The following is a 57671-nucleotide window of genomic DNA, read 5'->3' on the forward strand; positions in this document are numbered from 1 at the left end:
TTCAATCCACCCAACGTTCTCAATTTTCAACATTGCAAAACTGTCTCAGTTGTCTCACGCTATCTCACTTTTCTAATAATATGTCTTTTCTTCTATATATACTCGATATGATACCTATCATAGCCATATTAGCCATATTTAATGTTGTGCCATAGCTTATGAATGGCAAAGAAAATCCTGCGAAAGGTACTAAGCCTAAAATCATAAGTATATTGTATGAAAACTGAACTATAAATATAGAAGCGAAACTTCCAACAATCAATCTACCATATGAGTTTTTAATACTCTTAAATGTTTTTATCAATCTTATAAAAAATATTATTATTAGTAATATTAGAATTGCTCCTACTATCCACCCTAAAGTATATACAATATATGAAAATATCAGATTCGTATGCATCTCTGGCAATGTAAGTATTAAATTCGTATTGGTACCAAATCCATTTCCAAACAACCCTGCAGATGTGAGAAGTTTTCTTAATTGAATATCTATATATCCAGCACCCCCTGCAAAGTTTTCGGGGCTTAAAAACGAACGTATTCTTTGTGCTCTATAATCTACACTAAAAACATTATATAATCCAATTGATATTATTAAAACAGCCACTCCTAAAATATACTTAATATTTATTCCTGACATTGTGGCTATAACCAATGCCACAACAAAATACATAACTGCTGAAACTAAGGATGACCAAGAGCTTCTTAAAAGAAACACTGCCATAGGTAATACGAATACTCCTAAATTTACAATACCTTTTCTTTTTTTCCATTCATCATCAGCAAACATACCTGCCATTGCCAATGCATAAAATATTGGAGCTATATATGCTATATCAACACCTGACCCAATTATTCTTATATCAAGCAAAAGTAAAATTGTTGTTGCCAAGTATATGTATTTAGAAAGTGGTTTAAGTCTTCTGTAATTATAGAAATATAAAAAAACTATGGCAACAGCTCCTGCCAATATCATAAAAAGTGATTTCTGAAATAGGCCTGATTGAATAATATAAACGATAAGCATTCCCATTATTGAAAAAATAAGTGCCAATGCCAATATGCTCCACTCTGGTTTTGGCTTATGTACCTTATTTAGTTGCCTTCCTACTTCAAGAGGATCTCCCATTTGTTTAATTGCCATATCTATGGCTTCTTCTTTAGTGGAGCCTTCTTTTTCATGTTCCTCTACAGTGTCAATAAGATGTGTTGCAATTTCACTTCTTATTTCACTATGTGCTTCTCTAAATTTAACACATGAACAAACTGTATCCATATATATCTTAATTCTTTGATTAGCCAGCAAATCCATACAAGTTCACCTCCAAAATTCTCTTTACAGCTTCGGCAAATACCCCCCACTCATTTTTCTTTTCTTCAATGACTTTCTTGCCTTTAGGGGTAATACTATAGTATTTTCTCTTTCTTTTGCCATCTCCACTTCCCCATTGAGATTTCAATAGACCTTCATCTTCTAATTTGTGAAGTAATGGATACAATGTTCCTTCTTTTAATTCAAAAACTCCTTTAGACCTATTCTCCATTTCCTTTATTATTTCATATCCGTACATAGTTTTTTCTTCTAACAAGCTCAATATCAACATATCCGTACTTCCCTTAATTAGTTCATTGTTAACTTTCACAAGCTCACCTCCTATACATAGATATTCGATACATAGATTATCTATGTATAAAGATATCACTCTATTATACCAATGTCAATGGGAAAAATATTAGTTTCAAATGTTTTTGCGACAGCGAGAACCGTCCCTCCTGTAGCACAATAAAACTTTTGTCAAGAAAAGAGGTTGGACACAAATTGCACTATGGTCTCATAAAATAAGCTTTGACCACCCTACTAAAAAAGCAAATTCTACATATATTTCTTTACCTTATGATGAATATCCGTGGAATATTTTTGACTATACAGAAATTTAGGGAACGATAAAAATCGTTCCCTATTAATCTATTATATCTATAATGACTGAATCTGTAGCAGCTAATCCATCTCTACATAAGATACCTAAATTTTTTATGGTATCCTCTATGGTAGAGCCAATGATTCCAGTATTTGAACGTACAACAATGTTCTCCATAGCTAAATAAGCCGCTATAACAGCTTCCCCAGCAGAAGTGGATAGTTTTAATGCACAAGTTTCTTTAGCTCCATCACATATCATTCCAGTTAAATTAGATAACATATTTTGACATGCACCTTGAATTTGGGCATCATCTCCACCTAAAAGCCAAGTAATCCCTGCACCAGCGCCAATTCCAGCTGCAATTGCACAGCCACACATAGCTGACAATTTTCCCGTATATATCTTTACATATTTATTTATTACATGGGCCAAAAATACAGCTCTTATCTCTCTTTCCTTTGGGATATCCTTTTCTTCTGCAACTACTGAAATAGGAAGTACTACCCCAAGTCCTTGATTTCCACTGCCCCCACTAGTCATTATAGGACAATCTCCCCCACCCATTCTCATATCAGCAGAAGCAGCTGTCAAAATTCTTGCTTGAGTTGGAGCATCCCTACATATTTTCCCCTCATCTTGGAGTTTTTTAAGGGTCTTACCTATTTTCATGCCATTCCCATATTCCAATCCCTTTTCAGCAGCATTTCTATTCATTTCGATTCCATCTTCAATAAACTTAAGCTCATCTAAAGGTATAGTTTCACATATCTCTCTAATCTCAACAAAACTCAATTCCTTCAAAAAATCTGATGATGCCTTGTCTTCAATATCAGTTTTGTCTTCAAATACAGTTTTCCCATTAACCTTGATCGTTTCAATATGGGTATGACAATTCTTTAATTCCACTTCTATTTCTTCTTTAGAAGTATTGACTAGAATATTTACAAATACATCTGGAACATTTTCTACATAATCTACCTTTACCTTTTCTTTTTTTAACATTTCATGAGCTATTTCAATAGTCCCTTCATCTATTTTTCTTAAAACCATAAGACCATCATTCTTATCTCCACCTAAAATTCCCAATGCTCCAGCTAAATCCAGTCCCCATTCATCTGTATTTGGAATTATGACAGACTTACCATTTTTATATATATTTTTGCTAACCTTTATATATATATTATCTATAGTTCCTGTTATATAATCTCTTGAAGCTGCTGCTGCATAAGCTACAGCTACAGGCTCAGTACATCCCAATGCAGGAACTGCATCTTGTTTGACCATGTTTATCAAATCTTTCATATACCTGTTTTCCAATTTAGCACCTTCTTAAATAAAGTATTTATCATATAATAATGCAAGAAACATACCAAAGTGCAAATGGGCATTTAACTCTTCTTCACCTTTTTACAACAAAAAAATTTCTTATAAATGCAAATTTTTTATAAGAAAAGGCTTCCGTTGAAAGCATTTTAACAATCAAGGAAGCCTTTTTCGAAACCCATTTCGAAAAGTTTTATGTTTTTCTCATTTTTGCAAAGGAATTTGCATTATTGCAAATTATATTTAGCCAATTTTCTATATAGTGTAGATAAATTTATTCCCAATATTGAAGCAATTTTCCCCTTATCTTCAGTAGTATCTCCATAGGTTTTTAGATAAGATTTTAAAATTTCTTTTTCATAATCCTCTATTATATCTTTCAATTTTCCACTTTTATTTGTCTTATCTTTATTATCTAAAAAATATTTCTTAATAGTATAAGGTAAGTTTTCAAAATTTATTTCTTCGCCTTTAACTACATTTACTAAATATTCAACTGCATTTTCTAATTCTCTTACATTTCCAGGCCAATTGTATTTATTGAAGGCCTCTTGTACTTCTCTAGAAAAATATTTCGAATTTATACCTAGTTTATTGCAATATTTTTCAAGTTCATATTCACTCAATATTTCTATATCTTCTATTCTTTCTCTCAGAGGAGGTATATGAATAGGTATCACATTCAATCTATAATATAAATCTTCTCTGAATTCTCCATCCAATGCCATCTCTTCTAAATTCCTATTGGTAGCAGCTATGAGTCTAAAATCAACAGGAATCAATTCTTTTCCTCCAACTCTCATAAAAGCTTCTTCTTGAAGAACCCTCAAGAGTTTAGGCTGCAAATGTATAGGTAAATCTCCTATTTCGTCTAAAAACAAAGTGCCTCCGTTGGCCAATTCAAATTTCCCCATTTGCCCTTCTTTTCTAGCTCCTGTGAATGCTCCTCCTTCATATCCAAATAATTCGCTTTCCAATAGATTGTCTGGTATTGAAGCACAATTTATAGCTACAAAAGGACAATTCACTCTGTCACTTGAATTGTGAATTGCTCTTGCAAACAGTTCTTTTCCTGTTCCGCTTTCACCCCTAAGTAGTACACTAGATTTACTGGGTGCAACTTTTTTAGATATATCTTTTACTTCCATTATTTTAGGGCTATTACCTATTATATGCTCAAATGTAATGCTATTTTGCCCTTCTATAAGCTTATATGCATTTCTTATCATATGTGAGGTCTTGTGGATCTCAATTATATTGCTTACATTTTTATCTTCTATCATAACTGGAATTGTCTTTATGATAAAGCTTTTTCTTTTATTATTCACAGTCACTTTTACTTCAATAGGACTTGGTTTTTTAAAATCTAATTTTAAATCTGGGATTATCTCAAATATAGATTTATTGACTAGAGTCTCACCCTTTATCTTTAGATAATCTTCAGCCTTAGAATTGATAAACTTTATGATTCCTCCATTGTCCGTGCATATAATGCCATTGCCTAAACCATCTATTATCATATTGATTTCTTCAGTTTGTATTGTAAGTTCAGTTATAGTTTTTGTATATTTTAAATTTCCAGCCAACAAATCTCCCAATTTATTTAAAAAAACTATCAAGGAATCATAATCTTTTTGGATTTTCTTTTTTTGTTCCATATTGAAAGCTATAAGCCCTATGACACCTAATAGTTCTCCATTATTCATTATAGGATAACCTATAGTTGCCATTTCAGCACAACTTCCCTTTAGACTACATTCCATGCATTTTTGACTTATATTTGGATTGTCTATAAACTCTGGTTTTTTTCTTTTTGCTATTGATTCAAAGGAACAATTTTTAGGTATCTTTTCGCCTATTAAATTTTTGTATTCTCCTGTAGCTGCTACCCTATTAAAATTTGCATCTACAATAGTTACATCTACATTCAACACAGCAGAAATAGCCTCTGCTACTTCTTGGGCTGATTTTTGAATACTAAACAAATCCATAGTATCTCCTCCAAAATTAAATATCACATCAATATATTTTATTCCCTCTGAATCCTAATATCATTATACCGCAAAAATTAAAAGATATCGCTTTGCCTATAATATTTTGCATCCTAATGTTTTCTTTGCTTCCTTCAATGCAAAATTGTGAGCATCTAAGTCAAAACTAGCAACTCCATCTTTATATATATTGACCTTATATCCTAAATTTCGAGCATCTGCACAAGTATATAGTATACATATATTTGTACAAACTCCAACTACATACAATTCATCTATTCCTTTTTCCCTTAGATAAAGATCTAAATCAGTTCCAAAAAATGCACTATATCTTCTTTTTTTACTTCAAACTCTTCTATAATTTTGCTCCCTTCAGTATTTGCTACGCAATGAGATGGGAACATATCAAATTCTTTGTCATCTATTTCATGATTATCGCAGATGAAAATTACTGAATTTTTTTCTTCTCTAAAACTAGCTATTTTTTCTCCGACAAAATTGATTATTTTCTCCCCTGCCTTTCCTGTATATAATGCTCCATTTTCGGAAATAAAATCGTTCAGCATGTCAATAACTAACAAGGCCTTCATCTTTATCCCTCCAAATATTCTTTTATAACCCATAGGAAAGTTCTAGTTTTCCTTAATATAAAACTTTCCGAAATGAGTTTCAAAAAAGGCTACCTTAATTTTTAATTTTTTTATTGGAAGCCTTTTTTATGTTTATATTCTATAAAACAAATTGTTTTCCTTCATGAAAGCTTTTTTATTGATTTAATTTATCTTTTTATGTTATTATTTATATGGCTCATATCCTTTTGGAATGGGACTATGGTACAAGGAGTGAAAAAAATGAATATAGGTTTTATAGGTGCCGGAAAGGTTGGCTGTTCCTTCGGACACTACCTCAAACAGCAGGATTTACCTATTGTTGGCTACTATAGCCGAAGTAAATCTTCATCTTTTTATGCCGCAAACCTAACTAGAAGCTCACCTCTTAACTTTGATGAGCTAGTTAAAAAATCTGATTATATCTTTATAACAACACCAGATGATGTGATCAGCAACATATGGAATCAAATGCTTAAATATGATTTAGAAGGCAAATTCATATTCCATATGAGTGGCTGTCTATCTTCTAGTGTATTTACTGGTTATAAAGATAAAAATGCACACTGCTATTCCCTTCATCCATTATATTCTTTCGCAGGGAAAAATTCATCAAACTTAAAAAATACCATTTTTTCAATAGAAGGTGAAAATATTGAAAAAATAAAACCACTTCTTCAAAAAGCTAATATAAATTATTTTGTAATTGAAGAAGAAAACAAACCACTATACCATGCATCAGCAGTATTTGTTTCTAACTATATAGTTTCATTGGCAAAGATTGCAGAAAATTTGCTCATTAAATGTGGACTGAATAAATCTCAATGTGTGAATGGAATATATCCTCTAATGGAAAGCACAATAAATAATATAAAAGAAAGCGGAATTGATAATTCACTAACAGGTCCAATAGTACGAGGAGATATACACACTGTTGAAAAACATTTAGATAATCTTGATGAATATTATGAAATATATAAAAGTTTGGGGACAATAGCATTGGAAATTGCAAAAGTGCAAAAAAACTTATCAAATGATACTATTTGTGAATTGCAAAAAATACTAAGAGGTGATTGTAATGAAAAAGACTATATCGACATTTAAAGATGCTAAAAATAATAATGAAAAATTATCAATGATAACTTCATATGACTATTCTATGGCAAAATTAGTTGATGAAGCAGGAATAGATGGTATATTGGTTGGAGACTCTCTAGGGATGGTAACATTAGGCTATGAAAATACTCTAGCTGTTACAATAGATGATATGATTCATCATACAAAGGCAGTAAGCAGAGGTGCTAAAAACGCTTTAATCGTTGCAGACATGCCCTTTTTGTCCTACCACATAAGTATAGAAGAAAGTATCAAAAATGCTGGCAGATTGATTAAAGAAGGAAATGCACATTGTGTTAAATTAGAAGGTGGAATTGAAATTATAGACAAAGTAGAAGCAATAATAAAAGCACAAATACCTGTAATGGGACATATTGGTTTAACACCTCAATCTATTAATATGTTTGGCGGTTTTAAGGTACAAGGAAAGACTATAAATCAAATACAAAAGCTAATTGATGATGCTAAAGCTTTAGAAGAAGCAGGAGTATTTGCAATAGTTTTAGAATGCATACCTGAAAAAATAGCAAAGATAATCACTGAAAGTATATCAATACCTACTATTGGAATAGGTGCTGGAAAGTACTGTGATGGTCAAATATTGGTCGTAAATGATATGTTAGGGATGTACTCTGACTTCACTCCCAAGTTTGTAAAACAATATAAAAATTTAAAAGAAGATATAAATGAAGCAATTAATGATTATATAACTGATGTAAAAAAGGGTGATTTTCCAGAAGAAAAACACAGCTTTAAAATAGATGAAAAGATATTAGATGAATTAAATAAATAGGGGGCGACAAAGATGAAAGTAATAAGTTCTATAGAAGAAATAAAAAAAATTAAAAGGTATAATATCTCCATAGGATTTGTGCCTACTATGGGATATCTCCATGAAGGCCATATAAGCCTTATAAAAAAAGCTAGAGAAGAAAATGACATTGTAATCACGAGCATCTTTGTCAATCCAACACAATTTGGTCCTAATGAAGATTTTGAAAAATATCCTAGAGATGAAAGTAGAGATCTTCAAAAATGTGAAGAAAATGGTTGTGATATAGTGTTCTTACCTCAAGTTGATGAGATGTATCCTGATTCTTTTCTTACCTTTGTACAAGTAGAAGAATTGGGAAAAGGACTATGTGGAAAATCTAGACCAACTCATTTTAGAGGAGTTACCACTGTTTTAACTAAGCTGTTTAATATTGTTAAGCCTGATAGAGCCTACTTTGGACAAAAAGATGCACAACAGCTAGTAATAGTAAAAAAGATGGTTGAAGATTTAAATATGGATGTAGAAATAATAGGCTGCCCTATAGTTAGAGAAGCAGATGGATTGGCCATTAGTTCAAGAAATACCTACTTAAGTCCAGAAGAAAGAAATGATGCATTATTCTTAAATAAATCACTAAAATTAGCAAAGAATTTAATTGAAAATGGTGAAAAGAATATATCTATAATAAAAAATGAAATGAAAGAGACAATACTATCAGGAAATAACAATTCTATTGACTATATTGAGTTTGTAGATACAAAAACATTGAACCCTGTTTCAGAAATTAAAGATAAAGTACTCATTGCAATAGCTGTAAAAGTTGGTAAAACTCGACTCATAGATAATATAGTTGTAGAATTGTAGGAGGTCAATTATGCAAATAACTATGTTAAAATCAAAAATTCACAGAGCAACAGTAACTGATGCAAATCTAAATTATGTAGGAAGTATAACCATAGATGAAAAGCTTATGAAAGAGGCAAATTTATTTGAAAATGAAAAAGTTCAAATAGTAAATATAAATAATGGAGAAAGATTTGAAACCTACGTAATCAAGGGCCCTTCTGGAAAAGGTGATATTTGTCTAAATGGTGCCGCTGCAAGACTTGTACAGCCAAAAGATAAAATTATCATCATGTCTTATTGCATAATTGATGAAAGTGAAGCAAAAAATTTTAGTCCTAAAGTTGTTTTTGTAGACGAAAACAATAATTCAATATAATTGGAAATAAGGTGAGCACAACTGCTCACCTTGTTTATTGCTCTCGTTTATTTATATTTCTTTAAAGATATCAACCAATTCAAATTCCCTGTTTTTCTTAAATTCAAAATCCTTTTCAATTGTCCCATCTTTCAAGTAAATTACCCTATTACAAACTTTAGTTAAAAATTCATAGTCATGAGAAATCACCAATACTGCCTTTTCTTTTGCAATATCCTTTATCAGTTCAGAAACTCTTTCCATATTCAGAATATCAAGCCCTGAAGTTGGCTCATCAAAGATAACAAGCTTTGACTTTGAAACATATGAAAGAGATATCGCAAGTCTTTGTTTTTGGCCACCTGATAATTTAAATGGGTGTTTTTTTCTGTATTCATAAAGGCCAACTTTTTTTAAAGCCAACTCAATATCTGTTTCTTTAACTTGAAAATTGGCTATTTCCAACTCATTCATTACAGAAGAACCAAACAGTTGATAATCTACATCCTGCATAATATAAACAGGTTGTCCATCAACTTCAATTTTCCCCTTATCAGGTCTTTCAATTTTGCTAATAAGTTTAGCGAGTGTTGTTTTTCCTACACCGTTGGCACCAACTATGCCAACAATTTCTCCAACACTTGCAGAAAAACTTACCTCTTTCAAAATATGCTTAAATGAAATGCCAGAGACTTTTAAAACCTTATTCCCAACATTTTTCTCTATATTTTCAAACTGTCTGTCAAACAACGAAAAGGAACGAAATGGGCAATTTTTAAGTTGACGAAATTCAACTTCACTATAAATCCCATCAATCTCACCATCTTTAACATAGATTATCTTGTCTAAAAGTCCACTTAAATAAAACAATCTATGCTCTGCAATAATTACTGTAAATCCCATTTTCTTGAACTTTATGATGAAATCTCGAAGCATTAAAGTCGACCTATAATCCAAGTTTGAAGACGGTTCATCAAATAAAAGTATTTTAGGTCTTAAAGCAAAAGCACAAGCTATACTTAGTTTTTGACGTTCTCCACTTGAAATAGTAAAAATATCCTGATCCATTATATTTTCAATACCTATAAGTTTTGAAATCCTATTAATCTCATATTCCATCTTATGCACTGGATAACCATAGTTCTCCATTGCAAAAGCAAGTTCTGCCTTTGTATTTGTCGTAAAAAACTGACCTCTTGGATCCTGAAAAACAGAACCTATCAAAAGATTGATTTCATTTATATCCTTTTCCCTAATTTTCTCTCCACCAACAAATATATTTCCACTTAATTTCCCCTCTATAAGTCTTGGAATAAGACCGTTCAAACATTTGGTGATTGTTGATTTCCCGCTTCCACTCAGTCCTGTGAGGCAAACCACTTCTCCTTCTTTTATTTCAAAGTTTATATTCCGAATACTTGTATGTTTAGAATTAGAATAACTAAAGTTTACATTAGAAAACACTACCAATACTATCACCCCAAACAATAACAAAAATTATGCATATTAATGATAAAAACGATAGTAAAACATCTCCCCTTTTAAATCTAACATTGAATATACTAGTTCGCTTTCCCTTATTATCAATTCCTTTTGTAAGTCCTGCTGCAGTCAATTCATCAGAAAGAAGAGAACATCGAAAAAGCTGCGGAACTAAAAAATATTCCAAAGTCTTTAATGGATGCCTTATTGTCGGAGAAATCCCTCTCATCTTCATGCACTCTTTCATTATCTTAAATTCCTTTTTAAATGTGGGAAAATATCTCAGAGCAACAGTTATTCCAAGCATTACTTCTCTATTTAAATTCAATGATTGAAGTGCAGATAAAATTTCACTCGTATTATAATCATAAAAAAGTATTGATGCAAGCATCATAAGTGGAAAACACTTCATAAATACATATACAAACATCGCCGCCATCATTGCCGTATTGTTTCCAGAACAATTTAACAAAAATAAATAAACAATATAAAAAATCCCTAACCATAAAGTAAACTTCAAAAGCCTTTTATATCTCCCAAAATAAATCAAAAAGAACGCGGCCATTCCAAAACATATCATCAGTGCTTCAATAGATGAACTGAACATCAATGCAAAAGGAAATAGTATATTTAAAAGCAATATTACCAGTGGGTTTATTTTGTATTTAGCCATAAAATCACCTCTTAACCTAAAAATCTAAATCTGCCATTCCTTAGCTTCACACATGCTTTTATACATTCCTGAATACTTTCCACCTTTCACTATCAATTCATCATGAGAACCACCTTCGATAATATTGCCATCTTCAAATACTAATATTTGATCTGAATCCTTTATAGTATTCAATCTATGAGCTATAACTAAAACAGTTTTATCTTTTGTTATCTTCTTGATTGCATTCTGAATTTCATATTCATTGTCTGCATCAAGGGAAGCTGTAGCCTCGTCAAGTAAAACTATTGGTGCATCCTTAAGAATAGCTCTTGCTATTGAAATCCTCTGCTTTTCTCCTCCCGAAAGACTCTCGCCACCTTCCTGAATAACAGTATCATATCCTTCAGGCAACTTCATTATAAAATCATGACAATTTGCAAGTTTAGCAGCATTTACAACATCTTCCTTGCTTACATTTTCGTTTCCCATTCTAATATTTTCATATATAGTATCTTGAAGAAGATATACATCCTGAAACACCATGCTAATATGCCTTAATAGCTCGTCAACATATAGTTTTTTTACATCAAGTCCACCTATGGTTATTTCCCCAGATCCAGCATCCCAAAATCTCGTAATCAAATTTAAAACCGTTGACTTTCCACTACCGCTTTCTCCTACAAGTGCAGTTCTCTGATTTTCCTTAGCCAAAAATGAAATATTTTTAAGTACCTGTTTTCCTTCTATATATTCAAAATCTACATTTTTAAATTCTATATCATAATTTTTAAAATTATATTTTTCTAAATCATGAGAAATCTGTGGAGTTTCAATAATTGAAAGAAGTTTATCACAAGAAAGTGAAAAATATCTTGATTCTGCATATATTTTAATAAATCCTCTCATTATATTAGTAAGTGCAAGTGACATAATCACGAACATCATCAAATTTTCAGCATCAATACTGCCTCTTATAAAATCATTTACCCCAATTGCCATCACTATAGGAAAACTGATATTGATTATTATAGTCATAGGCATTACATACTTAGCTGCATTAAGTTCAAGTCTGATAGACTCCTTTTTTAAGTCTAATAAGCTGTTTTTCAAATTTTTAAAGCTTTCACCTACAAGATTAAAACTCTTAAAACATTCCATACCCTTTACATATTCTATAACACGAGACAACATTCTTGCTCGAACCTTCTTAGACATATAACCAGTTTTCTTTATAGCATCACTACAAAAACCAATAAGAGGAAGACACACAGCAATTATTCCAATCTGAATAAGCCCTAGTTTTGGTTGAATGGCTATAATTGTTATGGTTAAATAAATTAATAACACTAATAGTTTACTGCTAGTAGGAATCATATGAGTTATCCACTGTTCAAAATCTCTAAGGTCATTTGTCATTATATTTGTTAGCTCACCAATGTTATTTTTATTAAAGAAACCCATATTGATATCCCTAATATAATCCCCCATTCTTATTCGAAGATTTTTAATAGCTTTAGAACCGGAAATCTGCACTTTAGTATATCCTTTATTAAGGAGAAAGTACCTTATTAAAGAAGCTGCAATCATTATAATTGTATATTTCAATACTTTATTACTCGTCAAAGTTCCATTTACTAAATTCAATAAAGTAAAAAAAAGCATACCATAATTAAAACCATGGAATATCCCATCAGCTATAAGCAAGAATGAAGCTTTCTTGATTTCCTTATAACTTTCAGCATCAATTAGCAGTTTTATTCTTTTAAACATTTTTATCCCTCCATCCCGATATTCCAAAGCCTATTATAAAGACCATTTCTATTTATCAAGTCTTCATGTTTTCCTTGTTCTACAATTCTACCTTCATCTAAAACCACAATTTTGTCTACATTTTTTATAGTATAAAGTCTGTGAGCAATTATGATAGCAGTTTTATTCTTTAACAAGTTTTTAAGTGCATCTTGAATTTTCTTTTCATTTTCAATATCAGAATAAGAAGTAACCTCATCAAGAACTACAATTTTTACATCTTTCAAAATTGCCCTTGCAATGGAAATCCTCTGTTTCTCTCCACCAGATAGTTTTATCCCTGTGTTTTCTCCAACTACAGTTTGATAGCCATCTTCAAGAGACATTATGAAATCATGAATTTGAGCCTTTTTAGCCGCCTCTATTACTTCCTCTTCTGTCCTATCCATTCCCATCAAAATATTATTATAAACAGTATCATTTAGCATAAAAACATCCTGAAAAACAAAAGCGGTATTTTCCATAAGACTTTCCTGTTTGTATTCTTTTATATCTTTACCATCAATCAATATTTTCCCTTCATCTACATCCCAAAATCGTCCAACTAGCATACCTGCCGTTGTCTTTCCACTTCCAGAAGGACCAACCAACGCAATCGTAGAATTAGGTTCAACATTAAGAGAAAAATTCTTTAACACATACTCATCTTCATATTTGAAATTGACATTTTCAAATTGTATTTTCCCATATGTATTTGCCATGGAAATCTCACCAAAATTATCTTGCGGTTTTGTTTCCATTATTTTTCTGACATTTTCAGCACCACATATTAGCATTGCAAAATTTGCTCCTAATTCCGTAAGCTTTTGAAAAGAAGTTAAAAATACGGAACTTAAAAGTAAAAACACAACAAAGCTAGAAAGACTTAATCCATTTGTCAAAAACATATAACCACCTATTGGAATTATAAAAAGCAACCCAGAATCAATCACAACCATACCACGAGCATAACCTGGTACAGTTAAATGGGTGATTCTCTTCCAAATATTAAAATAATCCTCTGTTGCATCCCTATATTTCTTAAATGATTTGGCCGTTAAATTAAAGGCTTTAAAAAGATTTATACCATGAATATACTGTACTATTACAGAGTTAAGGTTCGTTTTTATTCTATTGAAATCATCCATATAAGCATCATAACCTCGGTAAATCCATGTCTGCATGGCAAAGGACAATATCAGCGGAATAAAAAGTGTCAAAGCTAACTTCCAGTTAAGTATAAGTAAATATACTATAATGATAATAGGAATCGCTATTGATTCTGCCAAATCAGGAATCTGATGAGCGATAAACAATTCCAGTTTTTCAACATCCTCATCAATAGCTTTTTTTATCTCTCCTGAAGTATGTTTCCTGAAAAACCCCATATTTAACTTCCCAAGATGATTTAATGCCTTCATTCTAATTTCATAGAGTATTGAAAAAGCTGCAATATGAGAAAAAGAAAGTCCTAAAAGCGTAAATATAATATTTAAAGCAATGGCTATTATCGTATAATAAACATAAACTTTAATTCTAGATACATCCCCAATACCAGAAGTTAAAAGCATGACTATCTTATAGATTAATGCATAAGGAGCCAAACCAAAAATTGAAGATAAAACAGTTGATACAACAGATATCAACATCTTATATTTTTGTCTGCCCGATTTATCTAGGATAAATCGGACATTTTTCTTTAAATCCCCCATATTTAATCCTCCTCAGCATTAAAATGCTTTGACAAAATCTTGCTCCCAATATATACACCTATTATCCCCAATACAAAACATATAAGAGTTGCCCAAACTCCCATAATTCCTTCTGTGTACTTAATATATTCATTCATAGCTTCCGGAGTTTGTCCTCTTGATATCCAAGTAGCCTTATATTGTTCTAAAAAAAACCATGATGGAATAATAGCACCCCAAGCCTGACCAACTGACATAAGACCATAGCCTATTCCAACTTTTTTCATATTTTTATAGTCATCTTTTCTACATATTAAATCTGCAATTATCGCCGTACCTGTAGTAGTAATAAACCAAGGTAAATATCCACCACCCATCAGTGACATCAGTGCCATATTAATGATAGTTAGAATTGTAAATTGCCACATCTTTCCTAATTTCTTTGATATGAAAACTATAACTGTTCCACCGATAATTGCAAATATTCCTGGTGAAATTGCATGTCCAAAACCACCTAATGGTGAAATGGCCATTGTTACAATAACGTAAAGCACAGTATACAATGCACTGATAATTCCTAAAAATACAAAATCCTTTACCTTTAATTTTTTATCCATAATCGTCAACCTCCATAATAAAATTTTAAACACTTATAATTTTGAGGTATTATTTAAAGAACTAAATATATTTCTAATTAACAAACTTGATATTTCATTGGATATATTGTTCCCCCAAAAAACTCCTCTTGTTGTTAAATTGTATTTATCATCTACCTTTTCAACAAAATCTTCTTTTTCTAATTCTTTAATAAAGTTCTTAACAATCTCCCTGTTCTTATCATCCTCAATTGTATTTAAATCTATATTGGCCATTTGAACTTGTCCAACTACCATTTTTATTAAATCATAATAAGAATTTACTTCCATACCACTTATATTCTCTATATTTTTTACTTCTTCGCGAAAACTATCCATTTTAAGAGAATTCATTACAAGAGTATTGCCAATATAACCTCCTGCCCCTGCTCCTATAGGTAGTGTATCTTCCCCATTATGTCTTCTAACTATATATTTGTATTTATCTCTATCTGGCTTAACTATCTTGGTTAACTCTAAAAATTTGAAACCATTTTTTAAAGCTTCCTTTGAAATTCCATTAAAAAACATCTTTTCTCTTTCAAAATTTCTTTCATAAAAATCCTTAGAATCTCCAATTATTTTACCTAATGTAGCTTTTTCATTTATAATTAAAGAATAGAAAGAAAATCCTGCTAAATCTAAATCTATAACTGTATTTATATCTTCTATAGCCTCATCTAAAGTTTCCTCTGGATAATTGTATATAATATCTATATTTACATTTGAAAAACCAATTTCTTTTAGCTTATTTATTCTTTCTATAGCCACTTCTTTTTTACCAATCCTACCCAATACAGCCCTACCATTGTCAGAAAAGGTCTGAACACCTATACTAAATCTATTTACTCCTTCTTCATAAAACATTCCTATCTTATCATCTGAAAGCTCAGATATAGTAGTCTCAATAGTTATCTCACAATCTTCAGTTAATGGAAGATAATTTCTTATAGCCCTAAGTATCTTTCTTAAATCTCCACTATCCAAGGCAGTTGGCGTTCCGCCTCCGAAATACACAGCATCATATTTACTATCTGTAATATATTTGAACTTGCTATAATTCTCAATTTGTTTTACTACTAAATCAGCATAATCAGGTGGAGGTGACATTAAATTTCTTCTCATATTGCAAAATGTACATATTTTCTTACAAAAGGGTACATGAACATATATTGCACCCTTTTTATTTTTCTTATAATTTTCATTTAACTGTTTGCTTAAAGTTTTACTTCCCTTAATCAAATATTTGAAATTTTCACTAGAATCATGATGAGATTTTAATCTCATTTTATATCTATTTTGTTCTAATTGCATTTTTCTTCACCTTTTTCCAAAGACTTTATTAGATTTTTAAATATTTCTTGAGCTTCTCTTATATCATCCTCATTTGGATGTTTACTTGCCTCTTCATGTCTTTTCCTTCTCTCTTCTGTCATTCCATGAGGATGATCTGGTGGCAAATCCTTAAATCTTTCAATTAATTTAGGGTCAACTTTTCCTTGACATAAAAACTCTGCCACAACTTCATTTTCCCTTTCTAACAATTCCCTTACTCTAATCATTGTTTTTTTAGCATGATCTGAATCAGGATAAGCACCTAATGTGCCAATTACAGCTACCTTTTTACCTTTTATTTGTTCCATGTATTTTTTTGCTTTTTCATCAGCCATACCTTTATCAACCCAAAAACCTACTATTATTAAATCAAATTTATTGGGATCTATGCCTTCATCTATAGGAACCATATAACTATTATCTGGTAATACTTCATATACCCCTTCTGCTACTTTTTTTGTATTTCCTGTTCTACTTGAATATGCTAATAAAATCTTCATAATATTCCTCCTCTTAAATAACTTTTTTAGGTATTATTACTGGATAATGATCCAAATCATCATAATAAATTTTTGCTTCCACATTATATACTTCTCTAAGTAATTCCTTTGTAAATATCTCCCTTGGACTACCATTCCCAACAATCTGCCCTTTTTTCAATACTATAATTCTATCGCTATATTTTGCTGCTTGATTTAAATCATGAAGTACCATTATAACGGTCATATTTAGATTCTGATTTAACTTTTTTACTAATTCCAGTAATTCTAATTGATAAGAAATATCTAAATAAGTAGTTGGTTCATCTAATAATAAAACCTTTGGTTCTTGGGCTAAAGCTACTGCCAACCATACTCTTTGTCTTTCTCCTCCAGAAAGGCAATTGATCTTTTTGTATTGTAGTTCTTTTAAATTAGCATTCTCTATAGCCCAATCGATTATCTGTTCATCATCAATATCCTTGCTTTGATACCATTTCTTATGAGGAAGTCGACCATAATATATTAAATCCCTTACACTAATATCAGATGGTGAAGTATTATGTTGAAGAAGTATTGAAAGATTCTGAGACACTTCTTTATTACTCATATTTGTAATACTATTTTTGCCTATATGAACCATCCCTTCTTGAATTTTTAATAATTTTACAAGGGATTTTAAAATAGTTGATTTTCCTGAACCATTTGGTCCTATTATAGAAACAATTTCACCTTTTTCTATATTAGTTGTAAAATTTCTAACAACTGTCTTTTTCTCATATCCTAATTGTAAATTAGATATCTTAACAACTTCCATTTACTTTCCTCCTTTCCTCAATAAATATAAAAAGAAAGGCCCACCTATTACTGCCATTATGGTTCCAACTGGCAATTCTATAGGTTTAGCAATAGTTCTTGCAAAAGTATCAGCTAAAAGTAACATTGTTGCACCGCCAATCATACTAAAAGGTAATAGATATTTATAATCTGAACCAATTAACAATCTACTTATGTGAGGTATTATAAGTCCAATAAAACCAATTATCCCAACAACAGAAGTAGATATTCCCGCTAAAAAAGCGGCAAGTATAGAAAGCAATATCCTACTTCTATTTACATTTAAACCTAGATTTACCGCCTTCTCATCTCCCAAAAGAAGCACATTTGCTGGTCTAATACAGAAAAACGATAGCAATAATCCAACAATACTATAAGGTAATATCATCTTTAAGTCATTCCAACTTCTACCAGAAACACTCCCATTTACCCACATAATAACTCCTTGTATTTTGTCGCTGTTTAATACTGAAATTAGGGAAGTAGCCCCACCTAGCATTGCATTTATAGCAACTCCAGATAAAATAATCCTCACGGGCTTTATTCCATCCTTCCATGCCAAAATATATATTAGAAAAGTTGCAAATATTCCTCCTAAAAAAGCAAACAAAGGCACCAAATAAGTGTATTCGGGCTTTAGTAACATTACACTAATGGCAGCTAAACTTGCCCCTGAAGAAACACCTATAATCCCTGGATCTGCCAAAGGATTTTGCATCACTGACTGCAAAAGTGCACCTGAGGTAGCCAAATTTGCACCTACAATTACCGCTATCAAAACCCTTGGCAATCTAATATCCATTATTATAGATTTATTAATTATGTCACCTTCATTAAAAATAAACTCAATTATTTCTCTTACAGGAATGCTTACACTACCTAATCCAATTGAAAGAACTAATACCCCGATAAAAATCAAAATAGAAATAATAATAATTGATACTTTCTTCATTCCCTCATCACCATTTAATTCGTTTCATATAATATTTTTGATAATTCTTCAACCGCACCTACGATTCTTATATTTCCTGAAACACCAAAATATTTATTATCTAAATCATAAACATTATCATTTTTTACAGCTTCGAACTTCTGCCATATTTGATTTTCTGAAAATTCCTTTTCAAACATTTTCTTACTATCTTTTGGATTTGCATGAGTTAATCTAAGAATCACATCAGGTTGTAACTTCAAAACATCTTCCATGCTTAGAGAAACATATGAATCTTCAAAATCTCCTATTTCATCAGCTATATTTACTGCTCCAATTTCCTTAACCAAACTTCCAACAAAAGACTTTTTTGTTGCAAGCATAATGCTCTTTGGAGAACCAAATAAAATCATAACCCTTGGCTTTTCTCCTTCTTTTGTATTTTTTAATATTTCTTGTACCTTTGAATTTACTTCATCTATAAACTCTTGAGCTTCTTTTTCTTTACCATATATTTCTCCTAACCTTTTCATTGAACTTAATATATTATCATAAGAGTCATTTTCAATAAAAACTGATTGTATATTACTATTCTCTAATTTCTTCTCTAAATCTGCTTGTAGAGAAGATACAGAAATGAACATATCCGGATTTAGTGATTTTATTATCTCTATATCTGGATTCATAGGTTTACCTATCTTTTCTGCATCTTTACAGCTTTCTGGCAACGGATACCTACTTTCAGGTACTCCAATCATTTCAACTCCCAATAAATCTAACATCTCCACAACTGCAACAGTACCACCTATAGTTCTTTCAGGATATGCTTTTGTAGTTTCTTCACTAACTTTACTTTCTTCTTGTGTTTCACTACTATTAGCCTCTGTTTTAACTTCATTAGACTTGCAACCTGTCACTCCAGTTAAAATTAAAGCTAAACACAAAAATAAAATTAATTTTCTTTTCATGGACAAATCTCTCCTTCATTAAAAGTATTTGAAATATTTTTAAAGATGTTTTATAATACATATGTATTGATAATGATTTTCATTTTCATTTATATGTTTTAGTATAGCTTCTTTCAAAAAATATTTCTTTAAATATATTTTGAATTTTTTAACTTTTTAATGATTTTAAAGAGAGGATGATAATATTGGAACTGTTTTTCTTAGAAGAAAAATTAATTGATAAAATAAATTTAGGTTATAAAAAAGATGCTCTTTATTCTTATGAAGAATTATTCAATTACTTTTCTACATATGATCTAGGAAATGGTTGCCCTATAAGATCTATAAAAAATCATCTTGTATTGCTTACTCAATGTCTATATGAAAACTTTTGTAAAGATATAATATGTAAATATAATCTGTACCAAAAAAGAAATGCTTTTGTATTAAATTTTGAAAAAAGTGAATCCATAGATGAATTATATAGAATTGGCAAAGAAATGATACTATACTATTCCAATACTGCCATAGAAAAATGTATATGTGTCAATAACCCAATAGTCAAAGAAGCCCTAAATTATATACATAGTCATATTGATGAAGATTTAAGCCTAGAAAAAATCGCAAAGGAAATTCATATAAGTAAAAATCATCTTTCTTGTCTTTTCCGACAATGTACTGGATATTCTTTTTCAAATTATATTAACCACATCAAAATTGAAACAAGTAAAACTTTGTTGAAAAATTCAAAAAAATCCATACTAGAAATAGCTATTGAATGTGGTTTCAATAGTGAAAGTTATTTTTGTTCTACTTTTAAGAAATTAATTGGAGTTACCCCTACTGAATACAGGAATCATTCATAACAAAAAAACACAAGGTGACAGTGATATGCCCCTTGTGTCTTTTTTAGCATTTTCCTTCATAAATATATTTCTAATTCTTCTATTAAGTCATTGACAATTTGTCTATGCTAATCATCTTTTTTATAGAATATATATATTTTGTTATATTAAACCCCCCAACTCATTTATTATTCCCCGACAATATTCATCATTTATAATTCTAAACTTTGCCATATCACGAATTACCACATCCATATTAACTGTAGTTCTTTGAATATGTATCGACATAAACTTGGACGCATTAAACTATTTTTACCTATAATATTTATTATAGAATTTTTTCAAAAGCTATTCTTTCGTTTCCATCCTCTAAATAAATTATCCCACAGTACTCAAATTTGTTTTTCTTAAGTAATTTCTGCATAGCCAAATTTTCTTCATGAGTATCCACTTTGATACTGTGTACACCCTTATCTAAACATATTTCCTCTACTTTTTCCATAATTGCAGTTGCAAGTCCTTGCCTTTTATATTTTGGATCAATAGCCATCCTGTGAACAACTACATATTCATTGTTGCTAATCCATTTGCCATTATAAATATGCTCATAAGTCTTTTCTCCATGAAAAGAGACTGATGCAGTTCCAATTATGGTATCGTCCTCCAACAAAACATATCCATTTTCATTTTTAATGTCCATAAGTATGGTTTCTAAATTGGGATAGTTGTTTTGCCATTGATCAATTCCCCGTTCTTTGAAATGTTCTTGTGCCTGTCTAATAATATTCATTATGCTATCAATATCTGATTCAACAGCTTTCCGAAATTCCAATATTATCAATCCTTTCATTTCACATATTTGTCAATGTGAAAGCCTTTCTTCTTTTAAATCTCTTGAAAATAAGTAATCCTACAATAAAAACACAATTTATAATTAAAACAATGATACTTCCCTCAATTCCAAATAAAGTGCATCAAAATTGGAGCCAATAGTCCGTCAGTATATACGGATACCAAAGACAATAGAATACTATATGTAAAATATACATTTTGAATACAATAAGTAATACCAGCCCAATCCACAATATGCCTAATGCAATATACAATTACCTTTCTGACTTTGTTGGGAATTTGAGACTTTCACGGTAAATATCTATTGAACATTATAGCATAGAACCATATACTAAAATCAAATTTTATTCCAATACCAAATCATCATCTATGCCATAATCATCTGACAAAATATTATAAAGTCTTGAATATGTAGCTTCTTTATAGGGATTTACAAATATTCCTCCTATCCCAAAGAAAAGAAAGCCTAACAGTTCCCATCCAATAAAAGACAAATCCAGTACAAACATATTCCATTTATGCCCATCTGTCATATTTCTACTTTTAGTTATTGCTTCTTTTGAGGATAGCTCTGGTTCTTCTGATAAAATATATGGCACCAATCTATACTCATAAGATTTTATTATACCAGGTATTATGAAAAGAAGAGTCCACAATATAGTATAAAGATCTCTTAAAAACTGTGTCTTCAAAATAGAAAAATATTCTTTCCTGTTGAAAGTTGAAAATAAATTTTCTATGCTTGCATCTCCTTCAAATCCTTTAAGAAAAAACCTGGCCCTTCCTACTTCTAGTGCATATCCTAATATTATTGAAATAGCTATAAAAAATATGGAGATAAACAAAAATGTTCCTTTATCTAAATAAAATACAGGAGAACCACCAAATTTTCTAATTGTAAAATTAAGTACAGGATTTTTGAATTCAATTCCCACTTTATTCATTATCTCATCGATCATTGGATATTGACTGTACCTATCAACTACTTCCAATTGATTGCTAGTACTAGTTCTACCTGCCAGAGATACAATGATACATACCAAAAAAGCTTTCCAATAGTGTTTTCTTAAAAAATCTTTTGCATAAGCTTTAATGCTCTCTCTTGACCACATAAAAGCACCCCCATTTTATTTAATTCTGTACTAATTACTTATTACATTAATATTGGAACTATTCTATGTACAATATATCATAATACAGTCTTCATCAATACATATATAATCAAATAATAAAGAATTTGTTTATATCTTATCTAAATAATATGTTTTTTTCAACAAAAAAACGCGATAAACTTGCCCACCTTTGCATAAAGGTGGGCTTTAGGGGAGTAATTTTAAAACACAAAAATATATATCAATTTTTAGTCAGTTTCCTTAATTGTCTTTTATATGATTAGCAACAATCAATCCACTCTCTAATTGAACACGTATCAATTTTTGGATTGGAATTACAGAGTAATTAATTTTTTCTTCCAATACATCACTTAAATTCTTTAATCTTTCTTCAGATTTTTCCTTTGATTTCTCCAATGCATCCTTCTTTTTATTATCACTATCATCCATTCTTTCCAATTCATATTCACAAACTCTTATAAGCATTCCTAGTGAAAGCATATGATAAAATCTTGTGACTAAAAGATTGTCAAAAGCTTCTGATACTTTTGCTTTCCTTAAAAACTCTTCTTTGCCTTCTTGTGCCCATTTTTTCTCTGCTTCAATATAATCTGTACCACTTTGGATTTGATTTTCAAGTACCAGCATAAAAGGATTGTCTTTTGGTATATAATCCTTTATATCATCAACAGTATCTTTTATAATATTATTAAGCTCTAACGAATACTCACATGATTTTAATATTGCATCTCTTCTTGATATATCTGATTCTGAAGTATCTTCTATACGTGGATCATAAAAATATGGTAACTCTGTAACTAAAGTTACAGTATCACCTTTTCGTTTTGCATAGCTTGAACTATCTGTACCACATGTAAGCATGCCTTCAGGTACTTCTCCTAGGAACTTTTCATAATAATCATAGGATTCTTCTGAACCTGAATTTAAATAGATAGCAGGTGAAAATCTTTTGCAATATGGAGCTTCTGCTTCACCAAGGTTTAGAGGAACATTTTGTTTCTTAGCCGCATTTCTAAGTCCATCATATATTTTAGGTATATCATCAGTTATATACCAATAAGCCCCACCAAAGCCTGCATTGTGTAATGAATACATAAATTCGGGTGTTGTTTCATCTATAAGTTTCATCAATGCTTGTGTCTCTGGGATTGGTTTGTTAAAATCAAGCTTTTTATATTTTATTGGAAATGTCCACTCTGCTTGCTGATGCCCAACAGGTCTAAAGAAGTTTCTAGCATAATTATAGATTGTAAACGGTCCCTTGAACCATCCTTCATTTAGCTTAGTTCCATCTGGATCAATGCATTTTATTATATACCATGTATATCCCATTTCTTCTCTAAAGTCCTTGTTTTCAACTAATGCCTTTGAGAAATATTCAAGCATCATAGCACCTATTGGCTCATTTGGATGTGGACATGCAAAGGCTAATGCATTTTTAGGACCATTGCCTATTTTGAGGCAATATATCGGGTGATTCCCTCTTGATCTTCCTGCTTCAAATATTTCAACTACATCAGGATACTTCTTTGCTAAATCCTTCGAACTCTCATCTAATTCATCAACAGTTAAAAATGTTTTATAATCTGGTACATTTTCAATTATATTGTCATAAAACATGTAAATACCCCCTCAATATATTTATAAATTCCGCATTAATTTTTATATTTTCTATAGACAACTTTCCCATCCATTATTGTATATAAAACCTCTGCATTGGTATCATAGGCAGGTGTTCCTTTAAATATTACAATATCTGCATCTTTACCTTCTTCAATTGAACCTAATCTATCATCAACACCTATAATTTTAGCTGCATTTATGGTTATCATTCTTAGCGCCCTTTCAAGTTTGCAACCTTTTCTTACTGCCTCTCCAGCTTGGTATATTATAGCTTCAGGTCTTGAAACAGGACCATCTGTCATTATTGCAGTTGTTACACCTCTTTTATCAAGTTCAGCTACACATTCTATATCAACTTTTTTACATTCCCCAGGATATCTAGGAGTACCCATAGGCCCAAATATAACTCCACAGCCACTTTCTACGATCTCATCAATATAATCACTCGCTCCCCACGCATGATCAAGAGTAAAGTTTATATCAAATTCCTTTGCTATTCTAATAACCGTTAGCATATCAAATTGAGTACAGTGAACTTTAAGGGGAATTTCCTTTCTAAGTACTAACTCTACCGCTTCCATGCCTTCATCATATTTAGGCATTTTACTTTCATTATCTTTTGCTGCTTCTTTTTTATTTAAATACTCGGTACCCTTTATAAGTAATTCCCTTAATACAGAAGCTATGCCCATTCTAGTCATAGGAAGTTTGCCTTGAGTTCCATATACTCGTTTTGGATTTCCTCCCATAGCGGCCTTTAAAGCAATTGGATTTTTTATAGTCATATCAAATATATTATCTCCATAGGTTTTAGCTGCAAAAACTAAACCACCAACAACATTTCCACTTCCAGGTGCCAATGCTACTGTAGTAATACCATTTTCATATGCATCGGCAAACTCCTTTGAAGTTGCATCTATACCATATATAGCATTAACATTTGGGGTTACATTATTTGTCATTTCATTCAAATCATCGCCTAGTGTTGAAACATCTATTCCGCCAATATGGCAATGAGCATCTATAAGGCCAGGAAGTGCAACCAAGCCTTCTCCATCTATAACTTTTCCATCTATTCCTTCAATATCAGTTCCAACCTTTACAATCTTTCCCTCATCTATCAATATATCTCCTTTATCTATCACAGTATCTGAATCTGTCATAGTATATATTTTGGCATTTTTAATTAGCAGCATTTATACGCACTCCCCTTTACAATAAACTATTTTCCCTTTAATAATGCTATGGGTTATAGATGAATCAAAACATTCTATTGGGTTGTTGGTATAAATAACTACATCTGCATCTTTCCCTACTTCTATAGTTCCAACTTTGTCATCAATTTTAAGAACTTTTCCAGGATTTATTGTAATCATCTTCAAAACCTCTTCACTATCCAATCCAGCCTTGTAAACATTTATAGCATTCCAAAGAAGACCTTCTTGTCCTCCTGCACCCATATCACATGAAGTTGACAAGCTTACATTAACTCCAGCCTCATGAATATCTATTATCTTATCTAAATCTATCTCATCATTATGATCTTGCATATTTACCTGTTCTCCAAGTATTAGCGATATATTTGATGCGATTATAGAATCTTTAGATTTTCCAGCCATAAAAGCATTGCATATTGTAAGATCTATGTCATAATCTTTAAAAAGATTTATAACCCCATCAATTTCAGCCTTAGTATTGGCAGATACAATCAATGGAAGCTCTTTGTTAAGTACTTTTTTTAGTATTGCCTTGCCCTCATCTTTAGCTACATCTTCTTTTGATGGATCATATTTTTTAGCCTCTTCAAGGGCATTCTTTAGAATACTTGAGATCCCCATCCTAGTTTTAGGAGCTTTATTTTGATCTCCATATGTTTTTTTCACAGTTGATGTAACAGAGCCTTTTAATGCTACTGTCTCCCTTGCTAACATCTCATAAGGGCTATCTCCATAAGTCTTAAAAGCTGCTATTTGTCCTGCAATCACATTAGAATCTGAAGGTGATACACCTACTGTTGTAATTCCCGCTTTATAAAGTTCCTGGATTGTACAGTTTTCAGCATCAAAAGCATAGATTATGTTCATTTGTGGCGTGACAGGATCTGTTTTCTCCTCATAGTCCATATCTGTAAAAGTACTACCTAAGCATCCCCAATGAGTGATAGGATCAATAAATCCCGGAAATACTTCTTTGCCCTTTGCATCTATTATATCTACATCCTTTTCATCTATATCCGATTCCACTTTGCAAATCTTGTCATCTTTGATTAAAATATCAGCATTTTCCAATATCTTTCCGTTTCCCAAATGAACTTTCCCATTCTTTATAAGTATCATAACCTCTCTCCTTTCCCATAGGATTAACTAAAACTTAAGTATAAGGGCTTTGCAATTTATATGGGAGTTATAACTTAGTTATAACTCCCATATTTCTATTAAAATCTATTTATCCAACCAAACATAAGTGTATTCTGACTCTGAAGCTTTATCACTAGCTTCAGTTGCTGGATGACCTTTTATATAGGATTTAATAGGTTTTTTTGCTCCATTTTCATTTAGAGGTACCAATGGAAGATCTTCAGCAAGTATTTCTTGCAATTCTTTATACATAGGTGCTCTTTCTTCTTGAGAAGTCAAAACTAAACCTTCTGCTAAAAGCTCTTCTACCTTAGGATTGTTATATCCAGCTATATTTGTTGCACCATTAGCACCAACACGATTTGAAATAGCTGATATATCAGGTCCTTGATATCCTGCAAGTAGTGTTATTTCAAAATCTTTATTCCCAAATACTTTCTCATCCCATGCTGCCATTTCCATTTGGTTAACCTTCACATCTATGCCTATTTCTTTTAAATTTGCTTGAACTACTTCTACTACATCTTCAAATCCAGGGAAAGTATCTAATGTTGTAGAGAAATACATTCCATTTGCATCTTGCTTATATCCTGCTTCTTCCAATAAGGATTTCGCTTTTTCGATGTCTCTTTCTGGAAGTTTTACGTCTTCATTTAATGCCCAATCAAAAAGTGGTGATACAAAATATTCTGCTTTTTGTCCCATTCCCTTTAAAGCTTTACTGAATATTTCATCTCTGTCAACACCATAGGCTACTGCTTGTCTAACCTTTTGATCTGCAAATTTACCTTCTTTAAAGTTGAAAGTTAAATATGTTCTGTTCATCCAAAGTAATTCTTCAACTACATAATTTGGATCATCATCAAATCTATTAGCTTCACTATATGGTATACCATTTAAATTTTCATCAGTTTCTCCATTTAAATATGCTTGGAATGCAGTACTTTGATCTGGAATTATAGAGAATATAACCTTATCTAAATGTGGTTTTTCTCCCCAATAATCATCATTTCTTTCAAGAGTTACGTTTACTCCCTTTTTATGTTCTACAAATTTAAATGGACCAGTACCTATAGGTTTTTGATTTGCTTCATTTTGAAGCCAATCAGTCCCCTCATATATATGCTTTGGCATTATAAACGTTCCATACCATCCAATATATCCAAGCAAACCAGCATTAGGATTCTTTAGCTTAAATTCTACTGTGTTTTTATCTGGACATACAATTTCTTCTACGTCTGAAAGAAATCCTGAAGCAAATCCTTTTTCTTGTATAATCTGATCAAAAGTCCATTTTACGTCTTCTGAACTAAAGTCTTCGCCATCATGCCATTTAATATTTTCATTAAGATGAAAAGTTAAAGTTTTCCCATCTTCTGAATATTCCCATTCCTTAGCAAGATCTGAAACCATTTCATCATGACCATTAAGTTTTACAAGTCTATTAAAGACATTCTGAAACACCCCATAAGCATTGTCATCTGGCTGAGCACAAGGATTGAACCCTTGTGGATCCCCAGCAATACTTACCACATATACTCCTCCATCTTTAGGCCCATCTGATTTTTCTGAATTAGTTTCTACTTTCCCATTTTCATTGTTTTTTGCATTGTTACCACACCCTGCAAAAAGTCCACAACATAGAACTATTACAAGGAACAAAGATAGCTTTCTCATTTTCATTGAATTTCCCTCCATTTATTCTACATTTTTGTTCTTTATTTATCCAAAGACAATTTTGTATTCCTGCCTGATACTTAAAACTTAATTTATATGACTTGCAACTAATAAACCACTTTCAAGTTGAATTCTAACAAGTTTTCTAATTGGTATTACATTATAATCTAAAGCATCTTCAGCAACTTGGGAAGCTTCTTTTAGCTCCTCATCTACAGAATTAAATACATCTTGTAGCTTAGCCCTTTTTTCTCCTTCTACATTATCCTTCATAAGTTCATATTCCACTGAACGCAATAGAAGACCTAGATAAATTAGCTTATAAAATTTAGGTATATCGAGATTGTCCAAAGCTTCTGATTCCTTACATAGCTCGTCATATTCTTCATTGTTTTCTATATAATTTCTTTCTGTCTCATTTTGTCCTTTGCTATATTCTATGGATTGCTCAATGTTCTTAGAAAATGGATTGTCACTAGACATATATTCGCAAACTTGAGTATAATATTTTTCAACTATTTTTTTAGTATCTTCCATAAATTCTAATTTTTCTAATGCAGCTTCTCTTCTTGTGAAATCCATCTTTTTATCACTTTCAATTCTTGCTTCATAAAAATATGGAAGTTCTGTCACAAGACACACACAATCACATTTTGTTCTTGCATATCCATCACTGCTTTGACCAGAATTCAACAATTTTTCTGGTGGTATCTTTGAGTATTTTTCTAGATAATCATAATCATCTTCAAAACCTATTAGTTTAAATATAGCTGGAGCAAATTTTTCTCCATATGGTACCTCTGGTTCTCCAAGATGTAAAGGTACATTAACTTTTCTAGCTGTAGCCATCAAGTCATCATATATTTCCTTTAAATCATGACTTAGGTACCAGTAGGCACCCCCAAAACCTGCATTATGCAAAGAATACATAAATGATGGCTTAGTTTCATTAATTAATTTCATGAGTATCTCTGTCTCTGGTATTGGATTATTAAAAACATAGTTCTTATACTCAACAGGGAATGTCCACTCTACTTGCTCATATGCTACTGGTCTGAAGAAATTTCTAGTATAATTATAAAGAGTAAAAGGACCTTTAAACCATTTTTCGTTGAGCATTGTTCCATCCACATCAATGGATTTTATAATGTACCATGTATAATCCAATTCTTCTCTCAATTCATCATCCTCTGCAATAGCTCTTGAGAAAAATTCAAGCGTCATTGCTCCCATTGGTTCATTAGGATGAGGACAGCCAAACATTAAAGCATTTTTAGAACCATTACCAATTTTGAGACAATAAATTGGATGCCCCTTTCTAGAATTTCCTGCATGAAATACTTTTACCTTATCTGGATACTCCTCTGCAAGGGCTTTAGAATTCTCATCCATTTCGTCAACAGTTAAAAAACACTTATAATCTGGAATCTTGGATAGAATTTTTTCAAAATCCATTTTAATTCACCTCACTCATTTTTTATTATTTATTGAGGAATTTGATTTCCTCTATTACTACTCTAGATAAAAACAACTCGCATAATGTCCGTCTCCTACCTTTTCCATGGCTGGGTATGACTCCTTACATTTTTTACATGCTTTATAACATCTTGGAGCAAAATAGCAACCTGGACCTGTACCTATAGGTGTAGGAGGCTCTCCACTTATCCTGATTACATCACGTTTTTCAAATGGATCTATGGAAGCACAATTTGAAATTAAAACCTTTGTATATGGATGCCTTGGATTTTGAATTACATCATCTGTTTTCCCCATTTCAACTATTCTGCCTAAATACATTACAGCAACCGTATCAGATATATAACGTGTAGTTGCAATATCGTGACTTATGAAAACCATTGCTGCTCCTTGTTCTTTTGTAAGTTGCAATAAAACATTTATTATATCTGCACGAACAGATACATCAAGCATGGACACAGGCTCATCGGCAATAATAAGCTTAGGATCTAAAAGCATGGACCTAATTATGGATATTCTTTGAAGTTGACCACCAGAAAGTTCATGAGGATATCTATGTAGATAATCCTTTGCTGGTCTCATGCCTGCGCTTTCCATAACTTTAATACAAATTTCTAATCTTTCTTCTTCAGAATTCCCTATATTGTGTATTTTTAGGGTAGTGGTTAAAATATTTTGAATATTGTTTCTCGGATCAAATGTATCAAAAGGATTTTGAAAAATCATCTGACAATTTCTTCTAAACTGTAACGGGTTTTTCTTCAACATATGCCCAATAGGTTCTCCTTCAAATTCAATGCTCCCACTTGTTGGCTCCTCAAGTGCTACTAGCAATCTTCCAAGAGTAGATTTGCCACAGCCCGATTCTCCTATGACTCCTAAAATTTTCCCTTTATCAAGGGAAAAACTCACTCCATCAACAGCTTTGATACTCTGATCTTTCTTCGTGGTACCATCCTTTTTAGTTACTTTCTTTTGAACATACCATTTAACTAAATCATCTACTTTAATCAAGCTGGTCACAATCTTCACCCCCTATTAAATGACATGATACATTCCAACTATTAGGGAATTTCACCGTCCTTGGTTCTTTTACAAAACATATATCAGTAGCCTTTTTACACCTATCTGCAAATACACAGCCTTTATGTGCAACACTAAGATCAGGAAGAGAACCTGGAATTCCTCTTAATTCATTTCTTTCTCCTGTAAGAGATGGAAATGAACTCAAAAGTCCTTGAGTATAAGGATGCTTAGGATTAGTAAGAACATCTGATACATAACCAGATTCAAGAAGACAACCTGCATACATTACCGCTACTTTCTTACAAGTTGAAGACACTACAGATACGTCATGAGTAATCATCATCCTTGTTAAATGTAATTTTTCTTCAAGTCTCATAATCTCTTCAAGTATTTGCCCTTGAGTAACAACATCAAGAGCTGTTGTAGCCTCATCCATTATCAATAACCTTGGATAATAAATTAAACTAAGCGCTATACTAACCCTCTGCATCATACCTCCTGATAGTTCATGAGGATAAAGATCATATACTCTATCCGCAAGATTTACCAATCTAAATAATTCTAATACCCTCTCTTTGACCTCTTTATCTGTTGCATTTGGTTCATGTACTCTATATATATCACCCATTTGATAACCAATTTTATGCACCGGGCTTAAAGAATTCATTGATTTTTGAAAAACAACCGCAATATCTTTCCATCTTATTTCTCTCAACTCATTTTCACTAATTTTCAACAAATCAACCCCATCAAACACAATCTCACCTGTGGTTTTAGCTATTTTATTGGGGAGAAGTTGAAGAATTGCCATAGCAAGAGTTGATTTTCCCGAACCAGATTCTCCTACTATTCCGATAGAATCCTGCACTTCCACATCTAATGAAACATTTCTTACTGCTTTAATTTCTTTCTCTTTAACTTTATATACAACATTTACGTTTTTTGCTTCAAGTAATGCCATTTGATCTCCCCCCTTAGTTTGTCTTATTTAATTTAGGGCTCAATATGCGATTCATTCCTTCTCCAATTAAATAGAAAGAAAGTACCGTAAACACAATTGCAAGCCCTGAAAATGTACATATCCACCAGCTATGAGGAAGATATCCTTTGCCATGTGAAATTATTTGACCCCAACTTACAACATTTGGATCACCTAGACCTAAAAAAGATAAACCTGCTTCAGACAATATTGCTGAAGATACAGCCATAGTAGAATCTGCTATAATAGGGAAAATACCATTAGGTATAATATGTTTAAATAATATCCTCATATTGCTTTCTCCAATAGTCTTTGAACTCTTTATAAATGTCCTCTCCCTTAAAGATATTGCCTGAGCACGCATAAGTCTCGCAGTACCAGTCCAGCTTGTAAGTCCTATAACAACAATTACATTGGTTAAACTACTTCCGTAAATTGCAACAATTATCAATATTAAGAAAAAAGTTGGTAACATTAAGAACATATTTATTATCTCTGAAATTACTTTATCTACTTTTCCACCCATATAACCTGCAATTCCACCTATTAAAGTTCCTATAACTGAAGATATAGCTGCAGCTATAATTCCTACTTTCAAAGATGTCCTAGAACCATAGATTACCATGCTAAATACATCTCTACCAAGACCATCTGTACCAAACAAATACTGGGATGAAGGTCCTACTGTTACATCATCATTTAAAACATATGGATCATGAGTAGCAATTAGTGGCGCAAAAATTGCTATCAAAATCAATATCATAAGAAGGATTGTTCCAACCTTAAGTTCTTTTATAGGATTTATTTTATTAAGTACACCTCGAAAACTCTTCTTCATATACTGCACCCCCTTATTCAAATCTAATTCTTGGGTCTATTAATGCATAAACAATGTCGGTAATTAGCATAACTACACAAACAGATATTGAAATTATTAAATATATACCTGTCAATAATGGATAATCCCTTTTCATTATGGCATCCATCATAAGCCTTCCCATACCAGGCCATGCAAAAACTATTTCAATAAGCGTTACTCCACTAATCATAAATGCTAAGGATAAGCTGAACATTGTAATAGTTGGAATTATGGCATTTCTTAGTACATATTTATTAAATATTCTGCTTTCTTTCATTCCTGTGGCTTTTAAAGTTACAATAAAATCTTCTGACATAGTTTGTAGAACTGAAGACCTTGCAATCCTAAAATATAGCGGCGTTTGAATTATAGAAAGAGTTCCAACAGGTAAGACCATATGCTTTAAAACATCTAAAACATGTGCAAATCCTTCACTCTCCGCTCTCAAATCACACATTCCAGACGTTGGCAACAACCTAAATGTAGATGCAAATATAAGAATAAACATTAGCCCCAACCAAAATCCTGGAGTTGCATCAACAACATAAGAAATTCCACACATAACCCTATCAAATGTAGAACCTACTTTCCTAGCAGCATATACCCCCAGGAGAGTTCCCACTACAACTGCTAATATAGCAGATGTAAGAGTTAATAGAATAGTAGGAAATATTTTTTCCCCAATTAGTTTTGTTACAGGTTCATTGCTCATATAGGAATATCCTAAGTCTCCTTTTAATGCATTTTTGACATAATTTACAAATTGAACTGGGATAGGCTTGTCCAATCCGTATTTTACTGTAAGGTGATCTATAAGTTCTTGATTTGGGTTATCTGTACCCGCAATGATTTTTATAGGATCACCTGGAGCACATCTAATTAGAAAAAAAGTGAAGCAAAAGGAAAATATTATTGTTAAAAGTCCAGTAGCGACACGTTTTCCTATGTAGCTTTTCATCATATTACCTCCCATAGATTGTATTTTTGCATTATGATAAATTCCTGCTATTCATGACATCATTTCTATAATCCCCGGGTTATTTTTTATGACTATAATTATAAGATGCCACTTATACCAGTTAGCTTTATATATCTATTAAGCAAAACCCATGCCAAATTTGAATACTACACTCTATTATCTAAGTGAAACATAAAAGACTTTGCTAAATTGCATTTTACAGAAAGTTTGCACTAGACAAAATTATAATTTTTTAATTTTCTATATAAATAAAAAACTTTACGCTGCGTAAAATATATTTTACGCAGCGTAAAGTTTTTTTACTTTCACAATTAAAGCTGCCTTTTTAATTTATAATATAACAACTGCCTTGATATTCTAAGATCTCGAGCTGCTGCTGCCATATTTCCATCATTTTTTTCTATAGTATCAAATATTATTCTTCTTTCACATTCTTCTAAATATTCTTGAAGACCAATATTATTAGCATCAAACTCAATTGATATATATGATTGTCGATTTGTTCGTTGATTTAAGAGCCTTTCAGGAATATCATCAATGCCTATTATATCGTTTTTGGTATTGTTAAAAGCTCCTTCTATAACATTTTTAAGCTCCCTAACATTCTCCGGCCAATCATATTCTTCAAATACTTTCTTTACTTCCTTAGATACTCTCTTTATATTCTTTCCCATGTCTTCGTTATAGTAATCAATAAAATATTTTGTTAAATATTCTATATCATCTTTTCTTTCTTTTAATTGAGGGATATCTATTTCAATAACTGATAACCTAAAAAATAAATCCTTTCTTAACTTGCCTTCCTTTATAAGTTCCATTGGATCTTGATTTAAAGCAGCAATGATTTTCACATCTAGAGGTATTTGTTTTGTACCTCCTACTTTCCGAATACGTTTTTCTTCTATAGCCTTTAAAATTTTCACTTGCATCATAGGTTCCATAGAATTTATTTCATCTAAAAATAATGTCCCTTGATCTGCAGCTTGAAATAAACCTTCACGGTCCTCTGCGCCTGTAAAACTCCCTTTTACAGTCCCAAATAGATTGCTTTCAAGAAGGGTTGATGGTATTGAAGCGCAGTTTACGGAAATAAAAGGATTAGAGTGTCTCTTGCTACAATTATGTATGGATTGAGCAACCATTTCCTTGCCCGTTCCAGTCTTGCCATATATTAACACTGATGAATCCGATGTAGCAGCTCTTTTTATTTTTTCTTTTACTGTAAGCATTTCTGAATTAATCGCAACAATATCATCTATCACATATATAGTATTATTTTTTATATTTTTAACTGAATGCCCATCAGAACTATCATTATATTGAGGAAAACCACATTGATACGATTTCTTTAACCCATCCATGTCCAATGCCTCCAATTATCTGCTTATATAAATTTATTAAATTAAATTTATCCCACCGCTTGCAATTCTAATATCTATGCAATTTATATGCCATTTCCCCCATGTTTTTATAAAACTAAATATAAAGAAATATGATGTTTTTTTCTCTCCTATATTAATTATAAGATAAATCAATGAAAAGTGTAAGTATATTTAGTCGAACATTGTCATTTAAAGTCGATTATGCAAATATACAATTTCCTGCTAGATGATTAAAAAAGCAGCAGATAAAAACGAAAAGGCCTGAAATTCTGTAAAAGTCAAATTCACTTAATTGCTCTGCATGGATTTTCCTACGAACTATTATATGAAATTTTTCTTCACTTCATTCTACCAAGAAGTAATAATACTAGATATTGTATTTTTATATTAATGAGCATGTATATGGTGAATATCTTGATTGTGCTTATGCGAATGTGTACATTCTTCATGAGTATGAATATGAGTATGTTTACCAACGATGGTTTCATTATGACTATGATTATGATGTCCATCATCATGGCTATGACTATGCTCATGAGTTATTGCAATATGATGATGCACATGATTATGTTCTTCTGTTGATGCAAAATACATACCTATAATCATTATAAACAATGCAATAATAAACGAAGGCGTTGGTATTTCTCTAAAAATTATCAGCGATAATCCGACTCCAATAAATGGCGATACAGCATAATATGCACTTGTCTTAGCGGCTCCCAAGTCTCTTTGGGCATAAATGTAAAAGAATATACTTAATCCATAAGCAAAAAATCCTAATATTAAAGCCACCATTATAAAAGGAATATTGTTTGCTTTTTCTCCTAATATTAACGCAATTATTAAAGAACTTATTCCAGAACCAAATCCTTTAATTATAACAACTTGTAAAGGGTCTTTTGCAGATAACTTCCTTGTACAGTTATTTTCAAATCCCCAACAAATACATGCCAATAATACAAAAACAGAACCAAATGAAAATGCAAAACTACTTATGTCTTCTACAGACAAAATAATACTTGACATTGTAATAAGAAAAATAGCAACACATAGTCTTTTACCTATAGGTTCCTTAAATATCACTAAAGCAATTAAAGATGTAGCAACAATTTCAAAGTTATTTAGTAAAGAAACATTAGCAGCAGATGTCGTTGTAAGTCCAATCATCAAAAATATAGGTGCTGCAACATCTAATGCAACCATTCCAATTGTATATGGAAGTTCTTGTCTGGTAAGCTTTGCCTCAATTTTTCCCTTATACTTCTTATGTCTAATTAAATCAATAATAGACATTCCTAACCCTGCACCAAGATATAAAAAAGATGCCATCAATGTAGGTGGAATTTTCTTTAACAATAATTTAGATATAGGTGAACTAGTAGCATATAATGTCGCTGCCAGTATGGCAAAAAAAATTACTTCATATTGTTTATTTTCCATTTTAAACACCTCATGAGTCCTATTTTATAAATTGTTCTATGCCTTTATTTAACTTCTCTATTACCTCTTTGTCCCCTGTTTCCACCGCATTTACAACACAGTTGTTGATATGACCATACCTTCTAACAAATATTTCTACTATACTTTCTCACTTTTTGTATATTAAAAGATTAAATGTAATGTGCTATCCTTTAACATCTCCAAAAATGCTACATTATCTATCAATTTGTCTTGCTCTTCAATTGAATTATCTTGCTTTTTTCTCGTAAATCAAAAAATCATTTGACAAGCCCCTCCATTTCTTTTTTAATTTTATCCTTTAGCGTAAGTACAAACTGGTAATTGTCTTCATGACGGGAAACATCTGGGTTGTCTTTCATAACACTTTGCTCGCAAGGATTTTTTCAAATTTCTTTTCTGACAATATCTCATGGGTAGTAAATTCGCCATTGTAAAACAAAGAGAATGTCGTAAATGGAGCAGGAACATTTTGTGCCTGCTCTCTTGTAAGAATATGAACCACTTGAAAATCTACACTTCTCTTTTTCGCTATTTTTTCAAGAAGCGGAACATACTTAGCGGTAAAAGGGCATTGGCTTGTATAGTATAATGTGAAGCCATTCTGTAAATCATTATGTTTTATTTCTTTTAAATGTTGTTTGAACTGTGGCTTTTCAGCATCATTGCTAAATGGTAGATACATCAGTTCAAAATATGAATTTGCGCTATCCACGGTTTCAAAACCTTTGTATTTCATATATTTAAGGTCTGAAAGAAATCCCATTTTCTTTTTTGAAGATAATATAACAAGTCCCTCGTCCAATCTTTCTTTCAACCAAAATTTTTTTGACATTACTTGACTATCTTTATTATTTGCAATAGCACAACAAATGTGTTCCATTTCAAGATTCTCATGTGTTATCTTTACAAGTTCCACCGTAACCCCTCCTCTACAAATTACCATTTACCTGCAAATTACATAAACAATTTTTATTTCGCAGTTTTCTTCTTCACATCTACAACCATCACAATAAACATCATCCGCTGGAACATCAAGATCATAATATTCTTCTCATACTTTTGAAAGTTCTTATCGTTGGCCATTATTTTTTATATTTGGTGCAAATGCTTTACATAAGTTGCAGCAATATCCACACATTGTTATATTCATCTTAAATTCGCCCTCCTTTTATTTGGTTTTTTCTTTATTAATAATAACTTTTCTATATCTCCGATTACTGTGTCATTAATTATATCTAAATATAACCATTTCCCGTCATGATACTGATGCGTATTATCATATCCATGATTTCAATTCCCTCGTCTTTCTATTTTCTACTTAATATTTATAAGTGCAGACCGCTTTAGACCTTTTGCATACCCGTAAGATAATATTGTGAACGCTCTTCTCGTGGTAAGATTGGCATTTACAAGTAATAATTATATACTTTTATTGCTCTGAAAACTTATATTCAAACCTATCATTAAAATTCCCATTAAAGCAGTAATATACTGTACGAAGATTCTTTGAGTAAGCCATAGAAAAGTTAGTAACCCATTCCCCATTTCTTTGACTTACAGTATCAAGAATACTAAATGCTGTTTCAATATTTAATTGATTGAATAACGATTTTTTCGTCCTATTTTATCAATAGATACCGCATACCTTTATTTTACACAATATACCTTATAAAATCATCTATATCCCTACACCTTACTACTTTTTTAACCAATTTTATAATACCCTCTTAACCTCTCCCACAAGGAAATTTTGTCCATTTATTCTTCCATTTTCCTCTCCATCTTATCTTCCAATCCATTTACTCTACTGACCTTAAGCCTTACTCCGTATCCCTCAATCCTCCCAAACCTCTAATAAAAAAACATGGCTTACTCGAGATTCCTAATCCCTAATAAACCATGTTTTCTATGACAACTTTATTTTATAGACACATCTCCTCGCCACTTTATATCTCTCTTCTATTTTCCATAGCTTTTGAAAGAGTGACTTCATCATAATATTCCAAATCCCCACCTACAGGAATTCCATGAGCAATTCTTGTGGTCTTGATACCCATAGGTTTTAATAGCTTTGAAATATACATAGCTGTTGCTTCTCCTTCTACTGTAGGGTTTGTAGCAAGTATGACTTCTTTTACTTCTCCATTCTGAATTCTCTTTAAGAGCTCTTTTATCCTTATTTGATCTGGACCTATATTGTCCATTGGAGATATAGCTCCATGAAGAACATGATAAAGTCCTGTGTATTCTTTAGTTTTCTCCATAGCCACTACATCTTTAGGACCTTGTACTACACATATAGTTGAAGTATCCCTTTTCTTGTTTCTACAAATATAGCAAGGATCTTCATCAGTCAAATTGCAACAAATACTACAATACTTTATCTTTTCTTTAGCACTTGTAATTGAATAGGCAAGCTTTTCTGCTTCCAATGGCTCCATTTCCAAAATATAAAAAGCTAGTCTCTGTGCCGTCTTTCTTCCTACCCCAGGAAGCTTTGAAAGTTCTTCTATTAAATTTGCTATTGGTAATGCATAATAATCCATTTAAATCAATCCTTCCTAGAAAAGACCTGGAATATTCATTCCTCCAGTGATTTTTGCCATCTCTTCTGAAACATAATTTTCTGCAGTTCTCAAGGCTTCATTGACAGCTGCCAACACTAAATCTTGTAGCATTTCTACATCATCTGGATCCACTACATCTTTATCTATGATAATAGAAACTATCTGTTTTTTCCCGTTGGCAACAGCTACTACAGCTCCCCCACCAGCACTAGCTTCTACTTCTTTTTCTTCTAATTGTTCTTGAAGTTCCTGCATTTGTTTCTGCATCTTTTGCACTTGTTTCATCATGCCACCCATATTACCCATTCCTGGAAATCCACCTTTAGCCATATTCTTATACCTCCTGTTATTTTTTTATTTTAACTAAATCTTTTCCAAAAAAATCTATTGCAGAATCTATAAGCTCCTGCTCTTCATCTTTTTCGTTTTCTTCTTCATCTTCCTTCGCCATGACAAATTCAACTCTTATATTTTTGTTAAAATAATTAGAAACAGATTTTTCTACAAATTCTTTATTGTCCTTTTTACCTAAGGCTTCTCTATGAAGTCCATAACCTTCTTTAAACCCTATAGTTAAAATATTGTTTTGATAGTCCATTGGACTTCCTTCCAACAAAAGAGCTTGAGTAGAAATTCTCTTCTTCTTTATAACCTTTAGTACATTTTCCCATTCTCTTTTTATATGAGCTATATTTATCTCTTTTCCATCATCAATAATTATCTTTTCTTCTTCTACTTCTTTCTTTTCATTTTGAATAGGCACTTCTTTTTTGCTGGGTTTTTCACTTTTAACCTTTTCTATAGGCTCTTTCTTTTGTGAAACTTTAATATTCCCACTTTCAATGACTTTTTCCAATTTTTCTATTCTCTGTGCTAATGTCAACTCATCTCTCAACTCTATAAGTTTTACAACTACCATTTCAAGTATAATTCTAGGTTGACTAGACCATTTAGCTTGATTTTGTCCTTCATTTAAAATTTGAAGAGCTTTCAATATAAATGGTAAGGATATGTTTTCTGATTGTTCTTTGTACCTTCCCACTGTTTCCTTTTCCAAATCTATTATATCTAATGGATTTGTTGAAGTTTTAGCTATCATGAGATTTCTGAAATGATATATCAAATCCTTTATGAACTGATTTATATCTTTCCCATTTTGAATAATATCATCTACTATATGAAGAGCCTTTTCCAAATTCTTTTCCTCAATATTGTCTACTAAATTAAACAATAAATCTTCATTTGCTATTCCAAGTGTTTTCAGTGCATCCTCATAAGTAAGGGTTCCTTCTCCAAAAGAAATGCACTGATCAAGTAAGCTTAAGGCATCTCTCATGGCTCCATCTGAATTTCTTGCAATAAGATTTAATGCACTTTCTTCGACTTCGATTCCTATTTCACCGCATATATTGTTTAAATTCTTGACTATATCCTTTGTTGTAACTCTTTTAAAGTCAAATCTTTGACAACGAGAAAGAATTGTCTGGGGAAGTTTTTCCACTTCTGTAGTAGCTAGTATAAATATCAGATGTTTGGGAGGTTCCTCCAATGTCTTTAAAAGGGCATTAAATGCACTATCTGAAAGCATATGAACCTCATCTATAATATATACTTTATACCTTGCTTTTGAGGGTGGATACTTTACTTTTTCCCTAAGTTCCCTTATATCATCAACACTATTGTTGCTTGCCGCATCCATTTCTATAACATCCATGATACTTTCATCAAGAAGTCCACTACAGATTTCACAAGTATTGCATGGATTTCCATCAATAGAATGGGTACAATTTACAGCTCTTGCAAATATTTTAGCTGTGGAAGTTTTTCCTGTTCCCCTTGTACCTGAAAAAATATAAGCATGCCCAATATTTTGATTAATTATTTGATTTTTTAAAGTTGTAGTTATATGTTCCTGTCCTAGTACCTGGTCAAAGGTCTTTGGACGGAAACGCCTGTATAAGGCTTGATACATTATTTTTCCACCTTCCCTATCTAGTTAAATATATTATACCAAATATATCTTGTCAAATATACTTATAATTATTTTTTCGTGAAAATCTTGGTTTTTCATTTTGTGTTGACATACCGTGAAAATTTCTGTATAATATAAATCTGTAGTGTGAATAGACATTTTATATTTATACTAATTTGGAGAGGTGGCTGAGTTTGGCCGAAGGCGCACGACTGGAAATCGTGTAGACGATTCCTCGTCTCGTGGGTTCAAATCCCACCCTCTCCGCCATAGGAAATTTTGCCGTGCTAGATGGGGAGGTAGCGGTGCCCTGTAACCTGCAAGCCGCTATAGCAGGATTGAATTCCTGGTTTCGGCTTGTCATTGTAAGGTCTGCCCTAAATAAGTGGCGGTGACGATTGGGTCCTACGCAACGGAAATTCATGAACCCCGTCAGGTCCGGGAGGAAGCAGCGGTAAGTGAACACTTTCGTGTGCCGTAGGTAAGCCTAATCTGAGTTAACTGTTTAGGTAACGCTTGGAATGACAATGCCAACGCCAGGTGCACGGCTTACATATTTGCGTGAAAAAGCTATGGAATATACTCCATAGCTTTTATGTTATCCTTTAAAAGTTTTGTTTCCCTTCATCTGATACTCATCAATATTTGACTTCCCATAGGTAAGTCCTGCAACTACCTTTGGTTCTATATTTTTTTCAATTTCAGTGAATCCTTCATATAGAGGACAAATTATCTTTGTTGCCATTTCAAAGGAATTCTTATCTTTTTTATTTTCGCCTTTTGTAATGAGCTCATTTACATAAATGTATATTTGTCTTAAATTTATAGCTATTTCTGAATTTCCTTCAAGGGTTGCAAGAAGTTCTGCTAAAATATCCCTTGAGTTCTTATTTATATCCTTTAGTTCATCATATTTTTCTCCATCTATAGAAAGTATGCTGTCATTGAAATTGTCCATGAGAGCTTCATAGAGTATAGCAACCAATTCCGCATCATTGGCAGAGGATATTCTCTTTTCTATATCTTTTTTATCTAGCATATTCACCATCTCCATTATCTAAGTAATTGCAATACTCCCTGAGGAAGTTGATTTGCTTGAGCAAGCATAGCGGTTCCTGCCTGTTGCAATATATTCAGCCTAGTGAATTCACTCATCTCTATAGCCATATCTGCATCTTCTATTCTAGACATGGATGCTGTCAAGTTTTCAGCAGTATTGTCTGTGTTCTTTATGGTATGCTCTAATCGATTTTGATACGCACCAAGTTTGGAACGCATTTCAGAAACTTTTCCTATGGCTGTATTGTATGTTTTTATTGCATCGTTGAACTTTGTTGGAGTCAAATCTTTTGCAATTTCAAACTTCTTATCAGTATCATTATACTTAACAATTCCTGAATTAATCCCCAATTCTTTAGCTGTAGCATTTATACTACTCATCTCAATTGTCACCTTTTGTCCTTCGTTTGCACCTACTTGAAGTTGTATTTCTTTTTGACTACCATCTAATAACTTAATTCCATTAAATTCTGTATCATTAGCTATTTTGTCTATTTGCTCTGTCAATTGTACTATTTCAGCTCCTATAGTTTTTAGATCCTCTTCTTTATACACACCATTTGCTCCTTGTACACAAAGTTCCCTCATTCTTTGGAGCATGGCATGAACTTCATTTAGTGCTCCTTCTGCTGTTTGAATAAGACTTATTCCATCTAGGGAGTTCCTGCTTGCCTGTCTTAATCCTTGCACTTGTGCTCTCATCTTTTCACTTATGGCCATTCCTGCTGCATCATCTGAGGCCCTATTGATTCTCTTTCCTGATGATAGCCTTTCTAATGCCTTTTCAATAGAATTTGTGTTCATATTTAATATTCTATGAGTGTTTAATGCTGGTATATTGTTATTTATCCTCATTTTTCATCCTCCTCATTTACTTTTTCAATAAATTTTATTGTTCTACTTATGATTAAAAACAGCTCTTCTGGAATTTTATCTATGCTGTCTAAATTCATTTCATCTTTTATATCTATTTTATTTTCTTCACCCCTCACTTCATAGGCTTTTTTTATTTGATTTTTAGGAACAATCCTCAATTTCATATTTTTCTCCTATATTGCTGTATCTACAGTTTTAAGCAATTTGTCATTTTTATTTTTTTCTTCTCCTTTAAAAGAAAGTTCTTTTAAATTGTATCCAATACTATCAAAAGCTTCTTTTAGCATAGACTTATTTTCTAAAAGCTTAGAAGTACCTTCTTCATGAGCTATAAATTTAACTAGTATATCCTTCCCTTTTACTTCTAAATTAAGTTTCACATTTCCTAGCTTAGAAGTATTTAAGTTTAAGATAAAATTCATATTTTCTTTATCTATTCCTCTATTCATATTTGGAATGATGACTTGCAAATTCTCAAAGCTATCATCCATAAGTATTGGAAACTGTAGAGTTAAATCTTCTTTAGATAGAGCTTTTTGAAGTTTTAAGCTCTCCTCAATTTCCCTATATTTCTCTCTTTTTTCTCTATCTTCACCTGATTCAAAGGAGTTTGCCAAATTTTCCAGACCCCTTATGAATTCTTTATATTCACCTTTTATCTTTGCAGCTCCATTTTTAATATCTTTAGAAACTTCCTTTGCCTTTTCTTCAACTTGACTTATAGCTTGTCCCAATTCTTCATTGTTTATATGTTCTCTTTCACTCTTGAGTTTTTCAATACTGCTTCCCAATCCCATTCTGTTTTCTCTAAAATAGTTGAGTTCTGTCAGTTGCCTTAAAGACATATCCATGCCATTTTTCATGGCTACAGGAATCAAGTCATATTCTTTTCCCCTCAATGCCTTTATTTCTTTCAATGTCTTTTCGATTTCTCCATGCTTATTTAGCTTTTTATCTATATATTCATTGAGTTCTGTAAGTGGCATATATTCTACTTCTACACCATCTGATATACTTTCCTTGATTATATTCATAGACAAGTTTTCCCTTGCTTTCATATATTCTTGTCTTATGAGACTTTCTCTTGATTTTTCTACAGGCTCTACTGGAATATAGTTTTTGTCTAATTGTATTTTGCTTTCATATAAACTATTTAGACTGATGCTCGAATACTTTTTTGAAGCTAATGCTATGATATTCTGATTTAATTCTCCCAAGCTGTTGATAACATTTGATATTCTTATGACTTTATCCACAATTTTGTTAGGATTTCCACTGTTTTTGTTAATTGTTTCTGTGGATATGTCTTTTAATTTCTCAATTCTAAAATCTTCTCCCTTTTTCAAAAGATATATCAAGTCTTCATCTCTTACTTTTCCCAATGAATTTATCTTTTCGAGTATATTAGAAACTCTTTCGTCTTTTTTATCTATTCTTTCAGGTAAATCGTCTTCCCTTAAAATATCCACAAGTTCTCTTATATCTTCTTTCAATGGGTCTATATCATGAGATAGAAGTTTAGCAGTACTTTCTTCGTCTAAAAGGCTTCTCAACTGGGATAAAGTCTCTTTCATATTAAGTATTTCTAAAACATCTTCCTTGTTTATATCCATATCATTTAGTATGAATTTTTCCACCAAGGATATATTTTCTTCTGAAGCCTTAAGTTCTAAATTTTCAAGTATATAAAGTATATCTTCACGAGTAGTTTCCACTTTCATTGAATATTCATCATATATACCCGATACTAAATTTTCTTTAGGTTTTGATGCATCATAGGAATACTTCATCTTGTACAAATTTTCTATATTAACAGCTAAATTATTTTTTATAGTTTTTATGAAAGTTGTATCTTCTACATTTTTCAAATCATGAAGTTTTTGGACAATTTCTCTTACCTTTTCTATATTTTCTTTGTTTATTTCAATTTTTTCTCTATGAAGAGCTATGATACTATCATAAATATCTTTTCCCATTTTTCTTCCGTAAATTTCTACAGAAATTTTTTCTGCCTCTTCATAGCTTAAATCTCTTTTTAGTCCTAAAAATTTGGCAATAGAAAATTCATCTTTAAATTGCATTTCATCTATGGACTCATACACTTTCTGCAGTGTAGCTTCCCCTAAATCTATATCTTTTTTCATAAGTTTTGTGATGGAATCATAGTCCAATTTTTCTATTATTTCATTTAAATATTCCTTGCTCATTTCAAAAGATTTTATATTCTCCAATGTGATGGGAAGCCCATTTTCTAAAAGAATTTGACATATTTCTATATTTTCCACTGTAGGTTCTATCCCCATTTTAGCAAGAAAATCCTCAGTCTTTCTAATTTCCTTTTCTTCTACTTCTTTTTTTTCTTCAATCTTCAAGGATACTATATTTTCTTTGTCTATTTTTACATCTTCGCCAATTTCCTCTTTTAATTCTTCCTTCAATTTAAGCGTGTAGTTGACTACTTTCCCTCCAACTTGAGACTCTATTTTTACATTTTTTCCTTGGCACTCTATCAATTTCCCTTCTACATCAAAAAACAATGTAGGCTTTAAGCCATAAGTATCTATTAAATTTTCTTTTCCTACAATTCCTATTGAATTCATATATACCATCCTCATCTTTTTTCTACTAATTTTATCGTCCAATAGTGAATTTTCTTTAAATATTGAACTTTTTATTTCTAATTTTATGCCGATAATATATAATAGAAGATAAAGGAGAGTGATCTCTTTGGTTAGAATAGATTCTATAAATACGAATAATAATATATCTAGAGTAGAAAAAATAGAAAACAACAATAAAAATGTTGTAAATACTACATTTAAAGAAAAATTAGAAAATATTCAGCAAGAACAAATAAGAGAAGAATTAAAAATTCTATTTAACAAAATTGAAACTCAAACTACAAAACTTCAAGATAGACTGTTTATTGAAGATTTAGTTGAATACAAAAAACTTGTAAAAGAATTTTTAAATGTTTCCGTCAACAATTCTCATGTATTCTACAAAGAAAATTCTTTGGATAGAAGAGGCCGTCACAGGGTATATTCTATAGTGAAACAAGTAGATAGTGAATTAGACGGACTAACTAAAGATTTTTTGGATATTGAAGGAAACAGACTAAAAATCTTAAAAAGACTAGACAGTATAAAAGGTTTACTTCTAGATATTTTTACCTAAAATATTGACGAAGCTTTATTGTATGCTATGATTAAATTAAATTCTAATTGAGATTGGGGGGAAAAATAATGGACACAAGTTTAAAGGGTTTGCTATTAGCAGGAATAGGTAGTATGGCTCTTACTTATGAAAAGGCTAACGAAATGGTTGATACTCTAGTTAAAAAAGGAGAACTAACTGTAAATCAAGGAAAAGAATTAAATGAAGAATTAAAAAGAGTAGTAGAATCTCAAAAAACCGGTCAAAAATCTCAAAATGTAGATGCTGAAACACTAAAAAGTGTTTTACAAGAATTGAATTTACCTACAAAAGCTGATATTGACGAATTAAAGACTAGAATAGATAATTTAGAAAAAAATAATTAGCATAGGAGGAAAATACCTTGATATACAATATATCAAGGTATTTTTTAAACAATATGGATACGAATTATACTAAAAAAAGGTTTAAGGAAATAGCTTCTGTGTCCATAAAACATGGACTTAAAAAAGGCATAAGTGACCCAAGAGAATTTCGTCTTACTCTAGAGGAATTGGGACCTACTTTTGTCAAAATTGGACAAATACTATCTACAAGACCAGATATCTTTCCCAATGAATATATTTTAGAGCTTCAAAAATTGCAAGATGATGTAAAGCCTGAAGAATACAGTACTGTAAAAAATGTTGTTGAAAGCGAATTGGGAAATACATTGGAAGAAATTTTTCTATACTTTGAAGAAAAACCTATAGCCTCTGCTTCATTAGCCCAAGTTCATTTGGCTATACTGAAAACTGGAGAAAAAGTTGTAGTCAAAGTTCAAAGACCATTTGTGAAGGAAAAGATGACAGCAGATATAGCTATACTTAAGAAACTAGCTCCAGTCATCAATTTTACTCCTACTGGAAGTGCTATGGATGCCAGAGAAGTAGTAGAAGAACTTTCAAATGCCACTGAAAAGGAATTAGATTTTGAAAATGAAATGAAGAATATTGAAAAATTTTGTGAAAACAATGAAGATGTCAATTTCATATTGTGCCCAAAAGTATATGGAAAATATTGTACTGACAAAATAATCGTAATGGACTACATAGATGGAATAAAAATTGACAATATGAGTATTTTGCAAGAAGAAGGCTATGATTTAAAAGACATAGCTACCAAACTTACTTATAATTATTTTAAACAGATATTTGAAGATGGTTTTTTTCATGCAGATCCTCATCCTGGAAATATCCTCATTCATGAAAATAAAATTGCTTATATTGACTTTGGACTTATGGGGCAATTAGATAACAATATGAAAAAAAAGTTCAATGAACTACTAGAAGCAGTCGTCGATAGAGATGTAAATCAAATGACTAGAGCAATTTTAAAAATTGGGCAAAAAAGAGGCCCCGTAGACGACAAACAATTGTATAGAGATATTGAAATAATGTACGATCAATATATTGAAGAATCTATGTATGATTTTGATATACCTCAAATAATGGAAGAAGTATTTAAAGTATGCAAAACCAACAATATATATATGCCCAAAGATATTACATTGTTGTTAAAAGGTCTTTTAACTATTCAAGGAGTCATAGTTAAATTAGATACAGAAATAAATATCATGGATGTAGCTCTTCCCTATATGAAAAACCGTCTTGCCAATGAAACACTTAAAAACTTAAATGTAATGGATGCATTGGAAAAACTCTATCTATCAATTAGAGCAAATATGAAAATATCTACCAAATTGCTAGATTTAATCAATCAGGCTTTAAATGGAAAATTGAAAGTTCAATTAGAGTTTAAAGAAATAGAAGATAGCATAGGTGAGTTAAATAAAATGGTCAATAGATTGGTCTTTGGCATGATTGTAGCAGGGCTTGTTGTCAGTTCTTCTATAGTTCTAAATGCCAATATAGGGCCTAAAGTTTATGGTATATCCATTATAGGTATAACTGGATATTTAGGAGCTGCCGTAGCAGGTTTTTGGCTACTCATATCTATACTGCGATCAGGAAAATTGTAAATAAAAGTCCCTAGTTTTAAAAACTAGGGACTTTTATTTTCACCATTATTCTACTTTGAAACTTAAACCTCCATTTTCCACATCTACTACTACATTGTCTTTATCTTTGACTCTCCCACTTATGAGTAGTTTTCCAAGTTGAGTTTCTATTTCTCTTTGAAGAAATCTCTTTACTGGTCTTGCTCCATATTGAATCGAATAAGCTCTATCTAAAACAAATTCCTTTGCTTTATCTGTAAGCAAAATAGATATTTCTCTATCTTCAAGTTTAGAACCAATATCTCTAACTTGCAAATCTATAATATGGAATATTTCTCTTCTTCTAAGTGGTTTAAACAAGACTATTTCATCTATACGATTCAAAAATTCCGGCTTGAAAGTTCTTCTCATATCTTCCATGACTCTTTCTCTTGCAGCTTCACTTATGGTTCCATCTTCTTTTATGTCCTCTAATAGATAGGATGAACCTAGATTCGATGTCATGATGATGACTGTATTTTTAAAATCCACAGTTCTCCCTTGATTGTCTGTAAGCCTTCCATCATCTAATACTTGAAGCAAAACATTGAATACATCTGGATGGGCTTTTTCTATTTCATCAAACAATATGACAGAATAGGGTTTCCTTCTTACAGCTTCTGTAAGCTGTCCTCCTTCATCATATCCTACGTATCCTGGAGGTGCTCCAATGAGTCTTGATACTGAAAATTTCTCCATATACTCAGACATATCTATTCGTATCATATTTCTTTCATCATCAAATAGGGCCTCTGTCAAAGTCTTCGCCAATTCAGTTTTCCCAACTCCTGTAGGCCCTAAAAATATAAAGGAACCAACAGGTCTATTTAAGGATTTAAGTCCTGCTCTTGCTCTTATGACTGCATCGGACACACTTTGTACTGCTTCATCTTGACCTATAACTCTCTTGTGAAGTATTTCATCTAAATGAAGGAGTTTTTCTCTTTCACTTTCTACAAGTTTAGTCACTGGAATACCTGTCCATTTAGATACTACTTCGGCTATCTCTTCTTCTGTGACTTCTTCTTTAAGCATTCTATCTTGACTTTCATTTAGGGCCTTGGCTTCTTCCAACTTTTTCATGAGTTCTGGAAGTTTGCCATATTTAAGCTGAGACAATTTTTCCAAATCATACTTTCTTTCTGCTTCTTCTATTTCATGTTTAGTAAAATCTATTTGTTCTTTTATCTCTTTTACTTTTCTTATATTCTTCTTTTCATCTTCCCATTTAGCCTTTTTTGATTCATAGCTTTCTTTTAGTCCCGACAATTCACCTTCCAATCTTTCAAGTCTCTTTGCTGATGCTTCGTCAGTTTCTTTCTTTAGGGCTTCCCTCTCAATTTCAAGTTGCATGATTTTTCGCCTTATTTCATCTAGTTCTACAGGCATACTATCTATTTCTGTCCTCATCATGGCAGAAGCTTCATCCATTAAATCTATAGCCTTGTCTGGCAAAAATCTATCACTTATATATCTATCTGAAAGAGTAGCACAAGCTATAACAGCACTATCTGAAATACGAATACCATGATGGATTTCATATTTTTCCTTTAATCCTCTAAGTATAGCAATAGTATCTTCTACATCTGGTTCACTGACCAATACCTTTTGAAATCTTCTCTCTAGTGCCTGATCTTTTTCAATATACTGCCTATACTCGTCTAATGTAGTAGCTCCTATACAGTGGAGTTCTCCTCGGGCAAGCATTGGTTTTAATAGATTTGAAGCATCCATAGCTCCTTCTGCCTTTCCTGCTCCCACTATATTGTGAATTTCATCTATAAACATGATTATTTGCCCATCTGATTTCTCAATTTCTTTTAATACCGCTTTAAGCCTTTCTTCAAATTCACCTCTAAACTTTGCTCCTGCTATCAATGCTCCCATATCTAGTGAAAATATTGTCTTGTCCTTTAGACCTTCTGGCACATCTCCGTTGACTATTCTTTGAGCAAGGCCTTCTACTATAGCTGTTTTACCTACTCCTGGTTCTCCTATGAGAACTGGATTGTTTTTTGTTCTCCTAGAAAGAATTCTTATGACATTTCTTATTTCTTCATCTCTTCCTATAACAGGATCAAGCCTTCCACTTCTTGCCTCGTCGACTAAATCCCTTCCATATTTTTTTAGCACATTGTAGGTTCCTTCTGGATTGTCAGAATTTATATTTTGATTTCCTCTCACCTTTCTCAAAGCATCCATAAATCGTTCTAGATTTATATTATATTTCTTTAATATTTTTTCAGAAGCTATTCCCCTCTCTTTTAGCAATGAAATAAATAGATGTTCAACTCCTATATATTCATCATTCATCTTTTTAGCTTCATCTTCAGCTTTTAATAATATCTTTGCATATACCCTGCTATTATATAGGGAGCCTCCCCCCAATTGTTTGGGAAGTCTTTCTACTTCTCTTTGCACATCATCTTTAACTAATTCGCTCTTTTCTCCCATTAAATTTACAAGTCTTGGGATAAGACCCTCATTATCTTCCATAAGGGCTAAAAACAAATGCAAGTCATCTACTTGTGGACTTTCATATTTTATAGCCAATTCTTGAGATCTCTCTATTGTTTCTTGACTTTTTTGAGTAAATTTTTCAATATTCATATTTTTCCCCCCTATTCTCTAGGATTGTAATTTGAAATATCCTTTAGTTTTTCATAAAGCTTCTTCTCTTCCCTACTCAAATGAGGAGGATTGACTATGACTACTTCAATATATAAATCCCCTTCATTTCCTTTCATATCTTTATACCCTTTTCTAGGTACTCTTATCTTTTGACCACCTTCTATACCTTTAGGTACTTTTACTTTTATTTTCCCTGAAAGAGTCTCAACTACTATTTCTGTTCCAAACACTGCTTCCCGAGGAAGTAGTTTTGCTTTTGCAATTAAATTTATCCCATCTAATTCATATTTGGAATTTTCTAGTATATTTACCTTTAGATATAAATCTCCCATGGTTCCTATGCTACTTCCCTTGATTTTTATCTTTTTCCCAGGAAGCATTCCCTTTGGAATTTTTACAGATACTCTCTTTATTTCATTGCCCGTTCTAATTGACACTTCTTTTGTAGTTCCATTGTAGGCTTCATCTAATGTAATATTTATCTCACTTTCAAGCTTTCTAGCCCGCTCCTCATGGCTTTCTCTTCTTCCCTTGCCAAATAAATCCCCTATATTAAAGCCATTACCTTTAAAGGATTGATTTTGAAAATCTCCTCCGCCAAAAAACATATTAAAAAAGTCACTAAATCCTCCAAAATCTCCACCTGTAGTATAAGTGTAAGTAAATCCTTTCCCAAAATCGTCAAAACCAAATTGAGAAGGATCAAAATTTTGTCCATTGCTGAAATTGTACCCACTTCCAAAAGCATCATATTTCTTTCTCTTTTGCTCATCTCCAAGAACTTCATAAGCTTCATTTATGTCCTTAAATTTTTCCTGTGCCTTTTCATCTCCATTATTTAAATCTGGATGATATTTCTTTGCAAGTTTTCTATATGCACTTTTTATCTCATCCTGTGTTGCACTTTTATCAACACCTAATATTTTATAATAATCTCTATACTCCATTTTTTAGCCTCCTTTATATTGGAGTCATACATTATATTGACGTTAACATTAACTTTACGTTAATTTATTCTATATCTTTAACTTTGACTTTCTTTGACCTTCAACAATATTATAAATTCTTTTGGAACAAAAATCAATATCTATATAAAAAAATAGGAAAAGTATTTAAATACCTTTCCTATTTATTTTATTCTTATTTTATATATTTATCTATTATATTTATAATCTCATCTATTTTTTCGTCTCCTTGAGTTTCTCCCTCAAGTATGGCAGTTCTCACACAATGCTTAAGATGTTGATCTAGTATATTTAAATTAGCCTTTTGAAGTATACCTATGACAGATAGTATTTGTGTGGAAATGTCTACACAGTATCTATCATCTTCTATCATTTTGATTATGCCATCTATCTGTCCTCTAGCAGTTTTTAGAAGTACCACGGCCTTTTTCTTTTCTTCATTCATCACAGAAAATCACCACTTTTAGTTTATTTTTACTACTTTGTAGCCTTCTTCTTCTATTGTCTCTCTCAGTTTGTCATCAATCAAATTTTCACCTTCAACTACAGCTTTTTTCTCTTCTAGGCTTACTTCTACTTTTAAAACTTCATTTAATCCTTTCAATGCATTTTCTACTGCCATTGTACAGTGATGACATGACATTCCTTCAATCATTATAGTTTTTTTCATAATATCCTTCCTTTCATTTTATTATTTAAAATTTTTGAGTCTCAAAGAGTTGCTAACTACAGATACAGAACTAAAGGCCATAGCCCCACCTGCTATCATAGGATTTAAAAATCCTAGAGCTGCAAAAGGAATACCTATGGAATTGTAAAAGAAAGCCCAAAACAAATTTTGCTTTATAGTTCTCATAGTCCTTTTACTCAATTTCATAGCTGTAACTATATCCATTAAATCACCCTTCATGAGAGTTATATCAGCTGCCTCTATGGCCACATCAGTTCCTGTTCCTATAGCAAACCCTATATCAGCTGCTACAAGAGCTGGAGCATCATTTATACCATCTCCAACCATTCCAACTTTCTTTCCTGTACTTCTTATACTTTCTACTACCTCTGCTTTGTTTTCAGGGAGAACTTCTGCAAATACATTTTCAATTCCAACTTCATTTGCTATAGCTTTTGCAGTTCTTTCATTGTCTCCAGTAATCATATATATATATAGTCCCATATCCTTTAACTCACTAATTGCCTTTTTTGAACTATCCTTTACCTTATCCGCCACAGCTATGATTCCCTCTATTTTCCCATCTACAGCTAATAGCATTGCAGTTTTACCTTCATCTTCTAGTCTTAGAAGTTCATTTTCTTGAGTAGCTACACTTATAGAGCTTTCCTCCATAAGCTTTTTGTTTCCTACATATACATGTTTTCCTTCTATGATTGCATGAATTCCCTTTCCTGGTATGGCAAGAAAATTCTCTGCTTCTTTTAATACTAATTTTTCTTCTTTAGCTCTATTAACTATTGCTTGACCTAAAGGGTGTTCAGAATTTTTCTCAGAAATAGCTGCTAATTTAAGAATATCTTCCTCATTTTCACCAAAGGAAATTATATCTGTAACCTCTGGTTCTCCCTTAGTCAAGGTACCAGTCTTATCGAAAACTATTGTATCTAGTTCTTGAGTTCTTTCTAGATATTCTCCACCTTTTATGAGAATTCCCTTTTCTGCTCCTTTGCCCGTTCCCACCATGATAGCTGTAGGTGTAGCTAATCCCAATGCACATGGACACGCTATAACTAATACCGCCACTGCACTTATGAGAGCATGACTGAAATCGCCTTTGACAAAATACCATATAAGAAATGTTCCCAATGCTACAAGGAGTACCGTTGGTACAAATATACCTGAAATCTTGTCTGCAAGTCTTTGAACTGGAGCTTTAGAGCCTTGGGCATCTTCTACCAGCTTTATTATTTGAGCAAGAGCTGTATCGCTTCCTACCTTTTTAGCTTCAAATTTAAAAGTACCATATTTATTTATAGTAGCACCTACAACTTCATCTCCTACACTTTTATCCACTGGAATACTTTCTCCTGTAAGCATGGACTCATCTATAGAAGAACTTCCTTCAACTATTGTTCCATCTACAGGAATTCTTTCACCAGGTCTTACTACAACAATATCTCCAACTTTTACATCTTCCATAGGAATATCTACTTCTACTCCATCCTTTAGTACTCTTGCTACTTTGGGCTGCAATTTCATCAATTTCTTTATGGCTTCAGAAGTTTTCCCTTTAGCCACTGCCTCAAAAGTTTTCCCTAGAAGTATCAATGTAATAATCATAGCTGAAGATTCGAAATAATATTCTTCTACTCCTGAAAACAAATTATATACACTATAGAAATAGGCTGCACTAGTGCCCATAGCAACAAGCACATCCATATTGGCTCCTCCACCTCTTATAGCCTTAAAAGCTCCTTTGTAAAATTTAAGTCCAGCTGTGAACTGCACTATTGTAGCTAAAACCAATTGAAAATAACCATTGGAAAGTATAGTATGAAATCCTGCCATATGAAAAAACATAGCTGAAAATAGTGGGATACTTAAAATAGCTGAAAAAATAAAAAGAGTCTTTAAAGTTTTTATCTCTTTTTCTCTTATCTCTTTCTCCTTGTCAGGATTTCTCTTTACTTCCACTTCTGCATGATATCCCGCTTTTTCTACAGCTTTTATGAGTTCTTCTGCTCTTAAGTCATTAGATGCAGTAAAAACTGTTGCCTTGTTTGTAGTCAAATTTACATTAGCATTTATGACGCCTTCTACTTTGTTCAAAGCCTTTTCTACCCTTTGAGAACAAGCAGCACAGCTCATTCCATCTACAAGAAGAACCATCTTTTCAAATCTAATTTCATATCCTGTTTTTTCTATAATATTTACAATCTCTATTGGATTTATCTTGTCCTCATCATATTCAATTGTAGCTTTTTCTCCAAGTAAATTAACCACCGCTGAATTTATCCCTTCAGTTTTGAGAAGAGCCCTTTCTATTCTCTGGGCACAGGCTGCACAGCTCATTCCTGAAATATTTAAATTGATTTTCATCATTTCACCTCCAATATACCCCACCCCCCCGCTGGCGGGTTATATTTATAATAACACTTCTTCTTATTTTTGTAAAGATAACTTTAAATTCATCTAGTTGTTGGGATATAATGAAAATAGATAAATTTGTTCAAAAGGGGGATTTTATCTATGAAATTTGCTATAAAAAATGCTATTCTTACATGGTTGCCCGTATTCTTTGCTATATTGACAATAGTACTAATAATATTTGTTATAAAAAAATTTTATAATAAATAAAAAATTGTCTATCATTTAGATAGACAATTTTTCGTAAGGGGGTTTATTCTTATTTTAAGAAAGTTGAATAATCAGCTTCTTTTATATTCCACTTTTCATTTTCATATTTCCAAATTGTGTTTATTCTTGATATAGTGTCGGCATGACATGAACCGGATATTTTTTGATATCCTTTTAATTCATACACTCCATCTCCATCCATATCTACAGCATCAACCTTAGAAAAAGGATCTGTCCATGGTTCAACTTTTTCTAGAAGTTTTCCATCTTTATCATATATTTTTCCTTCTACATACATATCTTTAAAAGCACTTACATCTAAAATTATTTCCTCGTTGTTTTTAAGATCTTTAAGTTCTGCTTTAAATCCATCAACAAATTCCCCAGTGAAATTCAAACCTTGATTATCTTCTTCTTTAAATATTTCTTTAACCTTATTGTCTTTTATAGTTGCTATTCTAGTATTTACTATTCCACCACTACCTCCTGTTGATGTAGTCACCATTATATCTGAAACCTTATCTCCTGTGAAATCTCCTAAAAACAATTCACCTTCATATCCACCAAAATCTTTAAATTTTATATCCTTTACTTGATTTTTCTTTCCATCTATTACTTTAACCATTATATTTTTATTGTATATATCTTCTTTTTTATCTTTTTCTCCTATTAAAAATACAGTATCTTCTATTTTATCTCCATTTACATCCGCCTGTTTTTGTTCTATAACATATTGTCCTTTAGAAAGAACTAACCCCTTTCCTTGAGCCGCTTTCTTTGGTGCCGCATAGACAATGCTCAAAGAAGAAACAGCCAATATACCTGTTAAAAATAATGTTGTAATTTTTTTATTCATATTCACCACTCCTTAAATATTTTTTCTCTGTCCTTTTGAATCTATAATATCACCACATTAACAATACTTGGTTACAAAGCAGTTACAAACCAATTACAAACTAGTATCTATTAGTTTTATTCTAAATGTGAAAAAGATTTTCATTAAAGCTATTGCTTTTTGTTTGATAATATAATATCATGATATTGATAATGATTATCAATATCATGTGGGAGGCGAACAATATGCCAAGTTTAAACGAAATGCCTTTAGGCTCAAAAATAAAGGTTAAAGAACTATCAAAAGAAGCTTCTGTAAGGAAAAGATTATTAGAAATGGGCGTAGTTCCTGGAATTGAAGTTGAAGTTGTAGGAAAAGCCCCACTAGGAGATCCTATTGAGATAATAGTTAGGGGATATAAACTTACTTTAAGAAAAGATGAAGCGGCAAATATATTTGTGGAATAGGAGGTGTGAAAAATGACTAATATGCCTTTGAGCTTTTTCACTGAAGGTGAAAGCGGCATTATAGTTGGTATTGACGGAGGAGAAAAAGCCTCTAAAAGACTTTATGAAATGGGATTTAACAAGGGAGCGGAAATAAAAGTAGTTAAAAATGATTCTGGACCAATTATAGTATCTCTTTCAGGATGTAAAGTTGCTCTTGGAAGAGGCATTGCACAAAAGATAATGATAAGCCAGTAGTATTTCTATTGGTATTATTATTTTGTTTCTAATTGATAATGATTTTCTATTGATAAGGGGGCGTTTTTTTGAATACTATTGCATTAGTTGGAAACCCCAACTGCGGAAAAACAACTATTTTTAATGCTCTTACCGGTGCTAACCAACATGTTGGCAACTGGCCTGGAGTCACTGTAGAAAAAAAAGAGGGTAGTCTTAAGTATAATGGCAAGGAATACAATATCGTAGACCTTCCTGGTACTTATAGCTTAGGTGCTTATTCTGAAGACGAAATTGTAGCAAGGGATTTTATAATAAAAGAAAAACCTGATGTAGTCATAAATGTAGTTGACGCTACCAATATTGAAAGGAATTTATACTTAACTATTCAACTTCTTGAAATAGGCGCAAAAGTAGTCATTGCATTGAATATGATGGATGAAGCAAAAGAAAAAAATATAATTGTTGATATTAAAAAACTTTCTAAAGAACTTGGTATACCTGTAGTACCAACTATAGCGGCAAAAAAGAAAGGTATTGATGAACTAATTGAAAAATCCATAGAAACTATGAAAACAGATATAATTTTACAAAATACTATTAGCTATGGAGAAGAAATTGATATACAAATCGAAAAAATAAAAGAAGTAATAGGTAATTCTTCGAAATTTGGATATCCTTCTAAATGGCTTGCCATTAAGCTATTAGAAGGAGATGAATTTGTAAACAATTTAATTTTAAAAAACAATGAATCCAATATATTAGATATGGTTCAAGAAAGTATAGATTCTATTTCTGCTACTTCTATGGAACCAGAAATTCTTATAGTAGACAAAAGATATGAATTTATAGGAAATATAATCAAAGACTCTGTTAAAAAACCTAAATTGTTAGCAGAAACAAAATCAGATAAAATTGATAAGGTCCTCACTCATAAATGGTTTGGACTTCCTATATTTGCCCTAATAATGTTTGGTGTCTATAAACTTACTTTTTTGATTGGAGAGGATATACTGCAAGAATGGGTAGGTGCCGGAATTGAGGCTTTAGGAGGAGCCATTGAAACCGCTCTTATAAATGCAAATGCGCCTGAAATGCTCATAGCTTTCATATCAGATGGACTAATAGGTGGTATTGGGGCAGTGCTAGAATTTGTTCCTCTAATTATGGTAATGTATATTTTCATTGGAATACTAGAAGATAGTGGATATATG

53 protein-coding genes, 1 tRNA gene, 1 other RNA gene and 2 pseudogenes (2 of these 57 only partly in view) are annotated in these 57671 nt (G+C 31.8%); 13 read left to right on the forward strand and 44 right to left on the reverse strand.

Annotated elements, in window-relative coordinates:
* From BUA21_RS04910 to BUA21_RS15075, 6 genes and pseudogenes are all read right to left on the reverse strand, one after another.
* Positions 1-33 carry the 5' portion of a hypothetical protein gene (locus tag BUA21_RS04910; RefSeq protein ID WP_072743648.1) on the reverse strand. 171 nt of this gene lie to the left of the window's left edge, so 33 of the gene's 204 nt are visible here — the first part of the coding sequence; the start codon lies at positions 31-33; its stop codon lies beyond the left edge, outside the window.
* A gap of 31 nt (positions 34-64) precedes the next feature.
* The gene (locus tag BUA21_RS04915; RefSeq protein ID WP_072743649.1) at positions 65-1312 is read right to left on the reverse strand and encodes an FtsW/RodA/SpoVE family cell cycle protein; all 1248 of its coding nucleotides are present in this window, start codon (positions 1310-1312) and stop codon (positions 65-67) included.
* Positions 1296-1643, reverse strand: coding sequence for a PadR family transcriptional regulator (locus BUA21_RS04920; protein WP_072743651.1), 348 nt, complete (start codon positions 1641-1643; stop codon positions 1296-1298). The genes BUA21_RS04915 and BUA21_RS04920 overlap by 17 nt, the downstream gene beginning before the upstream one ends.
* 318 nt (positions 1644-1961) lie before the next feature.
* Complete coding sequence (locus tag BUA21_RS04925) at positions 1962-3239, reverse strand: L-cysteine desulfidase family protein (protein WP_233242540.1); 1278 nt, start codon at positions 3237-3239, stop codon at positions 1962-1964.
* A gap of 233 nt (positions 3240-3472) precedes the next feature.
* Positions 3473-5236 carry a sigma 54-interacting transcriptional regulator gene (locus BUA21_RS04930; RefSeq protein ID WP_072743653.1) on the reverse strand — a complete coding sequence of 588 codons (1764 nt, stop codon included), beginning with the start codon at positions 5234-5236 and terminating at the stop codon, positions 3473-3475.
* A 96-nt stretch (positions 5237-5332) separates the two neighbouring features.
* Positions 5333-5859 (reverse strand): annotated as a pseudogene (locus BUA21_RS15075) (cysteine hydrolase family protein).
* Between the two features lie 207 nt (positions 5860-6066).
* Between BUA21_RS15075 and BUA21_RS04940 the strand changes: the two are divergent.
* Genes BUA21_RS04940 through panD form a run of 4 tightly spaced genes read left to right on the forward strand, consistent with a single transcriptional unit; the run spans position 6067 to position 8957 of the window.
* The gene (locus tag BUA21_RS04940; protein WP_072743655.1) at positions 6067-6948 is read left to right on the forward strand and encodes a Rossmann-like and DUF2520 domain-containing protein; all 882 of its coding nucleotides are present in this window, start codon (positions 6067-6069) and stop codon (positions 6946-6948) included.
* A complete protein-coding gene (panB, locus tag BUA21_RS04945) occupies positions 6923-7753 on the forward strand; it encodes a 3-methyl-2-oxobutanoate hydroxymethyltransferase (RefSeq protein WP_072743657.1) in 831 nt (276 codons plus the stop codon). Before BUA21_RS04940 ends, panB begins: the two co-directional genes overlap by 26 nt.
* 12 nt (positions 7754-7765) lie before the next feature.
* Entirely contained in the window at positions 7766-8599 is an 834-nt protein-coding gene (panC, locus tag BUA21_RS04950) for a pantoate--beta-alanine ligase (RefSeq protein ID WP_072743658.1), read from the forward strand.
* A 10-nt stretch (positions 8600-8609) separates the two neighbouring features.
* Positions 8610-8957: an aspartate 1-decarboxylase gene (gene panD / locus BUA21_RS04955; protein ID WP_072743660.1), complete on the forward strand. Its 348-nt coding sequence runs from the start codon at positions 8610-8612 to the stop codon at positions 8955-8957.
* Positions 8958-9008: 51 nt separating this feature from the next.
* On the opposite strand, the gene BUA21_RS04960 is transcribed toward panD, so the two are convergent.
* The 10 genes from BUA21_RS04960 to isdE are packed head-to-tail and all read right to left on the reverse strand — an operon-like array spanning position 9009 to position 19737.
* Positions 9009-10400, reverse strand: a complete 1392-nt coding sequence (locus tag BUA21_RS04960; protein ID WP_233242547.1) for an ABC transporter ATP-binding protein — start codon at positions 10398-10400, stop codon at positions 9009-9011.
* Complete coding sequence (locus BUA21_RS04965; protein ID WP_072743662.1) at positions 10390-11091, reverse strand: energy-coupling factor transporter transmembrane component T family protein; 702 nt, start codon at positions 11089-11091, stop codon at positions 10390-10392. The genes BUA21_RS04960 and BUA21_RS04965 overlap by 11 nt, the downstream gene beginning before the upstream one ends.
* 24 nt (positions 11092-11115) lie before the next feature.
* Positions 11116-12843, reverse strand: coding sequence for an ABC transporter ATP-binding protein (locus BUA21_RS04970; RefSeq protein WP_072743664.1), 1728 nt, complete (start codon positions 12841-12843; stop codon positions 11116-11118).
* A 2-nt stretch (positions 12844-12845) separates the two neighbouring features.
* Positions 12846-14573: an ABC transporter ATP-binding protein gene (locus BUA21_RS04975; RefSeq protein WP_072743666.1), complete on the reverse strand. Its 1728-nt coding sequence runs from the start codon at positions 14571-14573 to the stop codon at positions 12846-12848.
* A 2-nt stretch (positions 14574-14575) separates the two neighbouring features.
* Positions 14576-15169 carry an MptD family putative ECF transporter S component gene (locus BUA21_RS04980; RefSeq protein WP_072743668.1) on the reverse strand — a complete coding sequence of 198 codons (594 nt, stop codon included), beginning with the start codon at positions 15167-15169 and terminating at the stop codon, positions 14576-14578.
* Between the two features lie 33 nt (positions 15170-15202).
* Positions 15203-16501 carry a radical SAM protein gene (locus BUA21_RS04985; protein WP_072743669.1) on the reverse strand — a complete coding sequence of 433 codons (1299 nt, stop codon included), beginning with the start codon at positions 16499-16501 and terminating at the stop codon, positions 15203-15205.
* Positions 16492-17022: a flavodoxin family protein gene (locus tag BUA21_RS04990; protein ID WP_072743671.1), complete on the reverse strand. Its 531-nt coding sequence runs from the start codon at positions 17020-17022 to the stop codon at positions 16492-16494. The genes BUA21_RS04985 and BUA21_RS04990 overlap by 10 nt, the downstream gene beginning before the upstream one ends.
* Before the next feature lie 13 nt (positions 17023-17035).
* On the reverse strand, positions 17036-17818 hold the full coding sequence (locus BUA21_RS04995) for an ABC transporter ATP-binding protein (RefSeq protein ID WP_072743673.1): 783 nt from the start codon (positions 17816-17818) through the stop codon (positions 17036-17038).
* A complete protein-coding gene (locus BUA21_RS05000; protein ID WP_072743675.1) occupies positions 17819-18790 on the reverse strand; it encodes a FecCD family ABC transporter permease in 972 nt (323 codons plus the stop codon). It abuts the gene before it with no gap.
* Positions 18791-18804: 14 nt separating this feature from the next.
* Positions 18805-19737: a heme ABC transporter substrate-binding protein IsdE gene (isdE, locus tag BUA21_RS05005; RefSeq protein WP_084604158.1), complete on the reverse strand. Its 933-nt coding sequence runs from the start codon at positions 19735-19737 to the stop codon at positions 18805-18807.
* 185 nt (positions 19738-19922) lie between these two features.
* On the opposite strand from isdE, the gene BUA21_RS05010 reads away from it, so the two are divergent.
* Positions 19923-20582, forward strand: a complete 660-nt coding sequence (locus BUA21_RS05010) for a helix-turn-helix transcriptional regulator (protein ID WP_072743679.1) — start codon at positions 19923-19925, stop codon at positions 20580-20582.
* A 307-nt stretch (positions 20583-20889) separates the two neighbouring features.
* Here the strand turns inward: BUA21_RS05010 and BUA21_RS05015 are convergent, their stop codons facing one another.
* The 18 genes and pseudogenes from BUA21_RS05015 to dnaX form a co-directional block, all read right to left on the reverse strand.
* Entirely contained in the window at positions 20890-21411 is a 522-nt protein-coding gene (locus tag BUA21_RS05015; protein ID WP_200796515.1) for a GNAT family N-acetyltransferase, read from the reverse strand.
* A 346-nt stretch (positions 21412-21757) separates the two neighbouring features.
* Complete coding sequence (locus BUA21_RS05020) at positions 21758-22525, reverse strand: DUF975 family protein (RefSeq protein ID WP_072743683.1); 768 nt, start codon at positions 22523-22525, stop codon at positions 21758-21760.
* Between the two features lie 261 nt (positions 22526-22786).
* Positions 22787-24166, reverse strand: a complete 1380-nt coding sequence (locus BUA21_RS05025; RefSeq protein WP_072743686.1) for a M14 family zinc carboxypeptidase — start codon at positions 24164-24166, stop codon at positions 22787-22789.
* Positions 24167-24201: 35 nt separating this feature from the next.
* Positions 24202-25365 (reverse strand): amidohydrolase family protein, encoded by a 1164-nt coding sequence (locus BUA21_RS05030; RefSeq protein WP_072743688.1) that lies wholly within the window; start codon positions 25363-25365, stop codon positions 24202-24204.
* Positions 25366-26505 carry an amidohydrolase family protein gene (locus BUA21_RS05035; protein WP_072743690.1) on the reverse strand — a complete coding sequence of 380 codons (1140 nt, stop codon included), beginning with the start codon at positions 26503-26505 and terminating at the stop codon, positions 25366-25368.
* Positions 26506-26610: 105 nt separating this feature from the next.
* The gene (locus BUA21_RS05040; RefSeq protein ID WP_200796516.1) at positions 26611-28209 is read right to left on the reverse strand and encodes an ABC transporter substrate-binding protein; all 1599 of its coding nucleotides are present in this window, start codon (positions 28207-28209) and stop codon (positions 26611-26613) included.
* Between the two features lie 81 nt (positions 28210-28290).
* Positions 28291-29658, reverse strand: a complete 1368-nt coding sequence (locus BUA21_RS05045; RefSeq protein ID WP_072743691.1) for a M14 family zinc carboxypeptidase — start codon at positions 29656-29658, stop codon at positions 28291-28293.
* Positions 29659-29715: 57 nt separating this feature from the next.
* Positions 29716-30702 (reverse strand): oligopeptide/dipeptide ABC transporter ATP-binding protein, encoded by a 987-nt coding sequence (locus BUA21_RS05050; RefSeq protein ID WP_143147133.1) that lies wholly within the window; start codon positions 30700-30702, stop codon positions 29716-29718.
* Positions 30686-31666: an ABC transporter ATP-binding protein gene (locus tag BUA21_RS05055; protein ID WP_072743695.1), complete on the reverse strand. Its 981-nt coding sequence runs from the start codon at positions 31664-31666 to the stop codon at positions 30686-30688. The genes BUA21_RS05050 and BUA21_RS05055 overlap by 17 nt, the downstream gene beginning before the upstream one ends.
* Before the next feature lie 13 nt (positions 31667-31679).
* A complete protein-coding gene (locus BUA21_RS05060) occupies positions 31680-32522 on the reverse strand; it encodes an ABC transporter permease (protein ID WP_072743696.1) in 843 nt (280 codons plus the stop codon).
* A gap of 13 nt (positions 32523-32535) precedes the next feature.
* Positions 32536-33501: an ABC transporter permease gene (locus BUA21_RS05065; RefSeq protein ID WP_072743698.1), complete on the reverse strand. Its 966-nt coding sequence runs from the start codon at positions 33499-33501 to the stop codon at positions 32536-32538.
* Positions 33502-33833: 332 nt separating this feature from the next.
* Positions 33834-34883, reverse strand: a complete 1050-nt coding sequence (locus tag BUA21_RS05070) for a sigma-54 interaction domain-containing protein (RefSeq protein WP_072743700.1) — start codon at positions 34881-34883, stop codon at positions 33834-33836.
* 408 nt (positions 34884-35291) lie between these two features.
* Positions 35292-36344, reverse strand: a complete 1053-nt coding sequence (locus BUA21_RS05075) for a DMT family transporter (protein WP_072743703.1) — start codon at positions 36342-36344, stop codon at positions 35292-35294.
* A 376-nt stretch (positions 36345-36720) separates the two neighbouring features.
* Entirely contained in the window at positions 36721-37281 is a 561-nt protein-coding gene (locus BUA21_RS05080; protein WP_072743705.1) for a YoaP domain-containing protein, read from the reverse strand.
* Positions 37282-37511: 230 nt separating this feature from the next.
* Positions 37512-37634 (reverse strand): annotated as a pseudogene (locus tag BUA21_RS15330) (DUF3788 family protein); the annotation flags it as partial.
* A gap of 677 nt (positions 37635-38311) precedes the next feature.
* Positions 38312-38911: a recombination mediator RecR gene (gene recR, locus BUA21_RS05085; protein ID WP_072743707.1), complete on the reverse strand. Its 600-nt coding sequence runs from the start codon at positions 38909-38911 to the stop codon at positions 38312-38314.
* Positions 38912-38926: 15 nt separating this feature from the next.
* On the reverse strand, positions 38927-39262 hold the full coding sequence (locus tag BUA21_RS05090) for a YbaB/EbfC family nucleoid-associated protein (RefSeq protein ID WP_072743708.1): 336 nt from the start codon (positions 39260-39262) through the stop codon (positions 38927-38929).
* A 16-nt stretch (positions 39263-39278) separates the two neighbouring features.
* Positions 39279-40904 carry a DNA polymerase III subunit gamma/tau gene (gene dnaX, locus BUA21_RS05095; RefSeq protein WP_084604160.1) on the reverse strand — a complete coding sequence of 542 codons (1626 nt, stop codon included), beginning with the start codon at positions 40902-40904 and terminating at the stop codon, positions 39279-39281.
* A gap of 178 nt (positions 40905-41082) precedes the next feature.
* On the opposite strand from dnaX, the gene BUA21_RS05100 reads away from it, so the two are divergent.
* Positions 41083-41174 (forward strand) — tRNA-Ser (locus BUA21_RS05100).
* A gap of 12 nt (positions 41175-41186) precedes the next feature.
* An RNA gene (ffs, locus tag BUA21_RS05105) (signal recognition particle sRNA large type) lies at positions 41187-41452 on the forward strand.
* A gap of 50 nt (positions 41453-41502) precedes the next feature.
* Here ffs and BUA21_RS05110 read toward each other — a convergent pair.
* The 4 genes from BUA21_RS05110 to BUA21_RS05125 are packed head-to-tail and all read right to left on the reverse strand — an operon-like array spanning position 41503 to position 45439.
* On the reverse strand, positions 41503-41943 hold the full coding sequence (locus BUA21_RS05110; RefSeq protein WP_072743711.1) for a flagellar protein FliS: 441 nt from the start codon (positions 41941-41943) through the stop codon (positions 41503-41505).
* A 14-nt stretch (positions 41944-41957) separates the two neighbouring features.
* Entirely contained in the window at positions 41958-42818 is an 861-nt protein-coding gene (locus BUA21_RS05115; RefSeq protein WP_072743713.1) for a flagellin N-terminal helical domain-containing protein, read from the reverse strand.
* Entirely contained in the window at positions 42815-43003 is a 189-nt protein-coding gene (locus tag BUA21_RS05120) for a hypothetical protein (RefSeq protein ID WP_072743714.1), read from the reverse strand. Before BUA21_RS05120 ends, BUA21_RS05115 begins: the two co-directional genes overlap by 4 nt.
* 9 nt (positions 43004-43012) lie before the next feature.
* Positions 43013-45439 carry a DUF6240 domain-containing protein gene (locus BUA21_RS05125; RefSeq protein WP_072743716.1) on the reverse strand — a complete coding sequence of 809 codons (2427 nt, stop codon included), beginning with the start codon at positions 45437-45439 and terminating at the stop codon, positions 43013-43015.
* Between the two features lie 127 nt (positions 45440-45566).
* Here BUA21_RS05125 and BUA21_RS05130 point away from each other — a divergent pair, with 127 nt between their 5' ends.
* From BUA21_RS05130 to BUA21_RS05140, 3 genes are all read left to right on the forward strand, one after another.
* Positions 45567-46016: a YaaR family protein gene (locus tag BUA21_RS05130; RefSeq protein WP_072743718.1), complete on the forward strand. Its 450-nt coding sequence runs from the start codon at positions 45567-45569 to the stop codon at positions 46014-46016.
* A gap of 68 nt (positions 46017-46084) precedes the next feature.
* A complete protein-coding gene (locus BUA21_RS05135; protein WP_072743719.1) occupies positions 46085-46381 on the forward strand; it encodes a phasin family protein in 297 nt (98 codons plus the stop codon).
* A gap of 17 nt (positions 46382-46398) precedes the next feature.
* The gene (locus BUA21_RS05140) at positions 46399-48015 is read left to right on the forward strand and encodes an ABC1 kinase family protein (protein ID WP_234973679.1); all 1617 of its coding nucleotides are present in this window, start codon (positions 46399-46401) and stop codon (positions 48013-48015) included.
* Positions 48016-48060: 45 nt separating this feature from the next.
* Here the strand turns inward: BUA21_RS05140 and clpB are convergent, their stop codons facing one another.
* The 6 genes from clpB to BUA21_RS05170 all read right to left on the reverse strand — a co-directional run bounded on the left by clpB (position 48061) and on the right by BUA21_RS05170 (position 55795).
* The gene (gene clpB, locus BUA21_RS05145; RefSeq protein ID WP_072743721.1) at positions 48061-50643 is read right to left on the reverse strand and encodes an ATP-dependent chaperone ClpB; all 2583 of its coding nucleotides are present in this window, start codon (positions 50641-50643) and stop codon (positions 48061-48063) included.
* 11 nt (positions 50644-50654) lie between these two features.
* A complete protein-coding gene (locus BUA21_RS05150; RefSeq protein ID WP_072743722.1) occupies positions 50655-51611 on the reverse strand; it encodes a DnaJ C-terminal domain-containing protein in 957 nt (318 codons plus the stop codon).
* Between the two features lie 193 nt (positions 51612-51804).
* On the reverse strand, positions 51805-52074 hold the full coding sequence (locus BUA21_RS05155; protein ID WP_072743723.1) for a metal-sensing transcriptional repressor: 270 nt from the start codon (positions 52072-52074) through the stop codon (positions 51805-51807).
* A gap of 18 nt (positions 52075-52092) precedes the next feature.
* Positions 52093-52299, reverse strand: a complete 207-nt coding sequence (locus BUA21_RS05160; RefSeq protein WP_072743724.1) for a heavy-metal-associated domain-containing protein — start codon at positions 52297-52299, stop codon at positions 52093-52095.
* Positions 52300-52320: 21 nt separating this feature from the next.
* Entirely contained in the window at positions 52321-54681 is a 2361-nt protein-coding gene (locus tag BUA21_RS05165; RefSeq protein WP_269844698.1) for a heavy metal translocating P-type ATPase, read from the reverse strand.
* Between the two features lie 307 nt (positions 54682-54988).
* Positions 54989-55795, reverse strand: coding sequence for a hypothetical protein (locus BUA21_RS05170; protein ID WP_072743725.1), 807 nt, complete (start codon positions 55793-55795; stop codon positions 54989-54991).
* Between the two features lie 224 nt (positions 55796-56019).
* Here BUA21_RS05170 and BUA21_RS05175 point away from each other — a divergent pair, with 224 nt between their 5' ends.
* The 3 genes from BUA21_RS05175 to feoB all read left to right on the forward strand — a co-directional run.
* A complete protein-coding gene (locus BUA21_RS05175; protein WP_072743726.1) occupies positions 56020-56241 on the forward strand; it encodes a FeoA family protein in 222 nt (73 codons plus the stop codon).
* Positions 56242-56253: 12 nt separating this feature from the next.
* Positions 56254-56478, forward strand: coding sequence for a FeoA family protein (locus BUA21_RS05180; RefSeq protein WP_072743727.1), 225 nt, complete (start codon positions 56254-56256; stop codon positions 56476-56478).
* A 68-nt stretch (positions 56479-56546) separates the two neighbouring features.
* Positions 56547-57671, forward strand: the 5' portion of a protein-coding gene (gene feoB, locus BUA21_RS05185) for a ferrous iron transport protein B (RefSeq protein ID WP_072743728.1). 888 nt of this gene lie beyond the right edge of the window; the window shows 1125 of its 2013 coding nt (coding positions 1-1125); its start codon is at positions 56547-56549; its stop codon lies beyond the right edge, outside the window.

The sequence above is a fragment of the Sporanaerobacter acetigenes DSM 13106 genome (assembly GCF_900130025.1).
In the GTDB taxonomy this organism is placed as follows: domain Bacteria; phylum Bacillota; class Clostridia; order Tissierellales; family Sporanaerobacteraceae; genus Sporanaerobacter; species Sporanaerobacter acetigenes.

Bases quoted from the DNA above. Each gene is read 5' to 3' on its own strand.
- BUA21_RS04915 (WP_072743649.1), bottom strand. From the start codon at position 1,312: ATGGATTTGCTGGCTAATCAAAGAATTAAGATATATATGGATACAGTT.
- BUA21_RS04930 (WP_072743653.1), bottom strand. From the start codon at position 5,236: ATGGATTTGTTTAGTATTCAAAAATCAGCCCAAGAAGTAGCAGAGGCT.
- BUA21_RS04940 (WP_072743655.1), top strand. From the start codon at position 6,067: ATGGTACAAGGAGTGAAAAAAATGAATATAGGTTTTATAGGTGCCGGA.
- panB (WP_072743657.1), top strand. From the start codon at position 6,923: ATGAAAAAGACTATATCGACATTTAAAGATGCTAAAAATAATAATGAA.
- panC (WP_072743658.1), top strand. From the start codon at position 7,766: ATGAAAGTAATAAGTTCTATAGAAGAAATAAAAAAAATTAAAAGGTAT.
- panD (WP_072743660.1), top strand. From the start codon at position 8,610: ATGCAAATAACTATGTTAAAATCAAAAATTCACAGAGCAACAGTAACT.
- BUA21_RS04965 (WP_072743662.1), bottom strand. From the start codon at position 11,091: ATGGCTAAATACAAAATAAACCCACTGGTAATATTGCTTTTAAATATA.
- BUA21_RS04970 (WP_072743664.1), bottom strand. From the start codon at position 12,843: ATGTTTAAAAGAATAAAACTGCTAATTGATGCTGAAAGTTATAAGGAA.
- BUA21_RS04975 (WP_072743666.1), bottom strand. From the start codon at position 14,573: ATGGGGGATTTAAAGAAAAATGTCCGATTTATCCTAGATAAATCGGGC.
- BUA21_RS04980 (WP_072743668.1), bottom strand. From the start codon at position 15,169: ATGGATAAAAAATTAAAGGTAAAGGATTTTGTATTTTTAGGAATTATC.
- BUA21_RS04985 (WP_072743669.1), bottom strand. From the start codon at position 16,501: ATGCAATTAGAACAAAATAGATATAAAATGAGATTAAAATCTCATCAT.
- BUA21_RS04990 (WP_072743671.1), bottom strand. From the start codon at position 17,022: ATGAAGATTTTATTAGCATATTCAAGTAGAACAGGAAATACAAAAAAA.
- BUA21_RS04995 (WP_072743673.1), bottom strand. From the start codon at position 17,818: ATGGAAGTTGTTAAGATATCTAATTTACAATTAGGATATGAGAAAAAG.
- BUA21_RS05000 (WP_072743675.1), bottom strand. From the start codon at position 18,790: ATGAAGAAAGTATCAATTATTATTATTTCTATTTTGATTTTTATCGGG.
- isdE (WP_084604158.1), bottom strand. From the start codon at position 19,737: ATGAAAAGAAAATTAATTTTATTTTTGTGTTTAGCTTTAATTTTAACT.
- BUA21_RS05015 (WP_200796515.1), bottom strand. From the start codon at position 21,411: ATGAAAGGATTGATAATATTGGAATTTCGGAAAGCTGTTGAATCAGAT.
- BUA21_RS05020 (WP_072743683.1), bottom strand. From the start codon at position 22,525: ATGTGGTCAAGAGAGAGCATTAAAGCTTATGCAAAAGATTTTTTAAGA.
- BUA21_RS05025 (WP_072743686.1), bottom strand. From the start codon at position 24,166: ATGTTTTATGACAATATAATTGAAAATGTACCAGATTATAAAACATTT.
- BUA21_RS05030 (WP_072743688.1), bottom strand. From the start codon at position 25,365: ATGCTGCTAATTAAAAATGCCAAAATATATACTATGACAGATTCAGAT.
- BUA21_RS05035 (WP_072743690.1), bottom strand. From the start codon at position 26,505: ATGATACTTATAAAGAATGGGAAAGTTCATTTGGGAAACGGAAAGATA.
- BUA21_RS05040 (WP_200796516.1), bottom strand. From the start codon at position 28,209: ATGAAAATGAGAAAGCTATCTTTGTTCCTTGTAATAGTTCTATGTTGT.
- BUA21_RS05045 (WP_072743691.1), bottom strand. From the start codon at position 29,658: ATGGATTTTGAAAAAATTCTATCCAAGATTCCAGATTATAAGTGTTTT.
- BUA21_RS05055 (WP_072743695.1), bottom strand. From the start codon at position 31,666: ATGGCATTACTTGAAGCAAAAAACGTAAATGTTGTATATAAAGTTAAA.
- BUA21_RS05060 (WP_072743696.1), bottom strand. From the start codon at position 32,522: ATGAAGAAGAGTTTTCGAGGTGTACTTAATAAAATAAATCCTATAAAA.
- BUA21_RS05065 (WP_072743698.1), bottom strand. From the start codon at position 33,501: ATGAAAAGCTACATAGGAAAACGTGTCGCTACTGGACTTTTAACAATA.
- BUA21_RS05070 (WP_072743700.1), bottom strand. From the start codon at position 34,883: ATGGATGGGTTAAAGAAATCGTATCAATGTGGTTTTCCTCAATATAAT.
- BUA21_RS05075 (WP_072743703.1), bottom strand. From the start codon at position 36,344: ATGGAAAATAAACAATATGAAGTAATTTTTTTTGCCATACTGGCAGCG.
- recR (WP_072743707.1), bottom strand. From the start codon at position 38,911: ATGGATTATTATGCATTACCAATAGCAAATTTAATAGAAGAACTTTCA.
- BUA21_RS05090 (WP_072743708.1), bottom strand. From the start codon at position 39,262: ATGGCTAAAGGTGGATTTCCAGGAATGGGTAATATGGGTGGCATGATG.
- dnaX (WP_084604160.1), bottom strand. From the start codon at position 40,904: ATGTATCAAGCCTTATACAGGCGTTTCCGTCCAAAGACCTTTGACCAG.
- BUA21_RS05110 (WP_072743711.1), bottom strand. From the start codon at position 41,943: ATGCTAGATAAAAAAGATATAGAAAAGAGAATATCCTCTGCCAATGAT.
- BUA21_RS05115 (WP_072743713.1), bottom strand. From the start codon at position 42,818: ATGAGGATAAATAACAATATACCAGCATTAAACACTCATAGAATATTA.
- BUA21_RS05120 (WP_072743714.1), bottom strand. From the start codon at position 43,003: ATGAAATTGAGGATTGTTCCTAAAAATCAAATAAAAAAAGCCTATGAA.
- BUA21_RS05125 (WP_072743716.1), bottom strand. From the start codon at position 45,439: ATGAATTCAATAGGAATTGTAGGAAAAGAAAATTTAATAGATACTTAT.
- BUA21_RS05135 (WP_072743719.1), top strand. From the start codon at position 46,085: ATGGACACAAGTTTAAAGGGTTTGCTATTAGCAGGAATAGGTAGTATG.
- clpB (WP_072743721.1), bottom strand. From the start codon at position 50,643: ATGAATATTGAAAAATTTACTCAAAAAAGTCAAGAAACAATAGAGAGA.
- BUA21_RS05150 (WP_072743722.1), bottom strand. From the start codon at position 51,611: ATGGAGTATAGAGATTATTATAAAATATTAGGTGTTGATAAAAGTGCA.
- BUA21_RS05155 (WP_072743723.1), bottom strand. From the start codon at position 52,074: ATGAATGAAGAAAAGAAAAAGGCCGTGGTACTTCTAAAAACTGCTAGA.
- BUA21_RS05160 (WP_072743724.1), bottom strand. From the start codon at position 52,299: ATGAAAAAAACTATAATGATTGAAGGAATGTCATGTCATCACTGTACA.
- BUA21_RS05165 (WP_269844698.1), bottom strand. From the start codon at position 54,681: ATGAAAATCAATTTAAATATTTCAGGAATGAGCTGTGCAGCCTGTGCC.
- BUA21_RS05170 (WP_072743725.1), bottom strand. From the start codon at position 55,795: ATGAATAAAAAAATTACAACATTATTTTTAACAGGTATATTGGCTGTT.
- BUA21_RS05175 (WP_072743726.1), top strand. From the start codon at position 56,020: ATGCCAAGTTTAAACGAAATGCCTTTAGGCTCAAAAATAAAGGTTAAA.
- BUA21_RS05180 (WP_072743727.1), top strand. From the start codon at position 56,254: ATGACTAATATGCCTTTGAGCTTTTTCACTGAAGGTGAAAGCGGCATT.